Origin of the sequence: Labilibaculum manganireducens, assembly GCF_002843385.1 — a bacterium.
GTDB classification, from domain to species: Bacteria; Bacteroidota; Bacteroidia; order Bacteroidales; family Marinifilaceae; genus Labilibaculum; species Labilibaculum manganireducens.
Window position 1 is genome coordinate 1 of the sequence record NZ_MVDE01000043.1, and the last position, 40,385, is coordinate 40,385.

The 40,385-nt window shown below is 36.5% G+C and carries 27 protein-coding genes; 24 read left to right on the forward strand and 3 right to left on the reverse strand.

What is annotated here, in order from left to right:
- Positions 1–344: 344 nt before the first annotated feature.
- The 4 genes from BZG01_RS18980 (at position 345) to BZG01_RS18995 (ending at position 2,994) form a co-directional block, all read left to right on the forward strand.
- Positions 345–1,058 (forward strand): hypothetical protein, encoded by a 714-nt coding sequence (locus tag BZG01_RS18980; protein ID WP_101311419.1) that lies wholly within the window; start codon positions 345–347, stop codon positions 1,056–1,058.
- Between the two features lie 133 nt (positions 1,059–1,191).
- Positions 1,192–1,572, forward strand: coding sequence for a pyrophosphohydrolase domain-containing protein (locus tag BZG01_RS18985; protein ID WP_101311420.1), 381 nt, complete (start codon positions 1,192–1,194; stop codon positions 1,570–1,572).
- Between the two features lie 16 nt (positions 1,573–1,588).
- Positions 1,589–2,380 (forward strand): PhzF family phenazine biosynthesis protein, encoded by a 792-nt coding sequence (locus BZG01_RS18990; protein WP_101311421.1) that lies wholly within the window; start codon positions 1,589–1,591, stop codon positions 2,378–2,380.
- A gap of 41 nt (positions 2,381–2,421) precedes the next feature.
- Positions 2,422–2,994 carry a pentapeptide repeat-containing protein gene (locus tag BZG01_RS18995; RefSeq protein WP_101311422.1) on the forward strand — a complete coding sequence of 191 codons (573 nt, stop codon included), beginning with the start codon at positions 2,422–2,424 and terminating at the stop codon, positions 2,992–2,994.
- A 54-nt stretch (positions 2,995–3,048) separates the two neighbouring features.
- On the opposite strand, the gene BZG01_RS19000 is transcribed toward BZG01_RS18995, so the two are convergent.
- A complete protein-coding gene (locus BZG01_RS19000) occupies positions 3,049–4,719 on the reverse strand; it encodes an alanine/glycine:cation symporter family protein (protein WP_101311423.1) in 1,671 nt (556 codons plus the stop codon).
- Positions 4,720–4,985: 266 nt separating this feature from the next.
- Between BZG01_RS19000 and BZG01_RS19005 the strand changes: the two genes are divergently transcribed.
- The 4 genes from BZG01_RS19005 to BZG01_RS19020 all read left to right on the forward strand — a co-directional run bounded on the left by BZG01_RS19005 (position 4,986) and on the right by BZG01_RS19020 (position 9,527).
- Entirely contained in the window at positions 4,986–5,468 is a 483-nt protein-coding gene (locus BZG01_RS19005; protein WP_101311424.1) for an HU family DNA-binding protein, read from the forward strand.
- Between the two features lie 72 nt (positions 5,469–5,540).
- Positions 5,541–6,140, forward strand: a complete 600-nt coding sequence (locus BZG01_RS19010; RefSeq protein ID WP_101311425.1) for a hypothetical protein — start codon at positions 5,541–5,543, stop codon at positions 6,138–6,140.
- A gap of 118 nt (positions 6,141–6,258) precedes the next feature.
- Positions 6,259–6,936 (forward strand): tetratricopeptide repeat protein, encoded by a 678-nt coding sequence (locus BZG01_RS19015; protein WP_101311426.1) that lies wholly within the window; start codon positions 6,259–6,261, stop codon positions 6,934–6,936.
- A gap of 98 nt (positions 6,937–7,034) precedes the next feature.
- The gene (locus BZG01_RS19020; protein WP_101311427.1) at positions 7,035–9,527 is read left to right on the forward strand and encodes an endonuclease MutS2; all 2,493 of its coding nucleotides are present in this window, start codon (positions 7,035–7,037) and stop codon (positions 9,525–9,527) included.
- A gap of 553 nt (positions 9,528–10,080) precedes the next feature.
- Here BZG01_RS19020 and BZG01_RS19025 read toward each other — a convergent pair.
- Positions 10,081–11,259: a CD0519/CD1768 family membrane protein gene (locus tag BZG01_RS19025; protein ID WP_101311428.1), complete on the reverse strand. Its 1,179-nt coding sequence runs from the start codon at positions 11,257–11,259 to the stop codon at positions 10,081–10,083.
- A 243-nt stretch (positions 11,260–11,502) separates the two neighbouring features.
- Between BZG01_RS19025 and recQ the strand changes: the two genes are divergently transcribed.
- From recQ to BZG01_RS19070, 9 genes are all read left to right on the forward strand, one after another.
- Entirely contained in the window at positions 11,503–13,617 is a 2,115-nt protein-coding gene (gene recQ, locus BZG01_RS19030) for a DNA helicase RecQ (protein WP_101311429.1), read from the forward strand.
- A 247-nt stretch (positions 13,618–13,864) separates the two neighbouring features.
- Positions 13,865–15,982 (forward strand): S9 family peptidase, encoded by a 2,118-nt coding sequence (locus BZG01_RS19035; protein WP_101311430.1) that lies wholly within the window; start codon positions 13,865–13,867, stop codon positions 15,980–15,982.
- 81 nt (positions 15,983–16,063) lie between these two features.
- Positions 16,064–16,831 carry a LytR/AlgR family response regulator transcription factor gene (locus BZG01_RS19040; protein WP_101311431.1) on the forward strand — a complete coding sequence of 256 codons (768 nt, stop codon included), beginning with the start codon at positions 16,064–16,066 and terminating at the stop codon, positions 16,829–16,831.
- Between the two features lie 402 nt (positions 16,832–17,233).
- Complete coding sequence (locus tag BZG01_RS21655) at positions 17,234–18,973, forward strand: hypothetical protein (RefSeq protein ID WP_101311432.1); 1,740 nt, start codon at positions 17,234–17,236, stop codon at positions 18,971–18,973.
- A gap of 69 nt (positions 18,974–19,042) precedes the next feature.
- Positions 19,043–19,903 carry a BT1926 family outer membrane beta-barrel protein gene (locus tag BZG01_RS19050; protein WP_101311433.1) on the forward strand — a complete coding sequence of 287 codons (861 nt, stop codon included), beginning with the start codon at positions 19,043–19,045 and terminating at the stop codon, positions 19,901–19,903.
- A gap of 340 nt (positions 19,904–20,243) precedes the next feature.
- Positions 20,244–22,793 carry an NACHT domain-containing protein gene (locus tag BZG01_RS19055; RefSeq protein WP_101311434.1) on the forward strand — a complete coding sequence of 850 codons (2,550 nt, stop codon included), beginning with the start codon at positions 20,244–20,246 and terminating at the stop codon, positions 22,791–22,793.
- 184 nt (positions 22,794–22,977) lie between these two features.
- Positions 22,978–26,982, forward strand: coding sequence for a hypothetical protein (locus BZG01_RS19060; RefSeq protein WP_101311435.1), 4,005 nt, complete (start codon positions 22,978–22,980; stop codon positions 26,980–26,982).
- A 36-nt stretch (positions 26,983–27,018) separates the two neighbouring features.
- Positions 27,019–28,251, forward strand: a complete 1,233-nt coding sequence (locus BZG01_RS19065; protein ID WP_101311436.1) for a nucleoside recognition domain-containing protein — start codon at positions 27,019–27,021, stop codon at positions 28,249–28,251.
- 44 nt (positions 28,252–28,295) lie between these two features.
- Positions 28,296–28,502, forward strand: a complete 207-nt coding sequence (locus BZG01_RS19070; protein WP_156196232.1) for an RNA-binding S4 domain-containing protein — start codon at positions 28,296–28,298, stop codon at positions 28,500–28,502.
- Between the two features lie 90 nt (positions 28,503–28,592).
- On the opposite strand, the gene BZG01_RS19075 is transcribed toward BZG01_RS19070, so the two are convergent.
- Complete coding sequence (locus BZG01_RS19075; protein WP_101311437.1) at positions 28,593–28,976, reverse strand: SRPBCC domain-containing protein; 384 nt, start codon at positions 28,974–28,976, stop codon at positions 28,593–28,595.
- A gap of 219 nt (positions 28,977–29,195) precedes the next feature.
- Between BZG01_RS19075 and BZG01_RS19080 the strand changes: the two genes are divergently transcribed.
- The 7 genes from BZG01_RS19080 to BZG01_RS19115 all read left to right on the forward strand — a co-directional run bounded on the left by BZG01_RS19080 (position 29,196) and on the right by BZG01_RS19115 (position 39,828).
- Positions 29,196–30,494: a dihydrolipoamide acetyltransferase family protein gene (locus tag BZG01_RS19080; protein WP_101311438.1), complete on the forward strand. Its 1,299-nt coding sequence runs from the start codon at positions 29,196–29,198 to the stop codon at positions 30,492–30,494.
- 3 nt (positions 30,495–30,497) lie between these two features.
- The gene (locus tag BZG01_RS19085) at positions 30,498–32,594 is read left to right on the forward strand and encodes an alpha-ketoacid dehydrogenase subunit alpha/beta (protein WP_245870433.1); all 2,097 of its coding nucleotides are present in this window, start codon (positions 30,498–30,500) and stop codon (positions 32,592–32,594) included.
- 124 nt (positions 32,595–32,718) lie between these two features.
- Entirely contained in the window at positions 32,719–33,228 is a 510-nt protein-coding gene (locus BZG01_RS19090; RefSeq protein WP_101311439.1) for a flavodoxin, read from the forward strand.
- 668 nt (positions 33,229–33,896) lie between these two features.
- Positions 33,897–36,077, forward strand: a complete 2,181-nt coding sequence (locus BZG01_RS19095) for a S9 family peptidase (RefSeq protein ID WP_101311440.1) — start codon at positions 33,897–33,899, stop codon at positions 36,075–36,077.
- A 484-nt stretch (positions 36,078–36,561) separates the two neighbouring features.
- Positions 36,562–36,939 (forward strand): NifB/NifX family molybdenum-iron cluster-binding protein, encoded by a 378-nt coding sequence (locus BZG01_RS19105; RefSeq protein ID WP_101311442.1) that lies wholly within the window; start codon positions 36,562–36,564, stop codon positions 36,937–36,939.
- 366 nt (positions 36,940–37,305) lie between these two features.
- Positions 37,306–39,267, forward strand: coding sequence for a GNAT family N-acetyltransferase (locus tag BZG01_RS19110; RefSeq protein ID WP_101311443.1), 1,962 nt, complete (start codon positions 37,306–37,308; stop codon positions 39,265–39,267).
- 21 nt (positions 39,268–39,288) lie between these two features.
- Complete coding sequence (locus tag BZG01_RS19115; protein ID WP_101311444.1) at positions 39,289–39,828, forward strand: hypothetical protein; 540 nt, start codon at positions 39,289–39,291, stop codon at positions 39,826–39,828.
- The last annotated feature ends 557 nt before the right edge of the window (positions 39,829–40,385 follow it).

Here is a 40,385-nt window from a genome sequence, read left to right on the forward strand (position 1 = left end):
GGATTTAGGTTTGTTTAATATGTCGAATAAATATGTACTGTTACAAAATTAATTTGAAATCGCCGTATACGAGAGTACGTACGGTGGTGTGAGAGGGCGAGGGAGTAATCCCTCTACCTACTCGATTGTGTAAATCCGCGCAGTTTATCGGGGATAATAGTGGACAATTTGCTGTGTTTAATAACAGTTGACATAGGAGATATTTATCATGATTTCCGTTTTCTATTTCTTCTATTTTTGCACCGATTTTAAACAAGCAGGAGGGAATACAGACTAAAATAAAATTCTATTTTAAAATGCAATCTCTTTTTATACTAACAACAACACCTTAATTTTTTTTACTGATGAAGTTTTTTAAATCTATCGTATTGATAGGATTAGTACTTATCTGCGGGGGAGTAAAAGCAGACAATTTACCATCTAAAACCAGAGTGAATAGTAGTATTGATTTGGTTAGCCGTCATTTGTGGCGGGGGTTTAACAGTGGCACAGCACCAACTATCGAACCTACTTTAGAATTCCAAACCGGCAAGTTCACTGCAGGTGCCTGGGGGGCATATTCTTTCGATGAAAGTTATCAGGAAATCGATTTGTATCTACAGTACAACACACCATTGTTTCAATTTAGTTTATACGATTTTTATTGTCCGGCTCCTGACTTTTCAAATTCAAAGTTTTTCGATTTTGACAGTAACGAAAGTGTTCACTTATTTGATGTTTCGGCAAAGTATAAAGGCTGTGCTAAATTTCCAATTTCGATTATGACTTCCGTATTATTTTATGGTGAAATGGATCGTGATGAAAACAATGATCAACGTTATTCAACCTATTTTGAATTTGGATATTCAAATTTTATTGGAGGAAAGAAATTCTCATGGGCTTTAGGTCTTACACCTTTTAAAGGGATGTATGATGACAAAATGAATGTAGTTAATGTGAACATGACCATGTACGATAAAATTAAATTCAGCGATCAGTTTTCTTTACCTGTAAGGGGTGGTCTTACTTTGAATCCTGTTACTGAAAAACTATTTTTGACATTTGCGGTTACGCTGTAATTTTAGAATTTACATATTTGAAAAAGAGGCTGATTATTACAGCCTTTTTTTATGCAATCTGCCCGACAATTATAAAAGAATTGGTGATATTTAAACTTTAAAGTCGTTTTAAGAAAAATTGAATGAAAAGAGTATGACAGCATTAGAAAAGGTGAATGAATTTCACGAAGCATTTGGTGTAAATATTGAAAAGGAGCCAGTAATTCCAGCAATAGAAAGATGTGAATTAAGACAAAATATCATTCAGGAAGAAGTAGATGAATTGAAAGTGGCCTGGAAATCTGGAAATTTAGTTGAGGTGGCAGATGCATTGGCAGATATTCACTACTTGATTATGGGTACGGTGCTCGAATTTGGTCTTCAGGACAAATACGCTGAGATTTTTAGTGAAGTGCATCGAAGCAATATGAGTAAATTGGATAAAAACGGCAATCCTGTTTATCGGGAAGATGGGAAAGTGATTAAGTCGGAACTGTACTCAAAACCAGAGATTGCAAAAATCTTAAATCGTTAGAACAAATAGTTACATTATGAAACTTCAGAAATATCATGTAGATGCCTTTACAAATAAGTTGTTTGGTGGAAACCCGGCTTGTGTTATCCCTTTAAAAGATTGGTTGCCTGATGAAATCATGTTTTCCATAACCAAAGAGAATAATTTGGCTGAAACAGCTTTTTTTATTGAAGCTCAGGGTGGATTTCACATTCGTTGGTTTACTCCTGAAGTGGAAATGGATTTATGCGGGCACGCTACATTAGCAACGGCTCACGTAATTAAAAATCATCTTGATTATAAAGGTGATGTAATTCGGTTTCAATCGGCAAGCGGAGAATTACAAGTGAGTTTTGAGGCTGATAAATACGTGTTGGATTTTCCTTCCCGAATGCCTAAAATTGCCGAATTGCCCGAAATTATAAGTGCAGGTTTAACTATTCAGCCCAAAGAGGTTTATTTGGCCAGAGATTATGTATTGGTTTATGAATCGGAAGAGCAAGTAAAGGCATTAAATCCCGATAAAAATAAATTGGAACAAATTGATTTGGGACATGGAGGAATAATTTGCACTGCAATAGGAAATGAAGCAGATTTTGTGTCCCGGTTTTTTACTCCGGGAGCAAGTATTTTTGAAGATCCGGTAACAGGATCGGCACATTGCAGTCTGGTTCCATTTTGGAGTGACCGCTTGAATAAAATTGACTTGTTAGCTTATCAGGTGTCTGGTCGGCATGGTGTTTTGTATTGCACCAACAAGACGGATCGGGTATTGCTTCGTGGGAATGCAATAACCTATAGCATTGGAGAAATTTATTTGGAGCGGTGAGAATAATTTGGGAAATGAACTAGTAAATTTAAAATGAAATGATGCCAAAAGTATATATAGAAGATCAGGTTTTTGAAAAGAAGAATTATTCCTTGGAAGCTTTGCCAAAAGGAGAGTATGAGAATTGTCGTTTTGTGAATTGCTCATTTGCCAACAGCGATTTGTCTGAGAATATTTTTTTAGAATGTGAGTTTGAGCAATGCGATTTAAGTCTGGCGAAATTAAATTACACGGCTCTTCGCGATGTAATTTTCAAAACCTGCAAAATGGTTGGACTTGGCTTTCAGGATTGCAACCAATTATTGTTGGCGGTTCAGTTTAATGATTGCCAGCTAAAACTGGCATCTTTTTACAAGTTAAAATTAAAGGCAACGAAATTCATTAATTGTAATTTGCAGGAGGTAGATTTTACAGAAACTGATCTTACCGGATCGACAATGGACAATTGCGATTTGAGCAGAGCCGTTTTCGAATATACAAGTATTGAAAAGGCAGATTTACGAAGCTCTTTTAATTATTTGATCAATCCAGAAATCAATAAAATTAAAAAAGCGAAATTTTCTTTACAAGGAGTGGTTGGTTTATTAAGTCAGTTCGATATCGAAATTGGATAATTGGGTTATAAAAAAAGAGACTCACTTTGAGTCTCTTAAGTTATGTGGGATGATTTAAATTTCGCCCGGATATTCTTTTGAAAATTTATCAAGGTAATTGTTCATGGTTCCTTTCATATCTTTTCGCAATAGTAAAATACCAATAAGATTGGGAAGTGCCATAAGTGCAATGGTAATTCCCGAAAGAGTCCAGATAACTGTTGTATCGGCAAACGAAGCAATAAAGAAACCAATGCAATAGATGATTCGGTAGGGAAGAACACCTTTTGCACCAAACAGGTAGGTTACCGAACGGCCACCATAGTAGGCCCAGGCAATAGCTGTTGAAAAGGCAAACAGAAGCAATCCAAGGGAGACAATCCATTTTCCCCATTCTCCAAAAAAGCTTCTTGTAAATGCTTCTGCGGTTAAGGGAGCCGAGTGCATTAATGAATTTCCTTGAAAATATTCGCCATTTTTATTTACGTATTTTCCGTTTTCAATGCGAAGTGTTCCGCTGTACAATTCTTCATCGTTTTTGTAAACTTTCACTTCTTCGGCAAGTGAACGTGAATTAATAATAGAAACTGGATTTTGAACAATTCCATTTTCTACCTGTAATTCACCAGAGAAAACGGGCAAATTTGTTTTCCCATTTAAATAATTGTAAAGTTTATCCTGATCTTTCGTGTTCGAATCGTTATACTGATCAGCCATAATCACCATATCAGTATTTTGAAATCGGTTGGGAAGTTTTTCCTGCCAAACCCCCGAAGATAAAATAACCAATCCGGTTAAAGAACAAATAATAATGGTATCAATAAATGGTTCCAGAATAGCAACCATTCCTTCCGATACGGGTTCTTCGGTTCGGGCCGCGGCGTGAGCAATTGGCGCGGATCCCTGTCCGGCCTCGTTACTAAATAAACCACGGTTTACACCACGGTTAAATGCATAAGCAAAACCAGCTCCCAGGAAACCACCTGTTGCAGCTGTTCCTGTAAATACATTTGCGAATACCGAAACCAGCGAAGGGATGATATTTTCGTAGTTATAAAGAATTACGGATATTGCACCCACAAAATAGATGATAGCCATTGCAGGAACCAGTTTGTCAGTAACCTTTACAATTCTTTTTATTCCTCCCAAAATTACAAATGCGAGCAATACAGCCAGAACACCGCCGGTAATCATTTGATCGAAGCCAAAAGTAGAATATAGAGAACTTGATATGGAATTAATTTGCGGCAGACTACCGGTACCAAAAGAGGAAACAATTGTCATAGCGGCAAAAAAACCGGCAAGCCAAGGCATTTTTAGTTTGTTTTTCATGTAGTACATCGGTCCGCCGGATATGAATCCTTTTTCGTCCGTTTCACGATATTTATGCGATAGGGTAACCTCAACAAATTTGGTGGTCATCCCCAAAAATGCGGTTACCAACATCCAGAACAATGCAGCTGGACCTCCTAAATAAATAGCAAATGCAACTCCTGCAATATTCCCGGTACCAACAGTGCCGGAAAGTGCAGTGGCTAAGGCTTGAAAATGAGAAGCATCTCCTTTTTCGCCGGGTTTGTCGTATTTTCCCCGAACTACTTTAAGAGCGTGTTTAAAAAATCGGATTTGTGGAAACTTAAGGTAAATGGTGAAAAATATACCAGTGAAAAGCAGCAAAAGAGTAAACCAATTGCTTCCTCCTAAATAGATTTCAATTCCGGCTAAAAAGTCGTTTAATTTGTGCATAAAATAGGGGATTAGTAATTTTTGGGTTAATAGATTTATTTTAAAATCTTTCTAAGATAAAGGTTTATTTTGAATAGTCTAAAATTGAAATTAAGAACATTCTCTTATTGGGAAGTTACATGAACAGGGTGGTAAGGAATAATGCAGTACTTTATTCTTGATAAAATACATTACTTAATACTTTATATAACTTGTTTTTAAATAATAGTTATATTAAATTTATTGAGTTTTTTAATTTATGTTACTTTTAATAAAATATTAATTTTATGAGTATTAATTATAAAGTAATTCCACAAAAAAAAACCAGAAAACCTGAGGATCCAGCTAAGTTTTATGCTTCTTTAAACACCAAGGGGCGTAGAAATATTTGTTACATCGCCGAAGAAATTGCCGATCGGTCCAGTCTGAATAAAATGGATGTTCTTTTTGTAATTGAAGGCTTTCTTCAAATTGTACCCAAAACATTAAAAGACGGATACACGGTTGATTTCGGAGACTTTGGAAACATGGGAGTGGTTGCCAAAAGCAATTCGGTTGAAAAAGAGGAGAATTTTAACTCAAGTTATATTGAAGGTGTTAAAGTTGCTTTTCGCCCGGGAAAATTATTTAAGGAGGAGCTTGCTAAAGTTGAATTTGTGAAAATTTCGGTTCCTGAGGGAAAAGCCGTTGTCGCGGAGGAAGTGTATTTTCTTTTGGACTTAATAAAGTCTAGACTTTTTTACAACAAGAACTTGACTTTGTTCGATTAAAGTCTTGAGTTTAATTCAAAAAGAGTTTGCCGAAAATCTAAAGAGTAGGCGAAATAATCAAATCACAACAAAATGAGAAAATTAATTTTGACAGGTCTTGCAATTGCATTTGGATTACTTGCAATGGCACAGGAAAAAACAAAACAAAGAGAAGTAGGACTTTCTTTTAGTAATCTAGATCAATTTGGGATAATCTATAAGGTGGGAGATGAAAAGGCACTTTGGAGGTTTAATGCAGTGTCTCTTGGAGGAAGTGAAAATAAAAGTGAAAATTTGCTTGATTCTGAAAGTGAAGACACTCGCAATAGTTTCGGTTTCGGACTTGGTTTCGGACGAGAATTTCGTAAAGTAATTGCTACTTCACTTGAATTCAGATATGGTTTGGATTTACGGTATAATTATTCTAAGTATGAAAATCAGAATGATAATTCTGTGTATAATTCTGATTCAAAAACCAATAGACTTGGGCTTGATTTTGTTGTTGGATTAACTTATGATATAAGTGATAAACTCGTTTTTGGAGCTGAGCTTTCGCCAGGTGTAGGTTATTCAATTTCTAAACAAACAACTAAGAATAGTGATGGGGATATCTCGGCAAAAAGCGAAACTAAAAATTTCAGCTATGGTCTCTCTAATTCATCAGCTCAATTAACTCTCGCCTATCGATTTTAAGAAATAGAACAATTCTTATTTTTAATGCTGAATTGGACTGTTATTCGATTCAGCATTTTAATTGATTTTTAACCTTTTGTTATAACATCACAATTGGTTACTACCTAAATTTTAATTTATGAAATTAATAATACCATTTTTCTTACTGCTGGTTGCTCTTCAGTTTAACGCGGAAGCGCAAGTTTATGATGTTTCTCTTGCTGATAAAAACAAAGCGATCGAATTATACAATCTTGCAATTGAGAATAATAAGAATAGTAAGGTGAGCGAAGCATTTGAACAGTTTACTAAAGCAATTTCAATAGACTCAACTTTTCGTAATCCATATTTGCAATTATATACTGTCGCTATGAACGATTCTACTAAAATCGACACAGCTATATCCATTTTGCAGAAATCTAAAAAGATATTTCAGCAAGACGATGAGATCTGTTACTATTTGGGCGAAATGTATAAAGCTAAAGGAGAAGTAAAAAGAGCAATGGCAGAGTATAGTATGGCAATTGCTTACAGTAAAATGAATGGTGAGGATTTCTATCTGGTGCATCGTTACTACTTTAACCGAGCTAATATTTGTCTGGAAAAAAACATGATTAGTACTGCAGTTTTAGATTATACCTACGCACTTAATTTAAAACCTGATTATGGTGTTGCTTTTGCAAACCGAGGCATTTGTTTTTTTAAGATGGGAGAGATAGAGGCAGCATGTAAAGATTGGAAACAAGCTGTAAGCTTGGGCGTAAGTCAGTCTGAAGAATATGTCGAGAAAAATTGCCAGGCAGAAGTTCCTCAATAATATCAAGGAATAGCACAAGCGTGTTATTCCTTTCTTTTTGTGCATCCAAGTCTTTTATTAATTTTGCAGAAGAAATAATTAAGATTGTAGAGCAGCGCGTGATATATCCGGAAAATTTTGAAGCAAAAATACGGTTCGATAGAGTAAGAGAACTGGTTAAAAAGCAATGTTTAAGTTCATTGGGACGCGATTTGGTGGATGCCATTCAGTTTTCCTCTTCTTTTAACATGGTAAATCGTTTGGTGAATGAAACCAACGAGTTTAAAACCATTTGTTTAGATGAGGACAGCTTTCCTTTAGGATATTTTATTGATGTTCGTCAAAGTCTCGAAAAAGCAAGAATTGAAGGGACTTATCTGGAGTTGGAAGAGCTTTACAATCTAAAAAGATCTTTGGAATCTATTTCTGCCATACTTCGATTTTTTCAGAATACAGAAGAAAAGGAATATCCATATCTGAAAAAGTTGACGGGGAATGTGAAAATGTATCCCTTCATTTTTGATCGGATCAATGCGATTATCACTAAAAACGGCAGAATAAAAGACAATGCATCGCAGGCACTGCAGCAGATTCGCAGTAGTCTTATTCAAAAGCAATCGACCATTTCGAAGCGGATGCAAACTTTGCTGCGTGCAGCACAAAAAGAGGGTTGGGTCGATCAGGATGTAGCTCTCTCTATTCGCGACGGAAGAGCTGTTATTCCCATTCCATCGGCTCACAAACGAAAAATTAAAGGAATTGTTCACGATGAGTCGGCAACAGGTAAAACCAGTTATATCGAGCCATCGGAAATTGTTGAAACAAACAATGAAATTCGTGAGTTGGAATATGCCGAACGTCGCGAAATCATTAAAATACTGCAGGAATTTACCGCTCAGCTTCGACCTTATATAGGTGATTTATTTAAGGCATTCGAGTTTTTGGCAAAAATGGATTTTATTCGTGCCAAAGCGATGTTTGCCATACAGGTAAAAGCAGTACTGCCAAAAATGGTGAAAACGCCGACTGCCCTTTGGGAGAAAGCTGTTCATCCCTTGCTTTACCTTACTCTTCAGAAAGAAGGACGAAAAGTAGTTCCTCTTAGCATCGAGATTAGCGATGAGCAGAGGATGGTGTTGATTTCCGGACCAAATGCCGGAGGTAAATCGGTTTGTCTCCAATCCCTGGGGCTGATGCAGTATATGTTTCAGTGCGGTTTGTTGGTTTCTATGGGCGAGGAATCTAAAATTGGAATTTTCGATAACATTTTCATGGATATGGGAGATGAGCAGTCCATTGAAAATGATTTGAGTACCTACAGTTCTCATTTAATGAATATGAAGCATTTTCTTCGTCACTCGAATACTGATACAATGATTTTGATTGATGAATTTGGGTCGGGAACCGAGCCCGCATTGGGGGGAGCCATTGCCGAATCAATTTTAGATAAGCTAAACCGCAAGAAGGTACGAGGTGTAATCACAACTCACTATTCGGGTTTAAAACATTTTGCATCAGAGGCTAATGGGATTGAAAACGGAGCCATGTTATACGATTCTCACCAAATGCAGCCTTTGTTTCAATTAGCGGTGGGGAAACCGGGATCATCTTTTGCATTCGAAATTGCGCGTAAAATTGGTTTGCCCGAGGATATTTTGAAAGATGCTACGGAAAAAATTGGTGAAGATCATATCAATTTCGACAAGCACTTGCGTGATATCGTCCGCGATAAGCGATACTGGGAAAGCAAACGTGATAACATCCGTAAAAGTGATAAGAGACTGAATGTGTTGGTAGAACAATACGACAAAGAGTTGAAAGAAGCCAGCAAGCTTCGAAAAGAGATTATAGAGAAAGCAAAAGAAGAAGCAGCTCAGTTATTGAACAGCGCAAACAAATCCATCGAAAAAACCATTCGGGAAATTAAGGAGAATAAAGCTGAAAAAGAGCGTACCCGCGAAATCAGAAAAGAATTTGAGCAGGTTAAAATTCTGTTGACTGAGGGCGAATTGGAAGAAGAGGAGAGAATCAATAAGAAGATTCAGAAGCTGAAAGAGCGCTCAAATAAAACAAAAAAAGAGAAAGCAGGAGATGAATCCAAAGCTCCGGTTGCAGCAAAAAGTAAAGTTCAGTTCAATCCTGATGTGATTGAAAAAGCCGATTTGGTGAAGCTTGACAATCAATCCGCCGTAGGCGAAGTAATCGAGATCAACAAAAAAACTGCGGTGGTGGCCTTTGGCAGTATTCTAACTTCGGTTAAGGTGAATCGATTGACGAAAGTGAGTCGGTCTCAGGTTAAAAAGGAGGAAAAGACTTATAACAGAACCTCTTCTTTAATTCAGGAAAAAATATCGAAACGCAAGCTAAGCTTTAAAGCCGATTTGGATGTAAGGGGAATGCGTGGCGAAGAGGCATTGCAGGTGGTAATTGACCATATCGATGATATCATCATGCTGGATGTGCACGAATTTCGTATTCTGCATGGAACAGGAGGAGGAATTCTTCGTCAAATGATTCGCGAATATTTACAAACAGTTGATTTGGTGCAGCACTTTCGTGATGAAAAAATTCAAATGGGCGGGGCAGGAATCACCGTGGTAACCATGGAGTAAGCTTCCCGCAAGTATTTAAGACCTAAAATTTGTTCGTAGTTTGGTGTTCTGCACTAGCTTGGAGCCCCCAATCAAATAGTTTGAAGGTTCCCTGCAAAGCTTGGAGCCTCCAATTAAATAGTTGGTAGGTTCCCTGCAAAGCTGGGAGCCCTGCTTCAGAATTGAAATTGTGCTCCCGCACGCTTGTTTACCTGCACTGTAAAGGTAGTTTTGTGTCTCGCAATAGTGAAATACCCCATCTAACAAGTGAAATTGATATCTGTACTTATGCAGGGGTACAACCGAATATTCTTGGCGAGGCTCTCAGCTATGCAGGGAGTGTTCATTCTGTCGCTGGCAAGGCTTTTAATACCTGTATTATCATGTTTTTTCAGTTTTGCAGTGATTCCAACAAGGTTAAAAGACACAAAATACGAACCTCAATTAGGCTTTCACCATTGTTAAAGGCCAAATCGAAAACAATTTGAGGGTAAACAGATTCGCAGATCAATCCCAATTATAAAAAAATGCCATCTACAGGAGATGGCATTCAAAATATAGGTGTGAAATATATTTATTGAAATAAAGTTACAAGTACATAGAGGTAATGGGCAAATGTACCCGCTATAATTCCTCCGATTGTGTGCGAAAGCAAGGCTTTTGATGTTAATTCCCGATAGTTAAGTGTATCAAGCATGGCTGTATGAGTACTTAAATAGCCACTCCAACACATCCCCATTGCGGTAAACACAGCAATAACATTTCCATCAATAATTCCTTTTGCAATAAATGCTTTAACCAAAGACATCGCCGCACCTACCGCTCCTAATGATGTAATTGGGAATGCAATTAATTCAGGATGCTTAAATCCAAATAATCCTTCGAACAACCACCAGATGTGTCCGGCCAGTTCAGGCAGTAATGGAACTCCTTCGTAGGCAATTCCCTGATAACCCAAACTTGCATCTTTAGGGCCAAAAGTCAGCATCATTACCATGGTCGAAATAATTAGTACGCCGGGAATAATAGCCAATCCTAAATCAACACCCGATTTCCCTCCATCCAAAATAGAGTTCAGAAACCGCAGAAATACGCCGCCTTCCGATTTAAAACTGATTTTTTCAGTCGCTCCTTCAAAATCATCATCTTTGCGCACAGGAATATTACCTTTAATCAACCGCTGCATCAATCTGGTCGAAACAACAGCACCAGCCAAAGCTCCAGAAAGTCCTATTAATGCAGGTACAAATAGATTTTCTTCACTTCCTGGTATCCTAAGAGTAGACATGAAAGTGATTACGATTAAGCCCATTCCAAAAGCAGTACCAAAATTGGTTAAAGAAACGAGTTGGTAGTTTTTAAAATACTTGCTGAAATTTTTATCCTTTGCCAAACTGATAATAGCGGGGTTGTCGGATAGAAAAGTTAGAACTCCGGCCAAAGCAGCAACGCCAGGAAGATTAAACAGCGGCCTCATTAAAGGGGCAAGAATTTTCTCGAGTAAACGAACCACACCAAATTCAATCAGCAGCTTGCCTAAAGCTCCTGAAAGTACTGTGATTCCCATAATGTAGAATACGGTATTCATTAGTAGATCCCATGCCGTATGCATAATGGTATTTAGCATGTTGGCAACACCCATTTGGTGACCAACGTAACCAAAAATTCCGAAAAAAGTAAGCAGAAACATTACTGCCTCATACCTTCGTTTCTTAAGGAAATCAGTTTCCTTAATCGACTTAATTGCGTTCATAATTTTTGTTTGTGTGTTTGTTGTTTGTATTTCGCTGCAAAAGTAATTTTTTGGCTAATGATGATGTTTTTTTTGTGTATGATCTTTGTCAGGTTTAAGATATCATTGATATGTTTAAAAAAAGCCACCGGGAAATCTTGTTTTACTTGGATTATTAATGAATTGAGATCTGTTGTGTTGATAAAATCATTTTTTAGCTATGCACAATTGTAGTAGCTTTGTTGTCCCTTTCAAAATTGATCCATGACAACAGCCAAACGCGCATTAAAAAAATATTTTGGATACGACCATTTCCGCCCCTTACAGGAAAAGGTTATTAAATCCGTACTTCAGGGTGAAGATGCCTTGGTGATTATGCCAACGGGTGGCGGTAAATCCATCTGTTATCAAATACCTGCTTTAATAATGGAAGGAGTTACTGTGGTAGTTTCTCCTTTAATCGCTCTAATGAAAGATCAGGTGGAAGGTTTGCATGCCAACGGAGTTGATGCAGCTTTTTTGAACAGCTCACAGTCCTCGCAGCAACAGGCAGATGTTATGGAAAGAATCACGGAAGGAAGTGTAAAACTGCTGTATGTTTCTCCGGAGAAATTACTTAGTCACGATTTTTATTATTTGCTTTTACAGCTTAAGGTAAATTTATTTGCCATTGATGAAGCACATTGTATTTCTGTTTGGGGGCACGATTTTAGGCCGGAGTACGCCAAAATGGCCTATTTGAAAAAACAATTTCCTCATGTGCCGGTAATTGCTTTAACCGCTACTGCTGATAACTTAACTCAGAAAGACATTGTTAACCGGCTTGGACTGGCAAACCCTAAAAAATTTAACTCTTCATTCGATCGTCCCAATTTAAGTTTGAATGTGGCGCCGGGTAAGGACAAATTTAAAACCATACTTGGATTTCTTCGCCAGCGGCCACATCAGGCAGGAATTATATACTGTTTAAGCAGAAAAGCAACTGAAGGCCTGTCCGAAAAATTGAAAAATGCCGGGGTAAATGCTTCCTACTATCATGCTGGATTATCAGCCGAGGAAAGAGCACGCCGGCAAGAGGATTTTATTAATGATGAAGTCCCTGTAATCTGTGCTACCATTGCCTTTGGAATGGGAATCGACAAGTCGAATGTACGCTGGGTGATTCATTACAATCTACCGCGGAATATAGAATCTTACTATCAGGAGATTGGTCGTGCCGGCCGGGATGGATTAAAGGCTGATACACTTTTGTTTTATAGCTTTTCGGATGTAATCGTTCATCGGAAATTTATCGGGGAATCGACACAGAAAGAAGTTTCACATGCCAAATTGGAGCGGATCCAGCAATTTTGTGATGCTCAAATATGCCGAAGAAAGATTTTGCTTAATTATTTCGGTGAGCATTTGGAGGAGAACTGCAACAATTGTGACGTATGTAAAAATCCTCCCCGCGTATTCGATGGAACAATAATAGCACAAAAGGCATTTTCAGCCATTGTTCGGTTAAAAGAAAAAGTCCCTGCAGGAATTTTAATTGATGTGATTCGGGGTTCATCGCGTCAGGAAATTTTGAGTAAGGGATATCAGAAAATAAAAACTTATGGGGTTGGTAAGGATATCGCGCATCAGGATTGGCAGCAATATATGCTTCAACTTTTAAATTTAGGTTTTATTTCTGTTTCATACGACGAAGGGAATGCCCTAAAGCTGACAGCGCAGGGGCGAGAAGTTCTTTTTGGTGAACGACTTGTAAATTTGGTTCATTTGGCTTCTATGAAGTCCGACCCGGAGGTAAAACCTATCCTGAAAACCGGGAAGCAAGAAGCCAGAGAGGGTTTGTTCGAAGCATTGCGAAAATTGCGTTTGCAAATTTCAAGAGAAGAAAACATTCCTCCTTATTTAGTATTCTCTGATGCCAGTTTGCAGGAAATGGCTCAGGAAGAACCTACAAGTGAATTTGAAATGAAATTGATATCGGGAGTTGGAGTTCGAAAATATCAGTTGTACGGCGACTTATTCATTAATGAAATTGTAGAGTTTGGTCAGAAGAAGAATCAGGAAGCCAAAAAAAGCGGCGAATCTTTTTATCAGACTTATGAATATTACAAGCAGGGGTTTTCGGTAGAAGAAATTGCGAGTATCCGTAAAATAAACCCGGTAACCATTTATTCTCATTTGGCATCACTCTACGAAAAAGGGGCTGATATCGATTTAACAGAGTATCTGAATTCTTCAGAATTGGAACAAATAGAAGATGCTTATCGGTCTTTGAATGAGACTGGTAATGTTAAGGATCTCTATTTATTTATGAAAGAAGAGGTTGAGTATTATAAAATACGACTAGGAATCTCCTATCTAAAAGTTCTTTCGTCCAGTTAATTTTAGCCTTAATCGTTCATATATCCACTGCATCGAAAATATTCGTATACTATAGTTATTTTTGTTAAATTAGTTCTGGTTTATTAACAAAATACCTGCAATTATTTTTTTATAATTGCAGGTGAAGTTTACACCTTTAAATAACCTACTAATATGAAACGTCCATAATAGATAATTGTGACTCACAGAGGAATGATTTTTCCAGCATGGTAAGTTCCATATGACAAAAACTTAAAATTATAAACATATGAAATTTAAATTGTTTTTTAGCATTGCTGTAACTGCACTTTTAGCAATGTCTTGTGGTCCGAAAGCAACAACACCGAAACCACCTGTTGCAAAAAAAATAGCGAAAGAACTTACAATCCATGGTGATACCCGGATTGATAATTATTATTGGATGAATCAGAGGGAAGATACAGCCGTAATTAATTATTTGAAGGCAGAAAACAGCTATACTGATGCTATGATGAAGCATACGGAAGAATTTCAAACAAAGTTGTTTGATGAAATGATTGCCCGGATTAAGAAAACAGATGAATCCGTTCCTGCTAAATCCAATGGATTTTATTATTACAGCAGAACAGAAGGTGATGCAGAATACTCTTTGTATTGCAGAAAAGAAGGATCTTTAGATGCAGAAGAACAAATCATTCTTAATGTTCCTGAAATGGCGAAAGGCTATAGTTTCTTTAGTATAGGAGATTATTCGGTTAGTGAAAACAATAAAATTCTTGCCTATTCTGAAGATACTTTAAGCCGTAGAAGATATACCATAAAGTTTAAAAGCCTGGTTGATGACAAAATTTATGCTGATGAAATTGTAAATACAACAGGAGGCATTACATGGGCAAGTGATAATAAAACAGTTTTTTACACTGTGAAACACCCTGAAACCTTATTGCCTTATAAAGTACTTAAGCATGTTTTGGGTACACCAGTTGAAAAAGATGAATTGGTTTACGAAGAAAAAGACAATACTTTCTATACATTTTGTTACAAAACAAAATCCAGAAAATATATTATAATTGGTTCAACCAGTACTCTTTCTGCTGAATACAGATATATCGATGCAAGTAAGCCTAACAGTGAATTCAGTATTTTTCAGCCCCGCGAAAAAGATTTAGAGTATAGTATTGATCATTTTAAAGGAGATTTTTACATCAGAACTAATTATCAGGCAAAAAACTTTAGTTTGATGAAAACTCCGGTGACTAAAACAACGAAAGAGAATTGGATGGAAGTGATTCCGAATCGTGATGATGTGTATTTAAGTAATTTTGAGATTTTTGAAAATTATTTGGTTGTCGGTGAAAGAAAAAATGGTTTGAATCAACTGCGAATCAGACGTTGGGCAGACAATGAGGAACATTATCTCGATTTTGGTGAAGAAACCTACGATGCCTGGATTTCGACAAATCCTGAATTTGAAACAGATGTTCTTCGCTACGGTTATACTTCATTAACAACACCATCGTCTACTATAGATTACAACATGGCTACGAAGGTGAAAACGGTAATGAAACAGCAGGAAGTTGTTGGTGATTTCGATAAGTCTAATTACGAGGCCAAAAGAATTTGGGCAACAGCTGAAGATGGAACAAAGGTGCCTGTTTCGTTGGTTTATCGTAAAGATAAATTCAAAAAAGGAACCAATCCGCTCTGGTTGTCTGCCTATGGTTCTTACGGCAGTAGTTCCGATGTATATTTTAGTTCTGTTCGGTTGAGCTTATTGGATAGAGGATTTGTTGTAGCTACTGCACATGTACGCGGTGGTCAGGAAATGGGACGCTATTGGTATGAAGATGGAAAGCTTTTAAAGAAGAAAAATACTTTTACCGATTTTAATTCTTGTGCTGAGTACATGGTAGCCGAAGGATATGCTGCAAAAGATAAAGTTTTTGCCTGGGGTGGAAGTGCAGGAGGATTGCTGATGGGAGCAATTTGTAATATGCGGCCAGACCTTTATAGAGGAGTTATAGCTGCTGTTCCATTTGTTGATGTTGTAACAACAATGTTGGATGAATCGATTCCATTAACCACTGGTGAGTTTGATGAGTGGGGGAATCCAAAGAATAAGGAATATTACGATTACATGCTTTCCTATTCACCTTACGATAATGTGGAAGCGGAAGATTATCCTGCGATGTTGGTTACAACAGGCTTGCACGACTCTCAGGTTCAATATTGGGAACCTGCAAAATGGGTCGCTAAATTACGTGATATGAAAACAGATCATAATCCTTTGTTGATAAAAATTAATATGGATTTTGGTCACGGTGGTGCTTCCGGGCGCTTTGAACGCTATCACGAAGTTGCATTAGAATACGCTTTTGTTCTTGATCTGGTAGGAATTACTAAATAATTAGACATAAATATGAAAAAAGCACTCTATATAGAGTGCTTTTTTTATATATTTAGGTTCATATTAACCTAATAAAGGCTGATGATAAAGACGCTAATTGTTGATGATGAATTAAAAAGCCAATCAACTCTGCATAAATTGTTGGAGATGTATTGTCCCGGAGTAGATGTTATTGGGTTTGCACATAATGTTGAAACTGGGATAGAAGCAATCAATACTTTAAAGCCGGATTTGGTTTTTTTAGATATCTCTATGCCAGATGGAGATGGATTTGAAGTTCTGGAAAGAGTCGCAAATCGTAATTTTGAGGTGGTTTTCACAACTGCTTTTAATGATTATGCAATTAAAGCTTTTCAGTTTGCTGCATTGCATTATTTGTTAAAGCCTATTAATTATATTGAATTACAGAGTGCTGTTAAACGTTTTAAACAAAATCATCAGGATGTTGATCTAAATGAGAAAATAAAGATTTTGTGTGATAGTTTAAGTAATCATCATCAGAAAATAATTCTCCCCACATCAAATGGACTGCGAATTATAGAATTGAATCAGATTCTTCGATGCGAAGCAGATGGCAGTTACACCAATTTCTATTTGAGTGATAATACCGTATTGATGGTTTCTAAGGTATTATCCAATTTTGAGGATATATTGCCTGAAGAGATATTCTGCAGAGTTCACAGCAAGCATTTGGTAAACCTGAACTACATCAGCCAATACATCAAGGGAAGAGGAGGGCGTATTATTTTATCTTCCGGAAAGGAAGTTGAGGTTTCAGAAAGTAAGAAAAAGGACTTTTTAAAAAGATTAAAGCACTTGGCTCATTCATTAAATAAAGTAAAGAAATAGTTAAAACTGATAACTGATTTTTGAAATTAGTTCATAAAGGGAAGCTTAAAAAGCTTCCCTTTATTTATTAGGAAAAATAAACATAAAGTGTTAATAGATATAGTTTTATCTATATAATGATTCATAATAAATTAAAACATAAGTAATTAGAAGTTTAAATATTGTATTTGATTGTTGCTTGATGTATCTTATTTAAATTCCTTGTATTTGTTTAAAATAACATAGTTATGGATTCATTTGACGTGATTGTAATGTTTAATAACGTATATACATAATAGAGATTGGTAAATCAAATGATATAAATTAAATTCGCGCTGAACAAAATATATAGGTGTTTGGTTTTGTAAATGCTGAATATGTTTTGTTTTTAATGTGAATTTTTAATATAAAACAAAAACAGTTATGAAGTTGAAATTATTATCTCTTGGTTTATTGGCACTTGGTTTTGTTGCTTGTGAAACTTATGAAGAGTCTGATTCTGTTGCAAATATGAGAAATGCCAGAGCAGAGTATTTTAAATCTGAAGCGGCTATTAATCTGGCAAAAGCCACAGTTGAAGAGGCGAATGCTGCCTATAGAAATGCAGAAGCAGCTCTTAAGAACTTTGAAGCAGCTCTTAAGGAAGCTGACGTTAAAGCTAAACAACTTGCGAATGCTAAAACTGAAGCTTTAAATGCAATGGAAATTGCGGAAGCGCAAGTAAGGAGTGATAATGCTATGCTTCAGTTGGCGAATGACAAAGTTGTTTTATCTAACGCATTAATATCCCTTGAAAATGCTAAAATTGCTTTAGAAGGACAAAAGATAACAGCTGAATATGATTTTACTGTGATAGCCAACGATTTAGTGAGACGTAAAGATGACGCATTAAATTTGGCTTATGGTAAGTATACAGGGGCTTATGGAGTATGGAATGCATCAACAAATGATTTATTAGATGCAAATGCTGATTTGATTAATGCTAAGTATGCATTAGCTGGTGCTAAGTATGATTTTGATAATATTGATGTTAAAGGTAATAAAGAAGCAGAAATTGCACTTTTAAACACTACCAAAGCTGGATATGTTGCTAGCTTAAAAGTAGTAAGCGACCTAAAAGAAACCAATGATTGGGATGCTTTTATTGTTAAAAGAGATGCTAAGGTAGCTGAGCAATTGGCAGCTGAGACAATTCAAACTAATAAAACAAATGCTGATGTAGCTGCTGCTATTGTTGCTAAAGATGCTGCTGATGCTGCTGCTGATGTTGCTGCTGATGTTGCTAAAAATGCTGCTGATGCTGTTACTGCTGCTGGTGATGTTGTTGCTGCTGCATATGATGATATTACGACTTGGGTTGGAGAAAATGCTGGTGCTGCTTCTAGCCTTGAAAAAGGTATTTACTTGACAGTTGCAGCCAGACAAGCTGGTTTTGATGCTGCTAAAAATGAAACGTCAGCTGCTAAAGATGCTATGGATGCTAAGCAAGATGAACTTGATGCTCCAGGTCTAACTACATATGAGACAGAATTATTAGAAGAAGAGTTAGCCGCTCTAACTAAAGATTATATTGCTAAAAAAGCTATCTCTGATGATTTCGTAGCTACTTTTGATGCTAAGGTAGCAGAATTAAATGCTGCTTATACTGCAGCTATTGCGGCTGAAGATGTTGCTAAAGCTGCTGCCAAAGATGCTGCTGATGCTAAAGATGCTGCTGATCTGGTTGCCGCGGCCGCTGCTACTGCTGCTGATGCTGCTGTTACTGCTGAAGCTGAAGCTATTTCTGCAATTAAAAAAGAGGTTGATCGTTTGAATGCTTTAGTATTCATTTATAATACTTCTACTGAGGAAAAAACATCAGCGACTCTTGACAATATGGCTGATAATATTGATGATGCTATTAAAGCCTTAGCAGGTGGAACATTAAAAGATGGAACTGAAGTAGTTGGTGATATCCCAACTGTTGAAAAAGCTATCTACGCAGCAGAGAAAACTCTTGCTGAAATTGTGGCTGGAGATTACGATCAAGCTAAAGCAGTTCGAGATCAAGAACTAGTTATCGCGAAAGCGGAAAGTAACATTGAAACACTTAAATTATTGGTTGCTAAAGCTAAAGCAGACTTAGACGCCAGACAAGCTGAATACAATGCTTTATTAAACTAGAAGTGAAAATACAGAGTCTTCTCTCTTGGGGGGAGGCTCTTATGAAATCAAATTCAAAAACAAAGAGTTATGTGTAGAAAAATTATTTCTTTGATTTCCTTATCACTTTTATTGTGTACTGCTGTATATTCTCAAGGTAAAATGGAATTGTTGCCAAAAAAAGGCAATTTCACGGTTGCATTGGTATTAGGTGATAATGACGTTACTGACATAGATCCAGCTGTATTACCTAATTATTCTGTATATGATAATTTTAGCAATTATTATGTTTCAAGATTAGGTGCTGATGATAATTTCTCAGTAAAGCAACCAGCGTCAATAACTAATATGGCGGGTGTTTCGTTAAATTATTTTTTAAGTGACAAGATCTCCTTAAACTTGTTTGGTTCATATGGCTACAAATCTACTCCGGGTGAAGAAGCTTATAGTGGAGTGTCACCAATGAGTGATTCTAAAGGGAATGTAATCGAAGGATCAGAGATCCCGGCTATTCAGGGAAGTCCTGAAACAACAAATCATAAGCTTTACTTGTCTGCTGGTGCTGATTATCATTTCAAATTTGATCAGGATGTGAAAGCACTGAGAAATACTGATTTTTATTTGGGAGGTCGTTTTAATTTTATGTACGAGCGTCTTGAGAAAAATCAGATTTCTTGGTTGAAAGATGATAAGGGTGATTACAGTGTGAATTCTGAAGGAGGTGGAGTTGCAACTGCAGAGGCTATTGGTTTCGGTGGTGCTTTGGTAGGTGGAGTTGATTACTATTTTACTCAGTCTTTATTTATAGGACTTGAGGTGAATGTTTTTAATTTTATGTATCAACATACCGAAATTGTTAAAATGCCAGGTGTTCAAGGTGCTGATCAAAAAACAACATTCATGAATGCTATGTCATACCCAAGACTTAAAATTGGATTTAAAATCTTTTAAGGCTTAAGTAGAAAGATTTGTATTTTACAAGAAAGATTTGAATTCCCGGTTTTACCTATTGGTAAGGCCGGGAAAATTTTATTTTATGAAACCCAAACTAGGGTTTTGTGGTTATTCCATATAATAAAGATATTGTTATTGTTGGCGTATTTATGGGTCTTAAATATTGTTTTAATCAAGTGTTTTCGCGATTGATAGTATCATCACGTTACTATAAGCTGAAACAACACAGATATAAATTTATTGTCCCTGAAGATAAATTGTGGATTGTCGCGATGAGATTTCTTATTTACTTTCATCCGAAATTTGATTAAGATCACTCCAATATACTATTACGACAATGATTGAACGACTGAAATCGGAAGTTTTAAAGAAGTTTGGTTCAGAGCTATTGTATACTAAAGCGTGTCGTATTTTGGCTGATGAAATTTGCGAGGAAACCGGATACCGGATTAGTACTACCACTATTCGGCGAATTTATGGATTCTTAAAAACAAGGACTACTCCAGCAAAATTTACATTGAGTACACTTTCCATTTATGTTGGTTATTCAACTTGGGAGCAATTTTGTGCTTCACAGGGTGGTACTATAAAATCTACTTATAAGAAAAAAAGAAATTGGAATGATTTATATGAAAAATCACTCGAACTCAGTAAGGAAACGTATCAATTAGTTGCCGGGCAATCAGGTATTCCATTTCATTCAGTTGTTAGTCGGTTTCATGCCGAAGAAAGAATTAGATGTTTTTTGAATTCATCGAAAATGGCAACTGGTTTTATTGCTCCGGGAGGTTTTGGCAAATCCACTATGTTAGCCAAGTGGTTCGAGAAAAATTGGATTAGAAAACAAAGTGATGATGTCATTTTATATCTGAATGCATCATTCATGCTTAGTTTTATAAATAAGGATTTCAGCTTGGATCGTTGGATTCAGGATCAATTAGATTTTACAGAGAAGGATACTTTGAAACATTTTCTTGAAAATCCTAAAGATTGTGACGCTCGAATAATATTTGCCATCGATGCGCTTGATGAAATCACATATGATAATATTAAACTAGAAAGGCTGTTTCTTCAGATAAAACAGTTTATATCAAATTATAAGGATTCTGATAAGATAAAACTAATAATAACTTCCCGTTGCTCAACTTGGGAGAAATTTGCCTTACCATTTGTAATAAAAGGAAATGCTATTCAAAATAGTTGGTATGAGCTGGGTTTGAAAGTAGATTCTCAGGATTATCAGAATCTATATCCTTTAACAAATGATGAAATTGAATATGTTATTGATCGTACAATCAATAATAGTTTTTCGACTCAATTTTCAGTTAAGGAATTGTCCTTCCAACAAAAGAAAATGATTTCTAATCCTTTTTATCTGGAATTATTCGTGAAATTATACAATCCGAATAAGCATTATGGCAATAATCAGGGGCAAGAGTTGTTAAATGAATTTTTAAGAAACAAAGTGTTTTATTCCAGATTTTCGGAAGAGAAGATGGATATTTTATATGGTATTTTGAAATTGATTGAACATGGGAAGAATGGAGTCGCTGCAAAAAAAATGGAATTGCGGGATGCTTTTCCAATCCATCTGAAAACTGCAGGGAATTACTTTTGTGCCTATGAGGAATTAATTTCATATGGTTTGTTAACCGAATTTATCACCATAAATGAACACAATAGTTATTGTAAGTATGTGAAAATTACCAGTGAGTCCTTATGTGAGACTTTGATTGGTTTTAATCTCATTCAGCAAAACGGAGGGGTTGATTTTCAGCTGATTAAAACTGTTGAAGATGAGTATTCTGGTTTTGATATTAAAAATAGACTAATTAGCTTTTTATACACGAATGCTTTCTATAATGGGAAACATCTGGAATTAAAAAACTTTTTTGAATTAAGTGACGAGACACTTTCAGATCGTGAGGTGATTGATACCGTTCTTAATTCAGCGATTTATTCAGATGATCGGAAAATAGAGTTAATGGAACATTTTGCAACACAGAAACGAGCTGAAAAGTATCTGTTTAAGGATTTTCCAGATATCTATAATATTAGTAAAGGAGATAAGGCTATATTAGAAATTTTTGCAAAAAAAGGACAATCTAAAAGTGTACGAATAAAGTCACATTCACTGTTGCTGTTGAATTCTGTATTTACCATGGATATAGAGAATATAGAACAGTATTATCAGGAATTAAATGCAGAAGAGATTGATTTGTCATGCACAGGAATTGATATCTCAATGAGGCTTGCCAGTATTTTGATTTACAATCATTTCATCAGTAAGGAATCTAATGAAATTGAGATTTTAATGATGTTTTATCACAGGGAAATGGCTTATAATCATCTGGATGATAATTATTCACTTAATGGTGAATTTGAGCTTGTTATTTGTATGGTATTGATTTATATGAAATCCTTTCATAAGGTTCTTCAATTAATTGATGATGTTGAGCATTTGTATAAAACAACTGAGTCGAAAAAATCAAGTTTAAATTACAGAATTCTGCAATGCTATAAATTATCTGCGCAGCATAGTTTAGGTATGGAAATGACTAAAACTCAAATTGAGTTTTTAAAATCATGCGAAAGTGAAATATTAGCTTCAAAAAATTATTTCCTGCAAATATATTATCATTCGTTTCTTAGTTCTGTTCAGTTTTCAGAAGGGAATCGCGTTCAGGTGGAAAGACATTTTAATTCAGCTATGGAAATTTGTGATGAAGCTAATTACAGATTGTGTTCTTTAGGAATCCTGAAGAAAATGGTAATATATTATAATGAATGGGGTGAGAAAACAAAAGAAAGCATTTGTTTATCGGAAGAAAAGGATATTTTAAGAGATGTCAGCTCAATATTTGATATGGAAACTCTTTTTGTTTAGAAGTTTAGAGAAATATTTGATAAAGCTGTTTGCAAGTGCAAATAGCTTTATTTAGTTTATAATCCTCTGTTTTCATTTCAAAATTTTAACTTTACCATTATTGCATTAGATTTTATTAATTTGCAAGAAGAAGTGGCTGATAAGTCTATTTTTTTTATGATAAAGTAAAAGCGTTTTTTTTGATATGAATAATCCTTCAAAATTTCACATATTAACAGTTTTTTCTATTTTTTTATTCTTTCTGTGTTGTTTTCCTGATTTCGCTGTTGCTCAGGATAAATATTCAATTTTCGGAAAAGTAAAGATTGAAAATGGAAGTATTGAGAATACTCGAATTACCATTTTAAAAAATGCAGAAAAGATGGAGTCGGGAATTGTTGATAATAGTGGTAAGTTTGAATACGAATTGGATTTTGGAAATGAATATATTTTCGAGTTTTCGAAAGAGGGATTTGTTACCAAGAAAGTTAGCATTTCCACTTTTGTACCATTAGATATTCTTAGCAGGGACAATCAATTTCCACCCTTTAAATTTATGGTTTCCTTATTTCCAGCTTATGAGGGGCTTGATCTTTCCGTTTTTGATCAACCCATGGGAATGATCATGTACGATAAGGAATTAGATGACTTCGATTATGATCGGGATTACGATGCGCAAATTAGAGATGCAATTAAAAAAGCTGAGGAAGAAGCCAAAAAAAGAGCGGCAGAGTTAGAGGCGCAAAGATTGGCAAAAGAACGAGCTTACAAGGCGGCGATTCAAAGAGGTGATGTTAATTTTAATGCAAAAAAATATGATCTGTCGAAAGCAGGCTATAATGAGGCTTTGGCAATTATGCCTGATGAGGATTATCCAAAAGCACAATTGCAAAAAATTGATGAATTGATAGGGCAGGAGCTGGCTAATGCGGAGGAAAAAGCCCGTCTCGAAGCAGAGCAAAAAGCCTTGGAAGAAAGGTATTTAGCATTAATCACTCAAGCTGATAACCAATTCGGGACAAAGGATTATAAACTTTCTAAAGCGAACTATACAAGTGCTTTAGAAGTAAAACCAAACGAAGCATATCCTAAAAACCAGATTCAGAAAATTAGTGATTTATTGGCGCAACAAGCACAGTTAGATGCCGATAAAAAAGCTATGGAAGAGAAGTATGCATCAATAATTGCAATTGCTGATTCGCAGTTTTCAGATGGAGACTATCAGTCTTCCAAAACAAATTATGCAGAAGCTTTGAGTTTGAAGACCGGAGAGGTTTATCCAAAATCGCAAATTCAAAAGATTGATGGGATCTTGGCAGACCAGCAAGCTGAAGCTGATGAGGCTGCTCGCTTGCTTGCTGCAAAGAAAGCCTTGGATGAAAAATATGCATCGATCATTAATTTGGCTGATTCTCAGTTTTCCTCCGGCGATTATCAGTCCTCGAAAAACAGTTATTCAGATGCTTTAAGTTTGAAATCTGAGGAGGAGTATCCAAAATCTCAAATACTGAAGATTGATGGGATCTTAGCAGATCAGCAGGCTGAAGCTGATGAGGCCGCTCGCTTGCTTACTGAAAAGAAAGTCTTGGATGAAAAATATGCATCGATCATTAGTTTGGCTGATTCTCAATTTTCATCCGGTGACTATCAGACTTCAAAGTCTACTTATTCAGATGCATTGAGTTTGAAAGCAAACGAAACATATCCAAAATCTCAAATCCAAAAAATTGATGGGATATTGGCAAAGCAACTGGCTGAAGCTGATGAGGCCGCTCGCTTGCTTGCTGAAAAGAAAGCTTTGGATGAAAAATATGCATCGATCATTAGTTTGGCTGATTCTCAATTTTCAGCCGGCGACTATCAGACTTCAAAGTCCACTTATTCAGATGCATTGAGTTTGAAAGTAAACGAGACATATCCAAAATTTCAAATTCAGAAGATTGATGGAATATTGGCACAGCAATTAGCTGAAGCTGATGAGTCCGCTCGCTTGCTTGCTGAAAAGAAAGCCTTGGATGAAAAATATGCATCTGTTGTTGCGTTGGCCGATTCACAGTTTTCATCAGGCGATTATGATTCTGCAAAAAACACATACAAGGATGCGTTAAATTTAAAGTTGGCAGAGATGTATCCAAAAACTCAAATTCAAAAGATCAATGAGATATTGGATGCTCAGCAAGCGGAAGCTGATAAGGCTACTCGTTTACTTGCTGAAAAGAAAGCCTTGGACGAAAAATATGCATCTATAATCAAATTAGCCGATTCTCAATTTTCATCTAATGATTATCAGGCTTCTAAAACAAGTTATTCCGATGCTTTAAGTTTGAAGATTGACGAAGTTTACCCTAAATTTCAAATCCAAAAGATTGATGACATATTGGCAAATCAGCAAACTGAAGCGGAAAATGCAAAACGTTTGTTAGCTGAGAAAAAAGCCCTGGATGAAAAATATGCATCTGTCATTAAGTTGGCTGATACCCAATTTTCATCAGAAGAATATCAATCAGCCAAAACCAATTATACGGAAGCTTTGCGTTTAAAAGCTGGAGAAGTGTATCCCAAAACTCAAATTCAAAAAATTGATGAGTTACTGGCTAACCTACAGGCAGAGGCTAATGAAGCAGCTCGATTGGCATCGCAAAAGAAAGCTTTAGATGATAAATATGCATCAATTATTGCGTTGGCAGACTCTCAGTTTTCCAGCAGTGATTACCAATCGTCTCGAACGAGCTATACGGATGCTTTAGAATTAAAGGGGAAGGAATCTTACCCAAAGGCACAAATCCAAAAAATTGATGATATTTTGTCTGAACAGAAACGTTTGGCCGAGGAAGAAGCTAGATTGGCTATAGAGAAAAAGGGACTGGATGAAAAATACAATTCATTTATTGCTTTAGCCGATTCTCAATTTTCTTCAGAATCTTATGAATCAGCGAGAAAAAACTATATTTTGGCTTTAGAAATCAGGAGTAATGAAAGTTATCCAAAAACTCAGATTCAGAAGATTGACGACATCGTGAAACAGCTGAAAGCCAAGGCTGAAGAAGAAGCCAGAATTGCTGAGGCTTTACAAGCCACTGAAAGAGAGTATAGTAATTGCATCGCTCTTGCTGATAAATATTATGAAGGAAAAAGATGGCAATCTGCAATTGGGGAGTATGAAAAGGCTCAAAAGCTGAAGCCAAAGGATGTTTATCCTCCGAATCAAATAGAAGAAATTAAATTGATATTGAAAGAGTTGGAGAGGTTGGAAGAGGAAAAATCAACATTACAGTATCAGTACAAAGCTTTGCTTGAGGAAGCAGATCAGTTTTTTGGCCGGGAAGACTACATAGCCGCAATTGGAAAGTATCAGGGAGCATTGGATTTAAAACCAGCAGAATCTTATCCTAAAAATCAGCTAAAGAGAATTGAAGTATTACTGGAGCAGCAAGCAAGAGAAGCTGAAAAGTTGAAAGAGTTGAATCGTTTATATGGCGAGGAAATAAAATTAGGAGATAAATTTCTGAAAGAAGAGCAATTTAGTGTTGCACGTCATCATTTCAATTCAGCACTTAGTATGAAGCCGGAAGAGGAGTATCCTAAGCAGAAATTGGAAGAGATTGAGAAATTAGTGGAAGCTTTAAAGCTGGCTGACAAGGAGGTTGTTTCAAACAACCCAACTAATTTTGAGAAAAAACTATCTATTGCAAAGGAACGGGAATATGCATCAAAAATTGCAAAGGCTGATGATTCATTTAACGCATCGCATTTTACGGTAGCGAAGGTGATGTATGAAAGAGCTCTTGAATTATTCGATAGAGATTATCCTAAAAAGAAATTAAAGGAAATTGATAAATTGATAAGAGAAGGTAAGAATTCTGAACTAACAGAGGAATATCGTAAGTTAATTGCCCGAGGTGATGAAGAGTTGACTAAAAAGAACTATTCCGTAGCAAAATTCTATTATCAGAAAGCCAAGGACTTAGATACTTCTGAAAAATATGCCAATAAGCAATTGGATAAAATTGAGGAGTTTATCAATTCGAAGAAAAATCAGAAGCTTGAGGCTGAGTATAAAAAAGTTGTTACCCAGGCAGATGAAGCATACGATAAGGGAAATTATTCTGTTGCCCGTTTCTATTACAGAAAGGCTGAGAATTTGAAATCGAATGAGTCTTATCCAAAAGAAAGATTGGAATTGATACAGGAAAACCAGAGAAATAAGTAGTATTTAACCACATTTTAATACATTAAAAATAAGTTTATGGCCTTAAATTACCTTTGGATTTTCTTTTTTGTTGTTGCTTTTGTTGTTGGATTGATCAAGTTGATCGTTTTTGGTGATATGGAGGTATTCCCTAATATGGTAAACTCCACATTCGATATGGCTAAAACAGGTTTTGATATTTCTCTTGGCTTAACAGGTGTTCTAACCTTGTGGTTAGGAATAATGAAAATTGGGGAAAACGGAGGAATTGTAAAAGTTTTTTCCCGTTTAATCGGTCCGTTTTTCAACAAGTTGTTTCCTGAAATACCCAAAGGACATGCCGCACATGGTTCAATAATGATGAATTTAGCTGCAAATATGCTCGGTTTGGATAATGCAGCTACGCCATTAGGATTAAAGGCTATGAAGGAAATGCAGTCTGTTAATCCATCGGAGGACACCGCATCCAATGCACAAATTATGTTTTTGGTGCTGAATACTTCCGGATTAACGATTATTCCAATATCCATTATGGTTTACAGGGCACAATTAGGAGCTGTGAATCCTTCTGATATTTTTATACCTATACTACTGGCAACTTATTTTTCTACACTGGCCGGTTTGATTAGTGTTGCCATTGTGCAGAAAATAAAACTATGGGATAAAGTTGTTTTGGCTTATCTGGGAGGATTAACTGTCTTTATTATAGGGTTGATAACTTATTTCTCAAGCTTGGAAAAGGATCAGATAACTCAGATTTCTACCGTAGTTAGTAACGTATTCTTATTCTCAATTATCATTGCATTTATACTTTTGGCAGCACGAAAAAAGGTGAATGTTTATGAGAGTTTTATCGATGGAGCAAAAGAAGGATTTTCAATTGCCATTAAAATTATTCCTTATTTGATTGCTATTTTGGTTGCAATAGGTGTGTTTAGAGCTTCAGGAACCATGGATTTGGTGATTGAAGGAGCGCGGCGGTTTTGTCTTTTTGTTGGTGTAAATTCCGATTTTGTAGAAGCCTTGCCTACCGCATTAATGAAACCATTGAGTGGTAGTGGTGCCAGAGGAATGATGGTGGATGCGATGCAAACGCACGGAGCAGATAGCTTTGTTGGCAGACTGGCATCCACATTGCAGGGAGCCACAGATACTACTTTTTATATTATTGCCGTGTATTTTGGAGCTGTGGGAATTAAGAATACCAGATATGCTGTTACTTGTGGATTAATTGCAGATTTTGCCGGTATTGTTGCCGCCATAGCAATTGCTTATTTGTTTTTTCATTAAGAGGCGAAAAAGATTACTTTTGCGATTCAAATTACTAGATAGGTATGATAAAATTTAAGATTGAAACTGAATATATTGAGTTGATTAAGTTGATTAAAGTGACTCGTATTAGTGAAAGCGGCGCTCAGGCTAAGATTTTTGTTGAAGATGGAATTGTATTTCGAAATGGAGAAGTGGAAACTCGTAAAAGAGCAAAAATTCGTCCTGGTGATAAAATTGAAATTTTCGATGAAGTGATTATTGTAGAATAATTCTTCTGAAAAATAGAAAAAGCGCAGGTACTTTTAAAACACTTGCGCTTTCTTTTTGACCATAAGTTAAGGGCTGCTGGCCAAAATCTATTAATAAAACTCTAAAAAGTTTTTAACCGACCCTAAATAGTAATCTTTCCAACCTTCAACAATCTCATCGTAAGCTTCATCGGGTATATTGGTGTGAGTCAGTTCAATCCGAGATCTTGAACCTGCTTTTTTAATCAGCAAGGTCACAATAGATGGACTTTCGGTTTCTCCAAAGAACCATTCCTGAACAATTTTATAATCTTTTACAATTTCCAGATTAACACCCGTAATATCTCCTTCCCAAAGAGAGAAAACAGTGCCTGTATTTTCATCCATTACAGCAGGATAACCGGTCCAAAGTTCAATTTGAAAGGAATTGGTTAGGGCATTATATACTTCCTCCTGCGTGGAAGTGATTTCTAGGCTAAATGTGAATTCTTTCATTTCATGTTATTTTTCTGTCTCAAAATTAACCTGAATAATAAGAATGTGGTAACTTTTATAAAATAATTTTATCCACATCAAGGAAATCTATACGATAATAAAAAATTGTAATGTAGAGATTGCAATTATTCTAAGCTTTAATAAATCTAAATAAGAATAAATTTTTATATTTGTATCGAAACATTTAAATATGATTATAAATATTAAACTATAAGTTATATGTCTAGCTTTGAAATCATAATGCCTAAGTTGGGCGAGAGCGTACAAGAAGCTACTATCACGAAAATGTTCGTGAAGTTGAATGATCAGGTGGAAGAGGATGATATGCTTTTTGAAATTGCAACTGATAAAGTGGATTCTGAAATACCTTGTCCGGTAGACGGAAAAGTAATTGAAATCCGATTTAAAGAAAATGATGTTGTTCCTGTTGGCGAGGTTGTTGCGATCATTGCCTTAGGTGATGCAGATGATGTGGAAGAGCCGGTTAAGGCAAGTGCTGCCACTTCTGTATCCGAAACAATACCTCAAGAAGCAGCAGGAAGCGTAAGTACCTCTGATATTCAATCTGCTTCAGGCCGATTTTATTCTCCGCTTGTGAAAAGCATTGCGAAAAGTGAAAATATTACTGTTCAAGAGCTGGAAACAATTACCGGACATGGTACCGAGGGAAGAGTTCAAAAACAAGATGTTTTGGATTACTTGTCCAGTCGCAACGGAACAACTGTTTCTGCTCCTGAAGTTAAAACAGTTTCTGCTCCTGGTCCGGCTCCGGCAGCTGAAAAACCAAAAGTATCCATGTCGATCGGAGCACAGGATCAGATTGTGGAAATGGACCGTATGAGAAGAATCATTGCCGATCATATGGTGATGTCGAAGCAAACATCTCCGCACGTCACTGCAATGGTAGAAGCCGATGTTACCGATATGGTTAATTGGAGAAATAAAGTAAAAGATGAATTCTTTAAAAAAGAAGGAACTAAGATTACTTACATGCCAATTATTATTGAGGCTGTTTCTAAAGCTTTACGTGAATTTCCGGGAGTGAATGCCTCTGTTGACGGATACAATGTTATTCTGAGAAAGAATATTAATGTTGGTGTTGCGGTAGCTCTGCCAAGTGGAAACCTAATTGTTCCGGTAATAAAGAATTCAGATCAGAAAAACCTAATTGGTTTGGCAAATGACATGAATCGTTTGGCAACCGATGCACGAAATAATAAATTAAATCCTGATGATATTCAGGGAGGTACGTTTACTATATCGAATTTTGGATCCTTCAAAAATGTAATGGGTACACCAATTATCAATCAGCCGCAGGTTGCTATTTTAGCTGTTGGAACCATTGAAAAGAAACCTGCAGTAATCGAAACTCCGGCCGGAGATGCAATTGTAGTTCGTCAGAAAATGTTCCTGTCTCTTTCCTACGACCACCGGGTTGTTGATGGAGCTTTGGGTGGAGCTTTTTTACGAAAAATTGCAGACTATTTGGAAGAAATTGATAGTAACAGAGCATTTTAAATCATGGAAACACTGGAAATAACATCCGTAGAAAGTACTACGGACAAAACTGATAAGATGACTGAAAGTAAAAAGTTTAGCATTAAAAAAACCTCAAAGGAATTGCTTGGTCGTTGGTTTCATTTGATGACTTTGGGCAGAGCATTGGATGAGAAAGCACCCAATTACCTAAAGCAGGCAATTGGCTGGTCTTACCATGCTCCTTATGCCGGTCATGATGGAATTCAATTGGCTGTTGGGCAGGTATTCGATCGTAAAACAGATCACCTGTTCCCTTATTACAGAGATATGCTGACCTCTATTTCGGCGGGTTTAACTGCTGAAGAGATCATTTTTAACGGGATATCAAAAGATACTGATGTAGCAGGTGGCGGTCGTCACATGTCGAATCACTTTGCAAAGCCGGAATGGAATGTTCACAATGTATCTTCCTGCACAGGAAATCATACTTTGCATGCAGTAGGTTTAGGTCGCGCAGTAAAAAAATACAAGCACAAAGGAGTTGTAATTAGTTCTCAGGGAGAATCTTCGGTATCGGAAGGATATGTTTACGAGGCTATTAACGGAGCAACCAATGAACAGCTTCCTGTAGTATTTGTATTTCAGGATAACGGATATGGAATTTCGGTTCCAAAGAAAGATCAGACAGCGAACAGAAAAGTTGCTGATAACTTCCGTGGAATGAAGTATTTGAAAATTATTCATTGTAACGGAAAAGATGTTTTCGATTCGATGAATGCGATGACTGAAGCAAAACAAATTGCATTGGAGACTTCAACTCCGGTAATTGTTCAGGCCAACTGTGTTCGTATGGGCTCGCATTCCAATTCCGATAAGCACGAGTTGTACCGTGATAACGCCGAATTAAACTACGTTACAGAATACGATCCATTGGCGAAGTACCGCAGATTGTTGGTTCGTTACAAGCGTTTTACGGAAGAGGAATTGTTGGCTATTGAAGCTGAAGTGAAACTGGAAGTTAAAAAAGCTCACAAAGCTGGTTTGAGTGCACCGGATCCTGATCCGGCATCCATTCACGATTTTGTGATTCCGGAACCTTATGTTTCTGAGAAATATCCGGAAGGATTGCACAATTTCACCGGCAACAACAAAAAGTTGATTGAAGGATTGAATGAGACACTAAAAGCAGAATTCCGTTTAAATCCGGATACTTTTCTTTGGGGACAGGATATTGCCAATAAAGATAAAGGCGGGATTTTTAATGTTTCCAAAGGGATGCAGCAGGAATTTGGTAAAGACAGGGTATTTAATGCTCCAATTGCGGAAGATTACATCATGGGAACAGCAAATGGAATGAGCCGTTTCAACGATAAAATCAGAATTGTTGTTGAAGGAGCAGAATTTGCTGATTATTTTTGGCCTGCAATGGAGCAGTTTGTAGAAACAACTCACGAATATTGGAGAACAAAAGGACAGTATTCACCGAATATCACAGTGCGTTTAGCATCTGGTGGATATATTGGCGGCGGATTGTATCACTCGCAAAATATTGAAGGAGCTTTGGCAACTTTCCCAGGTGTTCGAATTGTTTACCCATCGTATGCCGATGATGCCGCAGGATTGTTGCGAACCAGCATCCGTTCGAAGGGAATGACCGTATTTATGGAGCCTAAAGCTTTGTATAACGATCCTAAAGCATCGGCGGCAGTACCAGAAGACTTTGAAGTTCCGTTTGGAAAAGCAAGAGTAAGAAGAGAAGGTGCTGATTTAACGATCGTAACTTATGGAAACACAACTCATATGTGTGTTGAGGTTGCCGATAAGTTGGCCGAAGATACAGGAAAACAAATTGAAGTAATTGATCTTCGTTCACTGGTGCCATTGGATACAGAAACAATTCTAAAATCGGTAGCAAAAACCAATAAAGTAATGGTTGTTCATGAAGACAAAGTGTTTTCAGGATTTGGAGCTGAAATTTCGGCAACAATTACCGAACAGGCTTTCAACCAATTGGATGCTCCGGTAAAGCGTGTTGGATCTGAATTTACACCGGTTGGCTTTAATCGTATATTGGAAAAAGCAGTTCTTCCTAATAATGATAAAATTTACGCAGCAGCTAAAGAGCTAATTGATTTCTAATTGATAGAAATTGAGTAAATTAGTTAATGTGTGAATGAGATAGTCTTCACATTCTTAAAAATAATAATTTACGGAGCTGTAAATAGTCTGGTTACTATCTACTCTGTTCTAGATACTTAAAACGATGAAAAAAATAGGTTTATTCTATAGTTTCAATACGAACAAAACAGCTAAGAATGCTGAAAAAATAAAGAAAGCTTTTGGAACTTCTGCCGAAGTAGAAAGTGTAAATGTTGAGGAAGTTGATGAAGAAATTTTTCTTGCCTACGATAATCTGATATTAGGTGTTCCAACCTGGTTCGATGGTGAATTGCCAAACTACTGGGATGAGTTTATGCCTGCTGTTGAGGATCTAAAACTAAAAGGCAAAACAGTTGCTTTGTTTGGTTTAGGCGATCAGGTCGGATATCCTGAAAATTTTGTAGATGCAATTGGTCTTTTGGCAATTGCACTGGAAGAACGAGGAGCAAAGGTTATTGGACTGACTTCTCCGGAAGGCTATAAATACGAAAAATCGCGTGCTTTACGCGATGGTAAGTTCTTAGGTTTGGCTCTCGATATCGAGAATCAGGCAGGTTTGTCAAACGAAAGAATTGAAGCTTGGGTAGAGCAATTAAAAAAAGAGTTTAAGTAGATTCCTTTATTGTAATTAAATAGTTGACAGGCTTCCCCGAAAGGGGAAGCTTTTTTTTGGAAAGTGAATTGATAAACTAAAAATTGTTGTGCCACACTGCCGCACATGTCGTAGTACGGTACTATACAATGGTCGTGGTGTGGTACCATCAGTAGTCGTGGTAGTAGTCAGATGGTAGTCGTGGTACGATACTATTAGTAGTCGTGGTAGTAGTCAGATGGTGGTCGTGGTACGATACCATTAGTAGTCGTGGTAGTAGTCAGATGATGGTCGTGGTAGTAAGGCAACTATTAATTTGGTACTTTATCTGTTCGGTTTTATTCATTTGTATTACGTAGAACGATTTTAAATCAGGCCTGTAGTTGGTCATCAGAAATAGGAGTTCGGAAAAAAGTTATAGATTTACTTCACCTACAAAAATTTATGAATAGAATTGTTCCCATACTACACAAACATTCCTACAAAGGTCTCTACGAATGCTGGATTTGTTAATCTGGTCTTTACCTTTTATATTCAATCCGAGGTTTTTATCTAAGCCTTACCACCTAAAAATCATACTTGTTTGATGATATCCTGCTCGATATCAATTGATGTGACATTTACTATTTTAATGCCACATCAGTAGATTGCGGTATTTGACTCAAAACTCAACAAACACTAAAAAAAACATGAAAAAATTAACACTATTTCTATTTGCTCTGTTAAGCCTGACTCTGGTGCAGGCACAAAAGAGCTTCACGCTCGAAGACATCACAAACAATGGCACTTTTCGTGCCCGCTCTGTTTACGGATTACGTTCCATGAATAGTGGAGAATCTTATACCGTTTTAAAACATGGAATCCGAATTGAAAAGTTTTCTTACGCTACAGGTGAATCTGAAGAAATAATTTTCGATTTGGCAGAAGTTGGCACTGATAAAATTAAAAGAATAGATTCTTACCAGTTTTCTTCCGATGAGCGTAAGATTTTGATTGCAAGTAATCGTCAGAATATTTACCGACATTCTTACTCAGCAGAATTTTATGTGTACGACCGCGAGAAAAAGACTTTGGAAGCTTTGTCGGCAGGCAGACAGCAATTGGCTGATTTTTCACCTTCCGGCGATCAGATTTGTTTTTTTCGAGACAACAATCTCTTCATAAAAGATCTTCAGAAGAAGAAAGAGGTTCAGATTACATTTGATGGAAAGTACAATCACATTATTAACGGAGCGCCCGATTGGGTTTATGAGGAAGAGTTTTCCTTCAGTCAGGCTTACCAATGGTCGCCCGATGGCAAGCGAATTGCCTTTATGCGTTTCGATGAGAGCAAGGTGAAACAGTTCAACATGACTGTTTTTAAAGGAACCAATCCTGAGAAAACAGAGAATGCCTTGTATCCCGAAAATTATACGTTTAAATATCCAAAAGCAGGAGAAGACAATTCTATTGTGAGTGTTCATGTTTACGATTTGCAATCGGCACTAACTAAAACAATGGATGTTGGAGAAGAAACCGACCAATACATTCCAAGAATGCAATGGACACAAGATCCGAAGGTGTTGAGCATTGTCAGAATGAACCGCCATCAGAATCATTATGAACTTTTGTTGGCTGATGCAGAAAGCGGAAAATCCAAATTATTGTACGAAGAGAAGAACGAAGCATGGATTGATATTAACGATGATTTGAGCTTTTTGAAGGATGGAAAACATTTTATTTTCACCAGCGAAAAGTCTGGATTCAATCACATTTACCTGTACGATTTGCAGGGAAATCCGGTAAAGCAAATAACCAATGGCGATTGGGAGGTTACTCGATTTTTAGGTTACGATGAGGCAAGCAAACTATTTTACTATCAGGCAGCATCCGTGTCTCCTTTGCAACGCGAAATTTATGCTGTAGATATCAAAGGAAAGAAAACTACTTTGCTTAGCGCGGATAAGGGAAGTAATACTGCAAATTTTAGCAAGGGATTTAAATATTACATCAATTATTTTTCGAGTAATGAGCAACCTGTTTTGGTGACTTTGCACAATGCAAAAGGAAAATTGATCCGCACGTTGGAAGACAACCAGGACCTTAAGAAAAAAATGCAGGAGTATCAGTTGCCCAAACGTGAGTTTTTCAGCTTTACAACCTCCGAAGGTGTAGAGTTGAACGCCTGGATGATGAAGCCGGTTGGTTTCGACAGCAACAAGGAATATCCTGCTTTACTTACCTTTTATGGCGGTCCGGGCTCTCAGGAAGTATTGGATCGCTATAGTTTCGATTGGTCAGATTATTTGGCACAAGAAGGATTTGTAGTGGTTTGTGTTGATAACCGGGGAACAGGTGGCAGAGGAGAAAAATTCAAGAAGTGCACCTATATGCAAATTCAGAATCTGGAAGCCATCGATTTAATCGAAACAGGAAAGTACATGGCAAAACAACCTTTTATTGCGGCTGATAAAATTGGCGTATATGGTTGGAGTTTTGGCGGACAAATGTCCTCTTTGTGTATGTTTCGCGGTGCAGATGTGTTTGCTGCAGGAATTGCTGTTGCGCCGGTAACTACCTATCGTTATTACGATAGTGTTTATTCGGAAAGATACTTGCGTACACCGCAGGAAAATCCGAAAGGATACGATGAATATGCTCCTATCTACTTCGCAGATCAATTAAAAGGGAAATTCTTGCTGGTACATGGAACAGCTGACGACAATGTGCACATGCAGAATACTCTGGAGCTGGCCGAAGAGCTGGTTCAACACAACAAAAAATTCCGGATGCATTTGTATACCAACCGAAATCATGGCATTTACGGCGGAAATACCCGTTTTCACTTGTTTGGTATGATGACCGATTTTTTAAAGGAGAATCTAAAATAGAAGATTAACACAAAGAATTTGTCAAAGGAAAATAATATTTCAGCCCGGAGCAACAACTTCGGGTTGTTTTTACCGGGGAATCCGCCGCGAAATGGAATTGATAAAAAGTTAATCTAAAATTGATAATAAGAACATCTGTTTGTATGCCGCAAACACGATATTTGAATTGTCCTCTTTTCTGAAATTTACCTATCAGATTATTATTTAGTTTAGAAAATGTTGTTGGAGAGCTCTCGTTTGAGGGCTCTTTTTTTGCATTAAAACATAGTAATAAAGATTGCTTTGGGTGTGAAATTTTAAATTTGGGATATCTCATAACTTGTGAAGTTCATTTTCACATTCAATGCTATACAAACAGGAAGGCTTATCTCCTTATTTGGAATTATTCTGAGAATCAAAGCCCGGAGTTCTAACTAATGTTTTATTAATTTTATAAAACAAAAGGATAAGATACTTTTGTTTTAAATCAACTAATAAAAATAAAATGAAGATAGCAGTACCAGTAACAAGCAGCAGAGAAATCGATGGTCATTTTGGTCATTGTGAATTTTACAATGTGTTTGCAATTTCAGAAAACAAGGAAATTGTTGATGTACAAAAGATGGAATCACCACAGGGTTGTGGCTGCAAATCGAACATTGCATCGGTTTTGGCTGAAGCGGGCGTAACGGTAATGCTTGCCGGAGGAATTGGCAACGGAGCAATTAATGTGTTGAACAATTCAGGAATTGAAGTGGTTCGAGGCTGTTCAGGCAATGCAGAGGAAGTGGTTAAGCTGTATGTTGCAGGTCTGGTAAGTGATAGTGGTTCGAGTTGTCAGCATACTCATGGCGAAGGAGAAGATCATCAATGCAGTCACTAAAATTCTTTGTTTAAGAAGAAAATTGCGGGAGTAGAAAGAACATATTTTGCAGTTTGGCCGGGCAGCATACTCAAAAACCAGTTTAACGATAAAGTAAGCTGTATTTAAATAGTGGTCAATGCAACTGTTTTGTATAAGTAAAGAGGTTTATAGTCAGCACTATAAATCTCTTTTTTGCAGTGGGAATAAGTGTTTGTTAAATAAGGACTTTTTTAGGGATTATATTGGGTGAAAATATTTGCAAAATTGTAAATCTTCAATCACTTTTATTATTTAATTTGTAGTGGTAAATGTTATTTGTATTTAAATTAAGAAGTAAGGTTAGTCCATTATTAATCAGTGTTATAAACGACTGTAAGAAGTGTTATGAATGTTAAGATAAGAAAGTCCGACATCAATGATTTTAATTTTTTAGTAAAATTAGAAGAGGAGTCTTTTCCTGCTTTTCAGCAAAGTACAAAACAGAGTATCAAGCATGGTATTCAAAGTGAGTTTCAGGAGATATTAATCGTTGAAACAAAGGATAAGAACAGAGCGCCGATTGGTGCTTTGGTTTTGTTTAAATACAGTAAATCATTACGCATATACTCTATAGCCATATTGCCCGAATACCAAAATATGGGATATGGTGATTATTTACTTAAACATGTATTTGAATTTGCCAATCGTCAGAATTATGAAAAAATATTGATTGAAGTAAGTGCCAAAGACACAAAACTAATAGACTGGTATAAGCAAAGGGGATTTAATTCTTTCGAAAGAATAGCTGACTATTACGGCGAAGGAGAGGATGCTGTGAAAATGGAGTTTAAAACCAATATTGCTTCATGTTCTCATAAAACAACCAATATTATTGTAATTAATCAACCTTATAAATGGACATTTCCAGATATAAATGCGAAGATTATTACAGTTAAGGAATATATCAATAACCCAGTATATCAGACAAATACTGATTTCAGAATCTTTAACTTGTGCAGCAGTTATAAGTATCAAAGTTATGGCTATTATGTTTCTTTACTTGCTTCGGCCCGCGGGCAGCGGATTATACCAAGTACAATTACGATTCGTGATTTTCGTATCGTGAACGTGATTCATTCCATTGCTTATGATATTGAGGAATACACCAATAAATCACTGCATAAGGAGAAGGGAAATACTTTTTCATTGCATATTTATTTTGGACAAACAAATACCAAAGGTTATAATGCGCTGGCGGCTAAGCTTCATCAATTGTTCGAAGCACCTTTGTTCAAAGTGGATTTTATTAAGCATGATGAAAAATGGATTATTAAAAAAGTACAGGTTTTAACCCTGAATAAGGTGGCAGAGCAGGATTTAAATTCGGTGTATGAATTTGCCAAAAAATATTTCAATAAAAAAAGATTTCACAGCACTAAACTGGTTAATTACAAGTACGATATAGCTGTACTTGTAAATCCTAAGGAAGAGAATTCACCTTCTTGCCCTAAAGCATTGCAGAAATTTAAAAGTGCGGCCAATCGCAGAGGATTGTATTTGGAGTTTATAACAAAGCAGGATATTGATAAAATCAATGAATTCGATGCTTTGTTCATTCGGGAAACAACAAGTGTAAATGATCATACTTATGAATTTTCGCGTACAGCTTATGCCGAAGGTTTGGTTGTTATCGATGATCCCTGGTCTATTTTAAGGTGTTCCAATAAGATTTATCAGAATGAAATATTTAAGAAGCATAAATTATTAACGCCTGAAACAGAGGTTTTCACCAAGAATCTATTTGATCCTAAAGTTTTGAATCAAATGAATTATCCCTTGGTGCTAAAACAGCCCGACAGTGCTTTTTCATTAGGGGTGATAAAGGTTGAAGATAAAGTGGAAGCCCGTGCCGAAATAAATAAGCTTTTTAAAATTTCGGATATGGTTGTTTGTCAGGAATTTCTTTACTCCGATTTCGATTGGCGAATTGGAATTATTGATAATACGCCACTGTTTGCCTGCAAATATTACATGTGCAAAGATCATTGGCAAATATACAATTGGAAAGGCGAAGAGGAAGATAAAACGGGTAATTCCGAAACTGTCAGCATTGAATCGGTTCCTGAAATTGTGGTGCAAACAGCCTTAAAAGCATCTGCTTTAATAGGAGATGGTTTGTACGGCGTAGATTTAAAAATGATAGATGGTAAAGTTTATGTGGTTGAGGTAAATGACAACCCAAATATAGATGATGGCATTGAGGATTTTGTGTTAAAGGATCAACTGTACGACACAATTGTAGATTCGATATATCAGAGAATAGAGATTGCAAAAAATGTGCAGCGAATAGATTTCAGACGAAAATAAGTATCAAAAAAACAGGTTAAAATGAAAACAAAATTTTTGCTGATTATGCTGTTCATAGTCTGCACTATATCAGGTTACTGTCAGCAATCTCCTAAAGAGTATTTGGAAATTTCGGTGGATGATTTGATTGCTAAGGCAGATCAATACGAAAACAAAAATGTTGAGGTCATTGGGCTTATTGTGCACATGTGCGGAGTTGATGGAAAGAAGATGAAATTGAAATCTCCAAGTGGTGCAATTTTAAAGATTGTGCCTAATGATCCTGAGGAAAGTTTCGATCCGGCATTTAAAAAGCAATTGGTTTGTGTGCAGGGATTGGTGGAAATTACACGCATAGAAAAGGCTTATGTTGACAAAATGGAAAAAGAGGGAACATTGCTTTGTCATATCGATCATACTCCATGCAAAGACAAACTTTGGGTGAACAATAAAATTGAATCTGGTGAGGATATTGCGATAGTAAAAAAAGACATTGTTAATCTTAGAGAACAATTGCAGGAAAAGGATGATATCAATTTTGTTACTATTCGGTCCGTGAAAGTGAAATTGTTAGACGAATAACTTCATAAACCATTATTCCCGTTTAAAAGATATGAAACGTCCATGACAAGGATGTTTTGACACACAGGAAGATGATTCTATAACCATATGACATATGAAAAATAAGAAGGAGGATAGTATATTGCAAACGGTAATTAAAGAACCGTCCCATGGTTATACTGATAATTATTCAATCTTCAATAAATACTCAAAAGATTAAAAAAAATACAGGAACTGTCTATATGCCAATATCATCACGATATTGGCATATTTTAGTATGTCGGGCATGGTAACGTGCTATCAAGATGAAACGTTCTTGAGTTCGCCGAGTTGACAGGAAGAACTAGCAATTGGCAAGGGTGTTGGGGGCGACCCCAAATCTGAAGGAAGCCATCAGCAAAGTCATCGTTCTAACGAACAGAAACTTGATATAAGGCTTATTAGTGTGGGTAACCGAGCTATGGATTGGGAAAACCCAAAAGTCAACCGTAACCACTAAGAGTAAATCAAGTAGGACGTGACGAAAGTACGTTATCTTATCCCGAGAGATCTCATAACCTGTTGTCCAAAACAACAAA

Bases quoted from the DNA above. Each gene is read 5' to 3' on its own strand.
- recQ (WP_101311429.1), top strand. From the start codon at position 11,503: ATGACAACAGCCAAACGCGCATTAAAAAAATATTTTGGATACGACCAT.
- BZG01_RS19110 (WP_101311443.1), top strand. From the start codon at position 37,306: ATGAATGTTAAGATAAGAAAGTCCGACATCAATGATTTTAATTTTTTA.
- BZG01_RS19075 (WP_101311437.1), bottom strand. From the start codon at position 28,976: ATGAAAGAATTCACATTTAGCCTAGAAATCACTTCCACGCAGGAGGAA.
- BZG01_RS19050 (WP_101311433.1), top strand. From the start codon at position 19,043: ATGTGTAGAAAAATTATTTCTTTGATTTCCTTATCACTTTTATTGTGT.
- BZG01_RS19040 (WP_101311431.1), top strand. From the start codon at position 16,064: ATGATAAAGACGCTAATTGTTGATGATGAATTAAAAAGCCAATCAACT.
- BZG01_RS19095 (WP_101311440.1), top strand. From the start codon at position 33,897: ATGAAAAAATTAACACTATTTCTATTTGCTCTGTTAAGCCTGACTCTG.
- BZG01_RS19105 (WP_101311442.1), top strand. From the start codon at position 36,562: ATGAAGATAGCAGTACCAGTAACAAGCAGCAGAGAAATCGATGGTCAT.
- BZG01_RS19035 (WP_101311430.1), top strand. From the start codon at position 13,865: ATGAAATTTAAATTGTTTTTTAGCATTGCTGTAACTGCACTTTTAGCA.
- BZG01_RS19025 (WP_101311428.1), bottom strand. From the start codon at position 11,259: ATGAACGCAATTAAGTCGATTAAGGAAACTGATTTCCTTAAGAAACGA.
- BZG01_RS19010 (WP_101311425.1), top strand. From the start codon at position 5,541: ATGAGAAAATTAATTTTGACAGGTCTTGCAATTGCATTTGGATTACTT.
- BZG01_RS19085 (WP_245870433.1), top strand. From the start codon at position 30,498: ATGGAAACACTGGAAATAACATCCGTAGAAAGTACTACGGACAAAACT.
- BZG01_RS19000 (WP_101311423.1), bottom strand. From the start codon at position 4,719: ATGCACAAATTAAACGACTTTTTAGCCGGAATTGAAATCTATTTAGGA.
- BZG01_RS18980 (WP_101311419.1), top strand. From the start codon at position 345: ATGAAGTTTTTTAAATCTATCGTATTGATAGGATTAGTACTTATCTGC.
- BZG01_RS19070 (WP_156196232.1), top strand. From the start codon at position 28,296: ATGATAAAATTTAAGATTGAAACTGAATATATTGAGTTGATTAAGTTG.
- BZG01_RS19055 (WP_101311434.1), top strand. From the start codon at position 20,244: ATGATTGAACGACTGAAATCGGAAGTTTTAAAGAAGTTTGGTTCAGAG.
- BZG01_RS19080 (WP_101311438.1), top strand. From the start codon at position 29,196: ATGTCTAGCTTTGAAATCATAATGCCTAAGTTGGGCGAGAGCGTACAA.
- BZG01_RS19065 (WP_101311436.1), top strand. From the start codon at position 27,019: ATGGCCTTAAATTACCTTTGGATTTTCTTTTTTGTTGTTGCTTTTGTT.
- BZG01_RS19015 (WP_101311426.1), top strand. From the start codon at position 6,259: ATGAAATTAATAATACCATTTTTCTTACTGCTGGTTGCTCTTCAGTTT.
- BZG01_RS19090 (WP_101311439.1), top strand. From the start codon at position 32,719: ATGAAAAAAATAGGTTTATTCTATAGTTTCAATACGAACAAAACAGCT.
- BZG01_RS19005 (WP_101311424.1), top strand. From the start codon at position 4,986: ATGAGTATTAATTATAAAGTAATTCCACAAAAAAAAACCAGAAAACCT.
- BZG01_RS19060 (WP_101311435.1), top strand. From the start codon at position 22,978: ATGAATAATCCTTCAAAATTTCACATATTAACAGTTTTTTCTATTTTT.
- BZG01_RS18995 (WP_101311422.1), top strand. From the start codon at position 2,422: ATGCCAAAAGTATATATAGAAGATCAGGTTTTTGAAAAGAAGAATTAT.
- BZG01_RS21655 (WP_101311432.1), top strand. From the start codon at position 17,234: ATGAAGTTGAAATTATTATCTCTTGGTTTATTGGCACTTGGTTTTGTT.
- BZG01_RS18985 (WP_101311420.1), top strand. From the start codon at position 1,192: ATGACAGCATTAGAAAAGGTGAATGAATTTCACGAAGCATTTGGTGTA.
- BZG01_RS18990 (WP_101311421.1), top strand. From the start codon at position 1,589: ATGAAACTTCAGAAATATCATGTAGATGCCTTTACAAATAAGTTGTTT.
- BZG01_RS19115 (WP_101311444.1), top strand. From the start codon at position 39,289: ATGAAAACAAAATTTTTGCTGATTATGCTGTTCATAGTCTGCACTATA.